Source organism: Arthrobacter sp. 10N44_2 (assembly GCF_056394385.1).
Genome location: NZ_JBFTHT010000011.1, coordinates 55,027 through 112,019 on the forward strand (window position 1 = coordinate 55,027; position 56,993 = coordinate 112,019).

The following is a 56,993-nucleotide window of genomic DNA, read 5'->3' on the forward strand; positions in this document are numbered from 1 at the left end:
TCTCGGGCGCCGACTACTTCCTGGACCTGCTCGATTTCAACAACCGCAGGGACAGTTGCGACATCGTCATCACCGGCGAAGGCAGCATCGACGAACAGACCCTCGCCGGCAAGCTTCCCGCCGCCGTCGCCCGGAGGTCCGGAACCCGCCCGATCATCGCGGTGGCCGGCCGTTCACTCCTCCCCCGGGAAAGATGGTCCGAACTGGCGCTCACCCGGGTCTACACCCTGGCCGAGTACACCGACCAGGACTCCGCCAAAGACCCCGGACTTTCCGCCGCCCTGCTGCAGAGGATCGGGAGGGACATCGCGGCAAGCCTGCTGTAGGCGCTAGCGGAATCTGGCCCCGCGGTCGTACTGCCTAATCGCGCTCTGGCTCGTCCCGCCCTGACTCTTCCCGCTCTGGCTCGTCCCGCTCCGCGATTCCTTTCACGCTCTTCACCAGGCTGTCCCACATGTCCTTGGAGTGGTCGGCGTCCTCGGCACTGGCGTTGTTGTCCTGGGCGAGCGTCAGTTGCGTGGCACCGGCTTGGTCCTCGAGCGTCCAGGTCAGCGTGTGGTAGTTCTCCGGCGCATCCGCCTGGCCGCTCAACGGGCTGAAGTGCGTGACAACAAGCCGCCGTCCGGGTTCCAACTCGAGGATGCTGCCCCTGTCCTCGTACTCCTTGCCGTCCCAGGTGCCCCGCCACAGGATGGGTCCGCCTACCGTCCAGTCGGTCACGAGTTCGGTGCCGAACATGAACTCCTTGGCGGCATCGGGATCGGTGATCACGGACCATACGCGGCTCGCGGGCGCCCCGATGGTGATGGTCGAGGTCGCCACATACATTCCAGGCATAGCTTCCTTTCCTCGCGGAGTCGCTCGGCGCCGGCAGCGCCCGGCACCGAGACTACTCCGCCGGGCGGAACGTGCGGAAGCTCCCTAGGCCGGGTAGATCGCGATGGCGGCGGCCTTGATGACGAAGTAGACGCTCATTCCGGGGATGAGGCCGAGGTCGGCTGACGCGGCCGGGGTGATGTCGGCGGAGAGTCGACCGGCACGGACACGGATCTGATCGCCGTGGGGCTCCAGGTCCGTGATGATCACTTGGAATGAGTTTCGCGGACTGCCGTGCTCTTCGGTGAGGAACACCGATACCGCCGAGGGCGGAAAGACCGCTACTCCGTCCTGCCCGGGCTCGATGGTCTCGTCCCGGTGGCCCGCGACGACCATGCCCTCGGCGGTGGTCACCCCGGCGTCGCTGACAGTCCCCGCCACCAGGTTCAGCCCGGCCAGTCCGGCGGCGAACCGGCTGCGCGGTTTTTCCAGGACTTCGCGGGTGGGGCCCTGTTCGGTGATCCGGCCGTCCTCGAGGACGATCACCCGGTCGGCCAGCATGAGGGCGTCGAGGATGTCGTGGGTGATGATGATGGCCCGGCGGCCGGCGAGGACGCGCTTGAGGAGCCGGCGGAGCAGCGGGGCGGCATGGATGTCGAGCGCGGCCATGGGCTCGTCCAGGAGTAGCAGGTCGGGGTCGGCGGCGAGGGCGCGGGCCACGGCCACCCGCTGGGCCTGTCCGCCGGAGAGCTGTCCGGGGCGCCGCGAGGCGAGGGAGTCGGCGTCGACTTCACTGAGCCAGTGCATGGCCGTTTCGCGGGCCGCTGCGCTGGAGGCGCCGGCGCTGCGTGGCCCGAACGCGACGTTGTCCAGTGCGCTGAGGTGCGGAAACAGGAGGGCTTCCTGGGCCAGCAGCGCCGTGCCCCGGGTGTGCGGGGCGCGCCAGATGTTGGTGTCCGCGCTCAGGTCGAAGAGGACTTTTTCGCCGATCGTGGCTTTGCCGGCATCGGGGCGCAGCAGGCCCGAGATGATCGAGAGGAGCGTCGATTTACCGGCCCCGTTGGGCCCGAGGATGGCGATTGTCTCGGCCGGTCCGAGGCTGAAGGAGACCTCGAAGCCCCGTGCGGCAAGGGTTGCGTCCAGCTGAAAGGTCACCGGAGTGCTCCTTCCGGTGCCACGCCAAGGCGCGGGCGCCGGTAGGAGAGCCCGACGACGGCCACCGCCACGGCGACCAGCAGGAGGGAGAGCGCGACGGCGGCGTCGGCGTCGGTTTCGCGTTGCAGATAGATCTCCAGCGGCAGGGTGCGGGTGACGCCCTGCAGGCTGCCGGCGAAGGTCAGGGTGGCACCGAATTCGCCCAGGCTGCGGGCGAAGGACAGAACGGCGCCGGAGGCCAGGCCGGGGAGCACCAGCGGGATGGTCACCCGGCGCAGCACCGTGCCCGGGCGCGCCCCGAGGGTCGCGGCGACCGCCTCGTACTTGTTGCCGGCGGTGCGCAGGGCGCCTTCGAGGCTAACCACCAGGAACGGCAGGGCAACGTACGTCTGGGCGAGGACGACGGCGGTGGTGGAGAAGGCGATCTGGATTCCGGCCAGTTCCAGGCTTTTGCCCAGCAGTCCCTGGCGGCCGAAGGTGTAAAGCAGGGCGATGCCTCCCACTACGGGAGGCAGGACCAGCGGCAGCAGGACGAAGGCCCGGAGCAGGCGCTGGCCCGGGAACGGGCTTCGGGCCAGGATGAGTGCGAGCGGCACGCCGAGGACGATGCAGGAGGCGGTGCTCGCCGCGGAGGTACGCAGGCTCAGGCCGAGCGCGGTGAGTGAGGATTCGGATGTGATCAGCGGGATGAATTCCGACCAGTTGACCCTGGCGACCATTGCAACCAGCGGCAGCAGGACGAAGAGTGCCCCTGCTGCCGCGATGGCATATATCCATGCCGGGATGCCGGTGTACCCGGTGCCGCTGCGCCTGTGCATGCCGTTTACGGGGTGCCGAATCCGGCGTCGCTCAGGACCGTCTTGCCCTCGCTGCCGGTGACCGCGGCGACGAAGGCAGCGGCGAGCTCCTTGTTCTTGCTCGTGCCGACCGTGGCGATCGGGTAGGTGTTTACGGCCTGGTCCGACTCGGCGAAGGGGATGCCTTTGACCTTGTCGCCGGCGTTCCTGACATCCGTGACATAGACCAGCCCGGCGTCGGCCTCACCCGAGGTGACCTTGCCCAGGACATCCGTGACGGACGATTCCTCGCTGACCGGCGCCAGGGTGGTGCCGGTGGCTTTTTCGACGGTCTCGGCCGCGGCGCCGCAGGGAACCTGCGGTGCGCACACCACGACCTTCACGCCCGGCTTGGCGAGGTCGGCGAAGGAGCTGATCGATGCCGGGTTGGACGGCGGAACCGCGATCTCCAGGACGTTCGTGGCGAAGTTGGCCGGGGCGCCGTCGATCAGTTTCGCATCGGTCAGCTTGGTCATGTTCTTGGTGTCGGCGGAGGCAAAGACATCGGCCGGGGCGCCCTGGGTGATCTGCGTGACCAGGTCCGAGGAGCCGGCAAAGTTCAAAGTGATTTTGGTGCCGGGGTTCTTCGCCTCGAAGTCGCTGGCCAGCTTGGTGAAGGTCGATTTCAGCGAGGCCGCGGCGTAAACGGTGATCGCTCCGGACAGCGTGGGGGTCTCACTGGCCCCGGCGCTGGAGTTGGAGGCGGTTCCGGCTGCCCCGGGCGTGCCGGCGGCACAGCCGGCCAGGCCCGCGGCCAGGGCGCCGGCCGCCAGCAGTGCGGGGACGTGCTTGCGGGCGGTCCTCATATGAGGCTCTTTCCGTGGGGCGTTTCGATGATGACGGTGGTGGCTTTGACCACGGCGGTCGCCACGGATCCAAGTTCCAGGCCCAGTTCCCGGACGGCTTCGCTGCTCATCAGGGACACGACGCGGAAGGGCCCGCACTGCAGCTCAACCTGTGCCATGACTTTGTCAGCGGTGATGCCCGTGACCAGGCCGACGAACCGGTTGCGGGCGGAGCGGCCTATCTTGGTGGGGTCATCGGGAAGCTGTGCCTGGTCGCGGGCCAGGTGGGCAAGTTCCAGGCCGTCCACGGCCAGCCGGCCGGAGTCATCCTTGACCGGGGTCAGTATCCCATTCTCGGTCCAGCGCCGGACGGTGTCGTCACTGACCCCGAGAAATCGTGCTGCTTCGGAAATGCGGATTTTCGGCATACCTCCATAATCACCTATTTGCGGCAATTATGGGGAAACTGATCCGCAAATCAGTAAAGAATCCTCGTTTGGGGTCGTCCGAGGCGCAGCCGGGTCCGGCCCCCGGGATCCTCGAACTCAAGGCGCATTTCAGGCCGGCCGGTGGCGCCGCCGCCGGGCGCCGCCCGCTGGGTGGCCACCAGGAGCGACGGCGGGTCGATTTTCCCGCCGCCCGGGACGATAATCGGAGGTGACCGGACAGCTTCTGCCGAGAGGAGCCGGCCGTGGCACCCACCACCCTGCTGGCAGGATTCAGATCTGCGATCGCCGCCCTCACGTTGGGGGTGCTGCTGCTGACCGGAACCGGCTGCTCCTCCGACAACCCCGCGGAAACCACGAAGATCACGCCGGCGACCAACGGGATCAACACCGTGGTCGGTCCGATGAAGCTGGCGGACATGCTCATCCTCTCCCACGGAGCGGACCAGCCCGGACGGATCATGGGCACCGTATTCAACACGTCCGCCAAAGACGCGGTTGTCACCATCTCCGGCGCTTCCGGATCGACGGTATCGATTCCGGTCAAGGCCAACGGCGAAACGTCTTTGGCCCAGCCTCCGGCCATGATGCTGGACCCCACCACGGGATCCCCCGGGTCCCTGGTCACGGTCCGGGTGAGCGAGGACTCCACAGGTAAGTCGGCCGAGCTGCAGCTTCCGGTCCTCGACTCCACGCTGCCCGAATACCAGTCGTACATGCCCGCGACGCCCGGATCCGGGACTGCCTCCGCCAGCCCGTCACCCACGCTGCCCGGGAACACCACCGCTCCATCCGGGACCGGGTCCCCCAGCCCCTCCCCCAGTCCGTAGCCCGAAGCCCCGCCCCAAGCGCCCGCTAGGGAATCGCGGCGACGACGTCGATCTCCACGAGGAAGTCCCCCAGGACAGGGCTTAGTTCTCTGGCGCGGTCCCGGGCCGGCGGATTAACTTGAACTGCAGGGGAACGTTTAGTGCAATCGGCGGAGGGAGCGTGATCCCTGTGGGCGGACCCACCCGGCTGCTGGAATCGGGCCACCCTCACGCGGCGCCCACGGAAACGGGCGCCGATCCGTCATGGAGCTGACGGTCATTGTCCTCATCACCGCCCTCCTGTTCGCGTGGGCGCTGGTGTCGGCGCGGCTGCAGCAGGCGGACCTGACCGCTCCCATTGTGTTCACCGCTGTCGGCGCAGCCCTGGCCTGGTCCGGGCTGGTCAGCGGCCCGTCGCCCCTGGCGAGTATCACCCCGGTTGTCGAGGTCACCCTGGTGTGGGTGCTCTTCTCCGACGCCGCCCGCTTGCCGCTCCAGCAATTGCGCCGGGACGTGAGCCGCTACGTGCGGCTGCTGGGAGTCGGCCTGCCGCTGACGATTGTGTTCGGGTGGGCCCTGGCCGCCTGGTTCTTTCCCCAGTTCGGGTTCTGGCTGGCCCTCCTCGTCGGCGCTGCGCTTGCCCCTACCGACGCCGCACTCGGAATACCCGTGGTGACGAATCCGGCGGTGCCGTCGCGGATCCGCCAGCTGATCACGGTCGAAAGCGGCCTCAACGACGGCATCGCCACCCCGGTCGTCATGCTCGCCATCGCCGGCGCGGCTGCCGCAGCAGGCCTGGAGAGCGCCGAAGGCCCAGGCAGCGCGGCCATGGAGCTGCTCATCGGCGCCGGCGTCGGCGCAGCGGCCGGCGCCGCGGGCGGGTGGCTGCTCCAGCTGGCCCGCCGGCGCGGGACCGCAACCGAGGACTTCGCCGGCATCGGCGTCCTGGCCCTGAGCCTGCTCTCCTACAGCGCCGCACTCGCGGTGGGCGGCAACGGCTTCGTCGCCGCGTTCTGCGCCGGGCTGGCGTTCGGCACCTGCGCCGGGGAACGGGGGCCGGCCGAACTGGCCTTCGTTGAGCAGATGAGCGGCCTGGTGTCCCTGCTCGTGTGGCTGGCCTTCGGAGCCATCACCGTGCCGATCATGCTGGAGCACTCCCTCCCCCTGACCGTCGCCTATGCCGTGCTCAGCCTCACGGTGGTGCGGATGCTGCCGGTAGCGCTGGCCTCAATTGGCGCCGGCCTCGACCGGAATACCGTCCTGTTCGTGGGCTGGTTCGGCCCGCGCGGACTGGCGTCCCTGGTGTTCGCGCTGCTGGCGCTGGAAGCCCTTGGACCAGTGTCCGATCAGGCTGTGGCCGTCATCGCCGCCACCGTACTGCTCAGCGTCCTGGCCCACGGCTTCAGCGCCGCACCGCTGGCTGCCCGCTACGGACGGGCCGCTGCCGCAGCGGGACCGGAGCCCGGCGGACCGGTGCCGGTCTCTCCGGCCCCCGCCCGGGGGCTGAGTCGCATGCACATCCACCCTCCGCATTTTCGGTCGAAGCGGTCCCGTCCCTAGACCGCACTGAACCGTCCGCGCTGGACTCGGGTGCCGTCGTCGCCGTTCACGTTCCGCCGCAACGGGCTGTGATGAGTCTCACGCGTAAATTTCGCCATCTGGCTTGAGCAGCCAGCGCGGCGCTGTGCACTATGGAAAGGCGAGGCAGGGACTGCGACGTTCCTGCCGGTGCAGCCTGACGATTTCCCGCGACGTTCCGCGTCCGCAGTAAACGCCGGGCACCCATCCTGGTGGACGCAATGAGGCCAAACCGGTGAGCTCGCAGAGCTGCCCACGGTCTCAGGCGTTCCTGGTTTGGCCCCTACGGCGGCTCCGCATCGGTGCGGCAGCCGGACATCCGGATTCATGAAATGGAAGCACTGAACAATGACGTTTGAAACTGCCAACTCTGTAACCCACAAGCTCTGGGACCGCTCCACCATGCACCACGAGCTGGACGCACTGGTCCACGAGCTCTCCGAGCGCCACAACACCGCCAAGAGCAACATCGCGGTCCACGCCAGCGGCCCGAACACCTTCACCCTCAGCCTGAACCACGGCGCCTAAAGCCCGGGTTCCAGGCAGCAAGGCCGAACGACGACGGCGGGACCCACGTCCCGCCGTCGTCGTTCGGCGTTTAAGCCCGCGGATCAACCGGCGCCCACGGCCCCGCGCATTTCCGTCTTGACCCGGTACATGTCCTGATCTGCGGCCAGCAGCAGGGCCGTGGCCAGTTCTTTGTGCGCGGCCGGATCAGCGTCCGCCGGGACAGCCGTTTCCGCCTGGCCAACGGACATGCCCAGCCGGAGCTCGCTCCCCGCGATGGTGATGGCGCCGGCCAGGCAGCTCCGGACGCGCTCCGCAACCGCCTCGAGCTCCGCCGCGTGCTCCAGCCGAGGGATCAGGACAACGAACTCGTCCCCGCTGTAGCGTGTGACGGTGTCCGCGCCGCGCACGGCCTGGGAGAGCATCAGCGCCACGTGTTCCAGGACCTGGTCGCCGGCCGCGTGGCCCAGGGTGTCGTTGACCTGCTTGAACTTATTGACGTCGCAAAAGAGCACGCCGACGCGGTTCCGCTGTTCGCCGGCGCTGGCCAGGGCCCCCAGCAGGTTTTCCTCGAGGTGCCGCCGGTTCGGTAGGCCGGTCAGCGGGTCATGCAGCGCCCGATGGTGGGCTTCCCGCAGGAGCGCGGCGCGGTCCGCCTCGGCATCCTCGAGTTGCCGGTGAGCGCTGGCCAGTTCGCGCTCATACCGCCGCCGCTCGGGGGCAGCGAAAAAGATCATCAAATCCCTCGGTTCTGCCCCGTCCACGGTCCGGGTGACGGACAGCAGGACGGGCCTGCGCTGCCCGTCCTGTCCCAACAGCTCGATCGAGAGTTCGGCGAGGTGCCCGTCGCGTTCCAGCTTCGGCCCGGCGTGCGTCCGGTACATCAGCCTGTCCCCGGCCGGCATGAGGTCCAGGAGGCGGGTGCCGTCGAGGCCGCCTTCGGGGATTCCGGTCCAGGCGCACAAGGTGGCGTTCGCGGCCAGGATGGTCCCGTCGGTACCGGCAACGATGTAGCCGGCGGGCGCCTGGTGGAAGAGTTGCCCGTAGTCGACGGCCGTGGTGCTGGTCCGGGTCATGCCGGCTTCAGGAATTCGAGGATGGCGGCAGACGTTTCCGCCGGCGCGCTGCTTTGCGGGAAGTGGCCTGTGGCCGCAAGCCGGACCAGGGTGCTGTTCGGGAGCGCGAGGTGCAGGTAGGTTCCCACGTGGTCCGGCGTGACGACGTCGTCGGTGCTTTGCAGGACCAGCACCGGGATGGTGACCTCGCCGAGCAGGTGCCGGACATCGGAAAGGAACGCCACCCGGGCAAAGTCACGGGCAACCCGGGGGCTGATCCGCCCGAAGCTGCCCTGGATCTCATGCTCCAGTTCGGGAGCGTGCGGCGTATTCATGTAGACGGGGGCCATCGACTCGGCCCAGACCACATAGTTGGCATCCAGGGATTCGAAGACGTCGTCGATGTCCTGCCGGGTGAACCCTCCCACGTAGCCGTCCTCGGGGTGGTCAAGATAGCTCGGCGAGGCCGTGACCAGCACGAGCCGGCCGAACCTGCGCCCTGCGTCCCGGGCGGCCGCGCTGACGGCCATCATCGACCCGACGCTGTGGCCGATGAGGGTCACGTCCTGCAGGTCGAGTTCGCCGCAGACTTCCACCAGGTCATCTACGTAGGCGTCAAGGGTGGAGTAGGTGGCCGAATCGTAGGCGGACTGGTCGGAGCCGCCGGAGCCCACATGGTCCAGCAGAACCACCCGGTAGCGGTCGGTGAACCGGGGCAGAATCTTGCCCCACATGCTCTGGTCGGTGCCGAACCCGTGGGCGAACACCAGCGCCGGGCCGTCTTCTGGCCCATGCACCTGGACGTTGTTGCGCGCTGCCGCACCGGACATCATCGGCCAACCTGCTCTTCCAATTCACACATGGACCCACCTATCGAGACCGACGGCTGCACAATTCGTCCGGGCCTCGGGCCCAGAAAAATCCGTCCGGCGCCTGCAGGCGCCGCCCCACGAAAATTCCCATATTACAAGGATGTATTTCGACGACGTGGATCCATCTTAGTCCGGTGGGCCGCGGGCCTGGACATGCGTCTTCGCAGGTCACGCGGGGTTTCTGGCGGGGATGCTTACAGCCGAAAACTGGCCGTAGCAAGCTGTTCCTGCGCGCGCGGCCGATCCCGGATACACGTATGGACCTCCTGTTCCCGCCATGAGGTCCGGCACACGACGGCAACTGGGCAACCAAGCGGTCACCCCTGGCACGCGCCGCCCTCCTGCTGGCACACTGAGCCGATGAGTGATCCCCTCCCCCAGTCCCGGCGGCCTGGCATCCGTGCCGCGATGTTCGTGGACTTCGACAACGTCTAAACCGGCCTGATGGCCTTGGACCCGGCGGCCGCGAAGAGGTTCGCCGAGGACCCCAAGCACTGGACGGAGGCGCTGGCCGCCGGCGGCGCGGGCGAAGAATCCCGGCGCTTCCTGATCCGCAACTGCTACCTCAATCCGGTGATCTACTCCAAGTACCGGCCGTACTGGACCCGCGCGGGCTTCCGCGTGATCGACTGCCCCTCCCTGACGCAACGGGGCAAGTCCAGCACCGACATCAACCTGGTGCTGGACGCAATGGATGCCCTGGCCGGCGCGGCACATATTGAGGAGTTCTTCGTCGCGTCTGCCGACGCCGACTTCACCTCGCTGGTCCAGCGGTTCCGGGCGGCCGACCGCATGACCACCGTCATCGCTGCCGGCGCCGTGGCGTTCGCATACCGGGAGATGGCGGACAGCGTGGTGGAGTCCCACGACTTCGTGGCAATCCTCAACGGGACCGCGGCCGGCATCCCCCGCATGGTCCCGTCCGCCGGACTTGGCACCCCGCTCCGCACCGCCCAGGGCACTCCCGGGTCCGCGACGTCGGCCGCCGACGAGGTCCGGGCCCTGGTGCAGGCCGCGCCGGGTCCGGTCACGGGAGCGGTCGCGGCGCACCGGGCCCTGACCGCGGACCCGTCGCTGAAGACCGATTGGGGCGGGCACGGCAAGTTCGGGGCCTGGATCGCCCAGATCGGCCAGGGCATCCAATACTCGTCCACGCCGTCGCCCGGCTGGGTGTGGGACGCGAAGCGGTTTTCCCCGGAGCCCTCCTCGCTGGCCTCCGACGCCCGGCCCGCGATCGAGGAGCAGGTCACCCGGGTCACGGACGTTCCGGCGCTGTCGGCAGAACAGTTCAGACAGGTCTTCCTGTCCCTGGCGGCGAAGCTGCGCGACCATTCGGGCAACCGCAGCGAATTGGCACGCTCCGTCCGGGACGACTGCGTGGCGGCCGGGCAGCCAGTGTCCCGCTCTGCCGTCAACTTCGTGATCCAGGGCGTGGTGTACGCCGGCGGCTCCCTCGCAGAGGACATCTCAGCGGCGGAACTCGCTGCCGCGTGGACCAGAAACGTGGAAGAGCTGTGCCGGCTGGCCCTCATGGAGTTCGACGACGCCGAAAAGCTCGCGCTCCGGCGCTGGGCCGGCGGCGGGCTGCTGGAGTCCGGCCCCGGCGGCTCCCGGGCGTAGCGAACCTCCCGCCGTCGTGGGCTTGCGCCGGGTGCCAAACCGATCCACAGTGTGATCTATCGACATCGGGTACTCCCAAACGAATTCGGAAAGGAGCTGGAAATGCCCAACGACCTTACGGAGCTGGTCAGCGTCCGGTACATGGTGGCCGACGTCGATGCCGCGGTCGACTTCTATACAACCCATCTCGGATTCACCGTCAGGATGAGCGCCGCGCCGGCGTTCGCAGACGTCACCCGCGGCCGGTTGCGGCTCCTCCTGAGCGGGCCGGCCAGCTCGGCAGGCCGTCCCATGCCGGACGGCACGGTGCCCGTCCCGGGAGGCTGGAACCGCATTCACCTCATCGTGGGCGATATCGCGGCCGAAGTGGAGCGGTTGCGCGCCACGGGCGTCTCGTTCCGGAACGACATTGTCAAGGGCCCGGGCGGACAGCAGATCCTGCTGGAGGACCCGTCCGGGAACGTTGTCGAGTTGTTCCAGCCCGCCGGCGAATAGCGGCCGTTTAACACACAAGCGGACGACGGAGGGATTTCTTTTCACCGAGGTCGCCTAGCTGGGCTCCCGTTCCTGTCTAATGGGGAGCCCAGCTGCGCTTGGGTCCGGCTGACGGAAGACCTGAGGAGATCTCCCGGAGCGGGGACATCTTCGCTACGGCTTCAGGACCACCTTGATGCAGCCGTCTTCCTTTTTCTGGAAGATCTCGTAGGCGGCCGCGGCACCGTCGAGGTCGACCTCGTGAGTCTTCAGGTCCATGACGCCGAGCGGGTCTGCGGAATCTTCCACGAGCGGGAGCAGCTCGTCCGTCCACCGGCGGACGTTGCACTGGCCCATCCGGAGTTGGATCTGCTTGTCGAACATGCTCAGCAGGGGCATGGGGCTCGCTGTACCCCCGTACACCCCGCTTAGCGAAACGGTGCCTCCCCGGCGCACGGAGTCGATCGCTGCATGGAGAACCGTCATGCGGTCTACACCCGCAGTCTCCATGGCCTTCTTTGCCAAGGCATCCGGCAAGAGCCCCACCGCATTCTGCGCAAAGGCGCCGACGGGCGAATTGTGCGCTTCCATGCCGACGGCGTCGACGACCGCGTCGGGGCCCCTTCCATCCGTCATATCGCGAAGCTGGTCGCTGACGTCCTTTGTGAAATCGATCGTTTCCACCCCGTGCCGCTCGGCCATGCGGCGGCGTTCCGGAACCGGCTCGATGGCGATGACGCGCTGACCCAGGTGTCGACCGACGCGGCTGGCGAACTGCCCCACCGGGCCGAGACCAAAGACCGCCAGGGTGCCGCCGGCGGGGACGTCGGCGTATTTCACTCCCTGCCAGGCGGTGGGAAGAATATCGGAGAGGTAGAGGTACCGCTCATCAGGCAGTTCGTGCCCGACCTTTATCGGCCCGTAGTCGGCGTGGGGCACGCGCAGGTATTCCGCCTGCCCACCGGGGACCGAACCGTAGAGCTCGGAGAACCCGAACAGGCTCGCCCCGCTGTTGTGGGCATGGACCTGGGTGGTTTCACACTGGGACTGCAGCCCCTGTTTGCACATCCAGCAATGGCCGCAGGAGATGTTGAAGGGGATGACCACCCTGTCGCCCGGCTTGAGGTTCCTGACCTCGGAGCCGACCTCCTCAACGACGCCCATGGGTTCGTGCCCCAGGATGTCGCCGGCCTTCATATAGGGGCCAAGGACCTCGTACAGGTGGAGGTCCGAGCCGCATATGGCCGATGAGGTGATCCTGACGATGGCGTCCGTCCCCTTCTCAATGACCGGATCCGGAACCATCTCCACGCTGACCGACCGCTTTCCCTGCCAGGTAAGTGCCCTCACATTCGCTCCTTCAGTCGCAACCAAATTAGTAAGTCTACTGATCAATAAGATTATTCCTTGTTCGCGCCCGGATGGGAAGGAGCGTCGGGCTGAGTCCTACGAGGACGGCGACTTAGATGGTCGGACCGGCTGGCGATGAGCTCGTTCGAAGGGCGGGTGCCCGCGGCTGAGGGCAGGGTGCGGCCATGGCCTGGCATCCGCCCTGGCCGCCCGCCCCAAATAGCCGCCCGGCGGCTCAGCGGCACCTTCGCACAAGCGGACGACGGCGGGACTCCCGGCCGTCGTCCGTTGCGTTTGGTCTCGTTTACCTACAATGCCGGCGCTCGAGTGATTGTGACGATTTCGGCTGCGTCCGTGCTCGCTATTATGCGAGCACCGCCGCCACCGCCACCGCCACCGCCGCCGCCGCCCTCGTTAGTCAGAACATCGTTAATTGCGTCCCAAGCGCGACCGGTGAGGTCCTTAGCCGCGTCCCATATACCCGACAGACTGAACGCAGCTGCGTCAAACCCAGGGCTCGCTGTCCTTGAGACCACGAGATCTGGCGTCTTGCGTTCTGCATCGCATTCGGCTGTTAACAGTGCTGCCCGACCGTGCACCATTGCACGAATTCGATCGCTCTGGCCGGACGCTAGAGGTTCAGATGTAAAAACACCGGGCGCGTCTGCAGCCGGCTTAAAGGAATTGCTAATCATTTTCTCTCCGTTGATCCCCAGATTCGGAGCTGTCTAACAGACGCGGAAGCACGAGCTTCGGCGTAAGTGATATTCCGCAGCAGCCTAAAATTTGGCGCGGGAATAATCGGCACACATACATATTTTCGGCAGGTCAGAACTTTGAGTTATCCCCCCCATCATTGACTTTCACTCGTCATGGTCCTCGCAGGAGACGCGAAAGTCAACGGGCTGTTTACACGTGATTCCGCGCGGAAGTTTTAACCAAAGCAGCTCGCGAGGCAAAGCACCGGAACCGGGCCGCCGCTCCCCCGAAAATCAATCGGCTATCGATCTTTGGGGCGATGTTCAAGGGAGGTTTGTGGTGGTTATGATTCGGTCATGCCGAACCCGCGATTGTCTCTCGCCCTAGAACGGATTGGCCCTGGAGACTGGGAGATATTCGAATCGTTCGCGTCGGAGTTCTTAGCCGTCGAATATCCGGCCCTGCGGACGATGGCGGCTCCGAACGGAGACAAGGGTAGAGACGCCGAAATATTCACGATTGATGGGGTGCCTAAAGTTGCATTTCAGTACTCTGTCACGGCGGGTTGGAAGTCGAAAATTGCGAGCACGCTGGACACCCTCAAGAGGAATTTCCCTTCGGTCAGCACCATGATCTACCTGACTAACCAGGTGATTGGTCCGGCTGCCGATGAACTCAGGGAAGAGTCCCGACGTGATCGGAATATAACCGTAGACATCCGGGACCGGTCGTGGTTTGTGGACCGTGAGAAGTCCTATCCGCAACGACGAGTGGCCAGTGAAGAGCTGGCTCAGCGCTTTGTGGATCCGCTCCTGTCCAAACGAGGGGTCCTCGAAAGAATATCGACCTTGACCGCCGATGAGAGCAAGGTCGCGGTGCTGCACTTGGCTCTCGACGGCGAAGATCAGGCAACCGATCAGAGTCTTACCAAGAGCTGCTTCGAGTCATTGGTCTTGGCGGCGCTTCACGATTCGAACACATACAACAGGCTCAGCCTTAGCGAAATCAAAGATGGCGTCGCCCTCCGCATGCCCGTGGGGAAGCGAGGGCAGGTCGATGCTCTGACCCTGAGCGCATTGAACCGCCTGTCTCGGAAGGGCCCCATCAAGCAACACAAATCAGCGTCCGGGGCCGAGGACACGTACCATCTCAGTTTTGAGGAGGCCAAGAGGATAAATGATCAGACGGCCAAGTTCCTTCTTGATGAAGCTGCCCTCGATGCGAAACTCATTGCGGCGGTTCGAGCCGTCGAAGCACCGAAGGCACTGAGCGAAGCACAGTTGACCGAGATTTCTCGGCAACTGCGAACAGTCTTGGAAGAAACACTCCTGGAACGAGGTGAGTCTTTTGCCGAAGCCGTGGAAACAGGAGCACCGTTCCAACTCAGCCCTGTAGCCATAGCGGACCGAATCACAGCAAATGGTGGCATCCGTGAGCTCAGTTCTGATGCCGCGGCCGCGGCCATAATGCACCTACTGGAACAGCCTTCGCCGCAAACACAGTCGCATCTTCGGCGACTAGCCGACGCATACACGCTTTTCGCGTTCCTGAAACAAACCCCGGACGTCCAGAAAGTCGTGCTCAACGTCTTCAGTGAAGGCGACATATGGATGGACACCACCGCGATCCTGCCCCTTATCGGAGAGAGCCTGGTAGACGATCCGGAAGAGCGCCACTTTACGATTCTGATGCGCGCAGCGGTCGACGCAGGGTTGCTCCTATATGTAACGGACGGAGTCGTTGAAGAAGTTGAAAGACACCTCAACCTGGCGGTTGCTTATGGTCACAACAGAACGTCGACTTGGTCAGGAAGAGTGCCCTTTCTCTATTCGGCCTTCGTGCTCTCGGGCCGACCGGAGACCGAATTCCTGGACTGGCAACGGAACATCTGTGGACGAGAACAGCCGTTGCAGGACGTCAGCGACTACCTTGCCGACGAATTCTCTATCGAGACCAAGAGTCTTCTTGAGCACTCGAATGCCGCATCGACCGAACTCCGGGGTGCGGTTCAGGAACTATGGAATGAGACTCACGAGAGAAGGCGTCAACGAGGTGACTACGGAGCCGAGCAAGGGACGCGGTCTCGCCTGGTTGCCCACGACGTCGAAAACTCAGTCGGCGTCATCGAGTATCGGCGGACGATTGGACCATCACCCATGGGCTACCTTGCATGGTGGCTGACGTTCGACAGAACAGCCATGAAGATGAAGGACCACCTCCGGGAGCGCCTTGGCCCGCAAGCGCCTGCGTCGCCGGTGTTGAGCCCGGATTTCCTCACTCAGTTGCTTCGGTTGGGCCCGCTCCGCACCGCCATCGAACAGGATCTGAGAGTGCAGCTACCCCTGCTCACGGACATGAGCGTCAATCACTACGCTCCGCAGGCTCTGCTCGATTTAGCCAGGGAAACGCGAGAAAAGTCGTCGAGCCAGAATGAACGGGTAGTGCGTCGCGAAGTCCGCGACGCGGTGAACCGCGCAAGGCAGCAGATGGGGCCCGCGGCGGTTGGCGGCGTTCGAGCAATGGAGGATCGAATTTCAGCTTCCATCAGACGACAGTCACCCGGATGAATCCCGCCGGCGGACGCACATAACCGGCAGTCGGACGGCAGCCAGGACTGCTGATAGCGGAATGGTTTCGCTCCGATCTGGGCTGCCGCAGCCGCACGCTCACTGCTGTCGCATGGAAGTATTCACCTATGACTATCGATAATGATGCTGCCAACCTCCCCGCGCAATTGGACTCTCACGGCACAGACGACTCGATCGAAGTCAGCCGTGGCTGGGACCACATCGGGGCCATCGTTGTCGATGCGACCCTGCAGCGACGACAGAACTACCACGCGACCGTCAGGCCGCGCGTTGTCGCTCTGGTCGGGGCATGGCCTGATGCCGCCACGACCAGTGGATTCCGGCGGCGCCTCGATACCGGGACGCTTTCCGAAGTTATCAGCTGGCCTTCCCCTGGCCGTCTCGCCCAGGTAGAGGACATGACGCGCGTGTTCGAGAGCCAGGGCATCGAGACTGTAGTCGAACTCCGAGGAGCACTTGGTGACGACGCCAGCAGAGCCGTTCTCCGGGAGGCTCTTGGGGCCGTGCGGCATGTCAGTCCCAAAACGCTCGATTACATTGACACCCTGAGCGGAGTGTCCACGGGCGGGGCCGTCGAAGTGTAGAAAGCGGGGAGTGATCCAGGTTCGCCAGCGGACTCCAGGTCCACCCCGAGCGGCGGAGTTGTGGGCACTCAAACGTCGATTGTGACGATGGCACAGGAGGCTGCCGAGTCTGCACGGGCGCCGGATTTTAAGCTGACGGCCCGGGAGACGCAGCAGCACATCTTGGCTGCGGAATGCTGCTGGCGTTCGCTGTAGAAGACATCGCGGTGGTCGATGGAGCCCCGCAGGCCGAGCAAACGCACTTCACACAGTCCGCATTCGCCCTTGCGGCAGTCGAACATCATGTCGACGCCGGCGTCCTCGAGCGCTTCCAGCATGGACTTTCCGGCGGGGACGGTTGCCTCGACGCCCAGGCGAGGCACGCGCACCACGAACTCCTCGGGGTCGAACCAGCCGCTGTTGCCAAAGGTCTCGTAGCGGAGGTTTGTCACGTTGAGCGCCCGGGCATCCCAGCCCCGTTTGACGGCGTCCATGAGCCGGATGGGGCCGCACATGTACAACTCAGTGTCCGGCTCAATCGTGGCCAGCAGCTCATCTACGTTGAGTGCTGTGCCTTCATCGTCCACGTGGACTCGCAGCGCGTCGCCATGCAGCTGCTCCAATTGCGCCAGGTAGGCCATGGCGGGGCGGCTGCGGCCGGCGTACACGAAGGTGTAGTCGGCCTTGATGTTTCGGAGCACCCGGGCCATGTTGATCATGGCGGTGATGCCGATCCCGCCGGCCAGCAGGACGTAGCGCGGAGCGCCGATCCGCAGAGGGAAATTCTGCAGCGGCTGCGTGATCTCCACCCGGTCGCCTTGCTCTAGGGCCTGCATGAAGTGGGAGCCGCCCCGGGATTGAGGGGCCCTGAAGACGCTGATCGCCACACGTCGGCCGTCCCCGCTCGAATCGACGATGGAGTAGGAGCGCCTGTGCTGCTCGCCGTTGATCGAGACCATCACGTCAATGTGCGAGCCCGGCTCGGCTTTCATGGGCCTGGACTGTTCCAGGACCAGGCGCCGGGTCTTTGCGGTAATGTCCTCCGCCTCGACCACAGTGCCGATCTGCCAGACTTCGATGTTCGTTGCAGCCATGTCTTCTTCTAACTTCCTGGGATCGGGCGATCGGGTCAGGCGGTGGGGATCAGTCGGCCTTCGGCGGCGAGTTGTCGCTCTATCAGCCGTCGCACCCACATGCCGCCCGCGTCGATGTTGAGGTTGTAGAACTCGTAGTCCGGGTTGGCGTCGATAGCATTCTGCTGGGCCGCCAGCATTTCTTCGTCCTCGCCGAACACGCCGTGTACGCCGTTGCGCAGCTGGGTGGTGATCAGCTGGCTTTCCAGCCGGTAGTTGCGCATGAAGGCCCAGAAGTAGTGGCATGTTTTGGCGCTTTCCGGCGAAATCGTGTTCATCACGAAGCCGTTGACGCCCTGGCTGCGGTCGCCTTCGGGGGCGCCAGTGCCCGCCTTGGCTACTCCGACGTCGATGTTGATGGTCGAGGGCGACTGGAAGGTGATGATCTGCCAGCGGTCAACCCGCCCTTCGAAACCCGGGAACTTGTCCCGCATGTTTTTGAGCCAGAACGGCGGAGCCTCGATGTCGAGCATCCAGCGCGATACCGTGACGGTGTTGTCGTCATGGGTCACGACGAAATCGGACTCACTCAGCTCGTCCTGGCCGATCGAGGAAGAGTGGACGAATTCCTCATGGGTGAGGTCCATCAGGTTGTCCAGAACGAGCTGGTAGTTGCACGGCGCCAAAATGGTCTCGCCATCACCGGCCCAATCATCCGAGCTCATTTGGTGCATGTCCGGGATAAGGGCCGGATCCGCGAGGGTGGCATCCCCCAGCCACACCCACACATAGCGGTAGCGCTCGATCACGGGGAAAGACGGTACGGTGGCGCTGGGATTAATGGTTTCCTGGGCGGGCATGGAGACACAGCGGCCGGCGGAGTTGTAGATAATGCCGTGGTACGGGCACTGGATTTGGTCCTTGCCGAGGGTCTTGCCCATGGACAGCGGGGCTAGGCGGTGCCAGCAGGCGTCCGCCAGCGCCACTGCCTTGCCATCCTCGGTGCGGTACAGGGCGAGCGGGCGGTCCGCAATCCGGCGCGACATCGGCTTGCGGGTTACCTCGTGGTCCCACGCGGCGACATACCAGGCGTTAAGCGGATAACCAAGCACTTTGTTCGTTGTAGAGCTCATGGACTGCATCAGCGCGGTCATGATCGATCCTTCCCCTCACGGTATACCTATGCTCATAGGTAGTGGCTTGGATCACAGCATAACTATGTTGATAGGTAGTGGCAAGGCCCCCCAGCTGCCCCCATAAGCGAACCGCAGAAGGGGACGGCAAAAGGCCCGGACACCCGGGCGGGCGTCCGGGCCTTTCGGCACTCAAGACTCGAGCTTGTCTATCAGTTCCAGGCCGCGCCTGGCCCACTCGATCTCCGCTTTGGCGCGTTCGATCATGCCTTCATAGGTGAAGATTTTGTAGCCGGCAATCTTGGCCCGGTCCTCCTCAGGCGCGGCCTCGAGGCGGCGCGCAAGCGTGGGGTTGCTCCGGTCTTCCAAGGCGGCAACCATGTCCTGCCATTGCTGCGCGCGGGAGGAGTGATAGGCAATATGGGCGCGCATCTGCGCTCGCGCGGCTTCGGGGTCGGCCCACTCAAGGTAGGCCGCCTTAAGATGGATCGGGTCACGCTCCCGGGCGTAGTCCAGGGTGGTATTCATCCATGCCCGGAAAGCCTCGACTCCTTCCGGAGTGATGTGATAGCGCTTCTTTTTGCCTTTCTTGCCCCAGGGCTCTTCCACTCCGCTCAGCAGGCCATCCTTTTCCATTCGCCGGAGTTCGGGATAGATCTGCGAGTCCGGTGCGTGCCAGACGTAGCCGACGGATTGTTCAAAGTGCTTGAAAACGTCATAGCCCGTGAGGGGCTGAGACGTCAGCAGCGCAAGCAGGGCATAACGCAAACTCACCCGTAACCGATCCTCTCCGTCAGGGCGCCCTGCTGCCGATGCCTTGCGGCAGGGCCGGGCGCCGCCTCCATTAAACCCCTTGTCAACTAACTACGTTCATAGTTATGCTGTGTCCCGCGCCACATTTACCTATCAGTATAGATAGTTTCCCGGCTGCCAGCCTTCAACGACGAGGCCCGGCCTCCGCCTCCAGAAGAGCCACCAGATCTTCTGCACCTCAGTTTCAGCATCTGCCCGGACCGTCCGTGGCCTCTAGAAAGTAGTCCCATGCAACTTCAAGAACGCATCGACGCGTCCCGTATGTCTCTGTATCAATGGCTGATCGTGGGCCTGTGCATCGTCCTCAACGCCCTCGATGGCTTCGATGTGCTGGCCATGGCCTTCACCGCCAACAGCGTGACCCGGGACTTCGGCCTTAGCGGCGCCGAACTGGGTATCCTGCTAAGCGCCGGACTGGTCGGGATGGCCATCGGCTCGCTGGGCCTCGCGCCCTTTGCCGATGTCATCGGGCGCCGGCCCATGGTCCTGATTTCGGTCGGTCTCGCAACTGCCGGGATGCTGCTGGCCTCCGTAGCGCACTCTGCCGTGGAACTCGGGATTTGGCGCGTGGTCACGGGCCTCGGTATCGGCGGGATACTCGCCTGCACAAATGTCATCGCCAGCGAGTACTCGTCCAAGCGCTGGCGCGGTCTGGCCATCAGCATCTACACCGCGGGATATGGCATCGGGGCAACGCTCGGCGGCGCAGCGGCGGTGACTCTGCAGGCCAGCTTCGGCTGGCGTTCTGTGTTTCTATTCGGCGGCATCTGCACTGCCGCCGTCTTCGTACTGCTCGCTGTCCTTCTGCCCGAGTCTGTGGACTTCCTCGCTAACCGGCGTCCCCGCAATGTCTTGGACCGCCTGAACAGGATCGCGCGCAAGATCGGACAGCCCGCCGTCACCGAACTGCCCGCAGTGGCGGCCAAGAATGATCGCAGGAACAAGGTCTCCGAACTGTTCACAGCCGGCAACCGCCGCTCCACCTGGCTCGTCTGGCTTGCCTTCTTTGCCACCATGTTCGGTTTCTACTTCGTGAACAGCTGGACCCCGCGGCTCCTCGTCACGGCCGGCATGACCGAAAGCCAGGGAGTCGTCGGCGGGCTGATGCTGACCTTAGGCGGCACCTTCGGGTCGTTGCTCTATGGACTGCTGACCATCCGCTGGAACAGCCGGAAGGTGATGGTCATTTTCGCCGTCCTGTCGGCGGCCACCATGGTGATGTTCATTTCCACCGCGGGTATCCTCGTCCTCGCCTTCGTCGCGGGCGGCGTTGTCGGCATGCTCATCAACGGCTGCATCGCGGGCATGTACACAATTACCCCGGCGCTCTATGGCGCTTCCGTCCGGAGCACCGGCGTGGGCTGGGCCATCGGGATAGGCCGCGTTGGTGCCATCGTCGCTCCGCTCATCACGGGAGCCCTGCTCGACGCGCACTGGACAGCGTCCATGCTGTACATGGGCGTCGGCGTCGTAGTCCTGGTGGCAGGCGGCGCAGTTGCGGCAATGCGGCCATCCCAGCAAGATGACGGCGCCCTAATCGACGGAGAGAAGGAACTAGCTCTGCCTGCATAATCCAGGGTCAACGAGCGAGGCTCAGGCGGCCGTAGGCGATGTTGTTCCGGATGCTCCCGCCGAATCAGACGGCAGCACAACGCTATGCGCCTCAACGCCGACGAAACCAGACCCACACAGTGCGGACGACGGCGGGACTTCCCGCCGTCGTCCGCTCCTCCCTGCTGAACCCACAGCACATGACTCTGCGGCCCGCCATCCCTTGAACGCGTCGACGGTCTTGTAGCTAACCCGGTGGGGGGAGAGCGCCATAGGTATTTGCCAGCGCATGAGGATTGACGGGCCTGTCCGCGTCGGACGCGGATGGCTCCCAGGTGTCGTAGGGTCCCTCAGGTCTGGTCCTCTGTGGAGACGGCGCGCAGGTCGGGGTCCACGCCCCTGGTTCGCTGCGCATCCACCGACGGCACCGGCTCGTTATCCGCACGGTGAAAATAGAGCCAGGCCGCGACTCCCGCGCTCACCGCGACGGCCGCCACTCCGGCAATCACCCAGGCCTTCCCGGACGCCGTCCGCCGCGACTTAGCCCGCGCGGGTGCCGTGACAACACTCGGTGCAACCCGTTTCAGGCCCTCTTGAACACGGGGAGCCAGAGTTTCCACTCCACCGGCGAGGTCGTCAGCGAGCCGCCGTAGTCCGGTCTGGATCCTCGGAGACGCAGATTCAATCCCGGCATCGAGCCCGGCCACCACTCTTTTCAATGCCGCCTCGACTCCGGGAGTGGCCCACTCCCTCCCCTCGGTGAGCTGAGAGATGAGATTCTCTGAAAGATGGCGGATCTGGTCGGCCTGGTTCTTGGGTGCTGCCGTGCGCATGAGTGCCTCCTCGATGTGGTGGATGCCCATAGCCTACGGCGGTCGGCACCGTAGAAACAGGCCCTTCCGGCCGCAGCCAATACGAACGCCCGGGTTCCTCGGTGCGCTCCCCTCCTACAGGAACGCGGACGACGGCGGGACTTCCCGCCGTCGTCCGTATGTGTTTGATGCCGCTCCCCTACAGCGCGGACCAGCCGCCGTCGGAGGCGAGGATGGCGCCGTTGATGTTGGTGCCGTCGTCGCTGAGCAGGAACGTGATGGACGCGGCGAGCTGCGCGGCGGTGGCGGGCGTCGGGACGGTGGCCTGCATCAGCGGGCCGAGGCGTTCGGCCGCGAGCTGGGACCCCCAGTTGGCCACGATGTTGGTGATGGTGGGGCCGGGGGCCACGGCGTTGAAGCGCAGGCCCTTCGGCCCGTACATCACGGCCGAGTTCTTGGTCAGGCCGACGACGGCGTGCTTGGACGCGGTGTAGGCGGCGCCGGCGGCGGACCCGCGCAGGCCGGCCTCGGAGGCGACGTTGACCACGGAGCCGGTGCCTGCGTCCAGCATCAGCGGCACCACCGCGCGGGTCAGGCGCATGAGGGCGGTGACGTTGATCCGGAAGACGCGGTCCCAGAGCTCGTCGTCCACCTCGTGGATCGGGGCGAAGTTGTCCATGATCCCGGCAACGTTCGCCAGCGCGTCGATGCGTCCGCCGGCGGCAGCGACGACGGCGGCCACGGTCTCCTCGGTGGAGATGTCGCCGGCCACCGGGACCAGGTCCAGGCCGGCGTTCTCGGCCACGAGGTCATCCAGGCGTTCCTTGCTGATGTCGGCGGCGATGACGCGGCCGCCTTCCCTGGCGATCCGCAGGGCGGTGGCCTGGCCGATGCCGGAGGCGGCACCGGTGACGATGACGGTCTTGCCGGCGAACCGGCCGGTGGTGGTGGCTTCCTGCCATGAAGCTTCGTTGCCCATGATGTCCTTCCAGACGTTGCTGACGGTGATGCCGCCCAGCTTATGACACTCCGTGTCATTATGTAAGGGTGAATACTGGTGGGATGCCTTCGGATGCTGTGACCACCGCTGTCCCGCGCTCCGCCGGGCGGCCGGTGACGATTGATCCCGACGCAGTGGCCGCGATCGCGCTGCGCCTGTTCGCCGAGCGCGGCTACGAGCAGACCTCCATGGAGGACATCGCCCGCGCGGCGGGAATCGGGCGCAAGAGCCTGTACCGGTACTTCTCCAGCAAGGCCGAGCTCGTCTGGGGCGGCATGGAGCCGGTGGTCGAGGCCTCGGGCCTGGTACTGGATTCGGCCCGCGTTGAAGGTCCCGACGGCGACATCCTGGCGGGGCTGCGCTACGCGGCGGTCGCCGGCGTTGCTGTCCTGCCCGACCTGGCGGTCACGCGCGGCCGGCTGCGGCTGATCGCCGAGCACCCCGAGCTGGCCAGCCGGAGCTACGAGTCCCTGGCGCCGCAGCGCGAGCGGACCAGGGCCTACCTGGTGTCAGCGGGCGTCTCTGGGGACGTCGCGGGGTATCTGTGTGCCGCGTTGATCGGCGCGACGTTCGAGGCCTGGATGCAGTGGGCCGCCGGGACGGACCCGGACCCGGTGCCGTATCTGGTGGCAGCGGTGGGGGTATTGCGGGTGCCGGAGTCGACGCGGGCGGGGTGACAATGGGGAGATGAGATCCGCATCGAACCGAAGACGGCCGAACGGCCGCCGCCTGCCGGTCCGGACCCGGGGTCCCGCCGTCGTGGTTTGGCTGGTGCTGCGGTGAGCAGATTCGTCCTGATCCCCGGAGCGGGCGGCGCGGCCTGGTACTGGAGCCGCATCGTTCCGCTGCTGCAGGGGGCCGGCCACGAAGCCGTCGCTGTCGATCTGCCCGGCGACGATGATAGCGCCGGGCTGCCCGAGTACGCGCGCCTGGTGCTCGAAGCCGTCGGTGGACGCCAGGACGTGGTGCTCGTTGCGCAGTCGCTGGGTGGCTTCACCGCCCCGCTCGTGTGCGAAAAAGCCCCCGTCGCCGGGCTTGTCCTCGTGAATGCGATGATCCCCTTACCGGGCGAGACCCCCGGCGCATGGTGGGGAAACACCGGCTGGGCTGCGGCGCAGCAAAGCGCGGCCCAGGCCCACGGGTACAGTGCCGAGTTCGACACGGACACCTATTTCCTGCACGACGTTCCGCCGAAAGTGGCCGCGGAAGGCGAACCGCATCAACGCCCCGAAGCAGAGGCGGTGTTCGAATCGGTCTGCACGTTCACGGCCTGGCCCGGGATCCCGACCCGCGTCCTGACCGGAGAGGGAGACCGCTTCTTTCCGCTGGACTTCCAACAGCGGCTCGCCCGCGAACGCCTCGGCATAGAGCCCGACGTCCTGCCCGGCGGCCATCTCCTCGCCCTGGCAAATCCCGACGGTGTGGCCGATTACCTGCTGCGCCGCTGAACGTGGGAATTCCGGCCTAGCGGCTGCTCACCTGGCCGAACAGTTTCGCGATGGGCGCGAGCACCAGCGGGCGGGCGGCGTACCATCCGGCCGCCGTGATGGCGATGGCGGCCGCGAAGAGCCAGAACCCGACCCAGTTCACCACGTCGGTGCCGCCGAACATGTGGTTCAGGTTGCGCAGCGCACCGGTCGCGAACACGAGGAACACGTGGACGAGAATGAACAGCACGAAAAACAGCATGGTCGGGAAGTGCACCGCGCGCGCAACCTCTAACGGGTAGACCTTGTTCAGCGTTTTCGCGTTCTTCGGCCAGAACTCGCTCATGCGCGCACCCGTGATCGCAGCGACGGGGGCCGCGATGAAGACCACCACGAAGTACATGATCTGCTGCAGGCTGTTGTAGTTCACCCAGCCGGTCTCAACGGGCCAGTCGAGTGTCATGTACTGCAGGAGCGCGGAGAGCGCGTTCGGGACGGCCTCCCAACTGCTCGGCACGATCCTCATCCAGCGGCCGGAGGCAAACAGCAGCACCACAAAGATGAGCCCGTTGGCCAGCCACAAAATGTCGAGCGACTGGTGCAGCCACAGGTTGATGCTGATCTTCTTGCCACCGCGCTTCGGCGTCCAGTACGCCGGCGGCTTCTGCTGCATGCGCACCTGGTAGCCGGAGCGAATGATGAGCACCATCAGGAAGATGTTCAGGAAGTGCGCCCACTGTGCCCACCACGGGAAGCCGGGCTCCACCGTATCGGGCAGGTCATACGCGCCGGGGTATCTCTCCAGGAACTCGGGCACGCCCGGCAGCGTCGTCACGCCGCGCGCGGCGAGCACAAGAATCGCTGCGGCGGCCACTCCGCCGACGCCGAAGAGCACGACGAGCTTGATCCACTGGCCCAGGGTACGTGAGCCGTAGAGCCTTGCCTCGGCCTTGGGCTTCACGGGCTTTTCGACGGCGGCGGGCCGTGCCGCGGGCGCCGGGGCGGCGGCCGCGGGTGCGGGTGCGGGCGCCGGGACGGCGGCGGCCGCGGGTGCGGGTGCGGGTGCGGGTGCGGGTGCACTCGACGCCGAGGGCTCCGTCTCGACGTCGGCCTTCACCACGCTGGCAGCCGGGGCAGGGACAGCGTCGGCAACGCGTTCGGGATGCGTCTGCACCGCAGGGGCGGCAGCGACCGCCGGAGCAAGCCCAGCCGGCGGCCACGGCTCGCCACCGGGAACACGGGGAAGCCCGCGACGCAGCGAGGCGGTTCCCGTCGTCCGTGTGGCAGGCGCGGCTGCCGGAGCAGCTGCAGGCGCCGCCGCCGGTACCGGAGCCCCTCCCGCCGGCGGCCAAGGTTCGCCGCCCGGCACGCGCGGCAGGCCGCGGCGAAGCTGCCGCACCACCGCGGAGCCTGGAATCACCGCCGGGACCGGCGCTGACAGCGCCACACCCGGCGCCGTTTCCTCGACAGCAGCCGGGGCGGAGGGCGCGGCGGCAGCGGCCGATTCCACCGCGGAAACTGACGCCGACAGATCGGCCGCTTCTGCCGTTTCTGCCGCTTCTGCCGCTTCTGCCGCTTCTGCCGCTTCTGCCGTGGCAATGTGTGCGGGCGCCTGGCCTGCTGGAGGCCAGGGTTCGCCACCTTCGACGCGCGGCAGGCCCCGCCGGATGGACCGAGACAGAGTTGCCATCGCTACTTCTTCCGGGCCTCAAGTGCGCTAATGAGCTGGGGAACAACCTTGAAGACGTCGCCGACCACACCGTAGTCCGCGACCTCGAAGATCGGCGCGTCCCCGTCCTTGTTGATGGCGACGATCATCTTCGCGGTCTGCATGCCGGCCCGGTGCTGGATCGCGCCGGAAATGCCCAGCGCGACATACAGCTGTGGTGACACGGAAACCCCGGTCTGGCCGACCTGATGCGACGTCGGGACGTAGCCGGCATCCACCGCGGCGCGCGACGCACCAACGGCGGCACCGAGGGTATCGGCGAGCTGTCCAACGAGTGCGAACTGTTCTTCCGAGCCGAGGCCGCGGCCACCGGCGACAACCTTCGCGGCACCACGCAGCTCCGGCCGCGAAGTGGCAGCAGGCGCCTCCTCGAAGGAGTCGATCCGCGCGGCCGGTTTCGCGGAGCTTGTCACGGCCAAGGTCTCGGACTCTTGCGGCTGAGCCGCCGCCCGCGCCTCGATGGAGCCCTGGCGGACCGTAATCACCGGTGCCCCAAACGTGGACGTCGACGTCACGTTGTAGGCGCCGCCGTAGACGGAGTGCTGTGCCACGACGCCCTCGTCATCACGGGACACACCGACCGCATCGGCGGAAATCGCCGCACGCGAACGGGCAGCGTAACGTCCGGCGAGGTCGCGCCCGTTCAGGGAATGCGAAATCAGGATGGCGTCCGGCTGCACCTGCTCCACGGCGGCTGCAAGCGCGTCAACGCCCGGCACCCCAAGCGCGGAAGGATCCGGGGTCTCCGCGATGAGTGCGCGGGCGGCACCAAGGGCCGCGGCCTCCGCGGCGGCGGCGCTCCCGGCGCCGGGTGAGGCAAGCACCAATGCAACCGGGGTGCCAACGGCAGCGGCGGCACCGAAGAGCCCGGCCGCAGCCTTCTCGAGTTCACCGGATGCCCGGGCTTCCACGACGACGAGGATTGCGTCACGAGGGAATTCAGTCATGTCGTTGATCCTTAGGCCAGTCGGTTTTCGATCAGGAACTCAGCGAGCTTCTCGCCGGCATCACCCTCGTCGATGATCTTCACGCCCGCCGCGCGCGGGGGCCTCTCCGCAACGGTCAGCATGATCGAACGCGCCGCCTCCGGATTGTCGGCTGTGACCCCGAGGTCCGCGAGGGTCAGGACCTCAAGGGGCTTCTTCTTCGCGGCCATAATGCCTTTGAAGTTCGGGAAGCGCGCCTCGGGAAGTGCCTCGGTAATGGAGATCACCGCGGGCAGGTTGGCTGAGACCTTCTGCACGCCGGAGTCAACGGCCCTGGAGCCAGACACCGCACCGTCGCTGATCTCGACGGAGCTGAGGCCGGTGGCATGCGGCACGTCAAGCAATTCTGCAAGCATCGCGGGAATCATGCCGCCGGATCCGTCGGTGGAGACGTTGCCGGTGATCACCAGGTCAAACCCCATGCGGCGGATCGCTGCGGCGAGGGTTTCAGCGGTAAGTCCAAGATCCGCACCCCGGAGCGCCTCGTCAGAGACGTGGGTGGCGCTTCCCGCGCCCATCGCAAGCCCCTTGCGGATGGTTGCCGTCGCACCTTCGGGGGCGAGGGAGAGAATCGCGACCTCAGTGCCCTCGTTCGCGTCGGCGTGCGTCAGTGCCAGCTCCAGGGCCCGCTCACCGATCTCATCAATGACTGCCTCGCTGACTCCTCGATCGGCGAGGCCGGTTTCAAGGTTCAGTTTTCGGTCCCCGTACGTGTCGGGGACCTCCTTTACTAGGACGATAATCTTCATCGATGGCTCTTCCTGTGGCGGCTTGTCCCTGGAGAGGAGACATTGTCGAACCCATCGAGTCTACGAAACTAGTGCCCTTTCCGGCTGACAGAGCCCGTGTCGTGACGTGAAGTGCCTCGCCATGGGACCGGGATCAAGGTAAAGCCGGACGTCCCGTTGACAACTGCAAAACGTTTTGTGTAACGTGTCTCACACCAGATACAAAACGTTTTGCAAAAGGAAGTCAATGACGACAAGAGTGGGAATACGCGACGTGGCCAAGGCCGCCGGGGTCTCCGTCACCACGGTGTCGCATGCCCTGAACGATGCCACGAGCTTCCGGGTGAAGGCAGCGACGCAGCAACTCGTCCGGGACGTGGCCAGGGATCTTGGGTACGCCCCGAACAAGATGGCCAGCGGACTGCGCAACCAGCGCTCCCAGATCCTTGGCCTGGTGAGTGACGAAATCACCACCACCCCCTTTGCAGGCGCCATGATCCGCGGGGCGCAGGACGCAGCCTATGACCGCGGCTATGTGGTGATGGTGGTCAACTCGGGCCTGGACAGCGAGCTGGAAACCCGTGAAATCAACATGCTGCGGCAGCATCAGGTGGACGGGGTGGTCTATGCCAGGATGTACCACCAGAGCGTGCAGGTCCCCGCAGAACTGGAGGGCCTTCCCACCGTGCTGCTGGATTCCGTCACTCGCGACAGTTCCATCTCCTCGGTTACCCCCGACGAGGTGGGCGCCGCCGAGACGGCCGTTGAAGCAATCATCCAAGCGGGCCACACCCGGATCGGGATGCTCAACAACATCGACGACATCCCCGCCACGCACGGCCGCAGGGAAGGCTTCCTCAATGCTCTCCGGCGGCACGGCCTGCAGCACGACCCCCGCCACCTCGTGATCGGCCAGCCCGAAACCGCGGGAGGCCGCGAGGCCGCCCTGGGCCTGCTCGGTCAGCCCGACCGCCCCACAGCCCTGTTCTGCTTCAGTGACAGGGTTGCCATGGGCGCCTACCAGGCGGCCACCGCATTGGGGCTGCGCATTCCGGAAGACGTGTCCATTGTGGGGATCGACAATCTCGAAATCATCGCGGACGCCCTGTGGCCGGGGCTCACCACCGTCGCCCTTCCCCACTACGAAATGGGCAGTTGGGCGGTCCACCGGCTCCTGGACGACATCGAAAATCCCGGCGCACCCGCAGTCCAGACGCAACTGGACTGCCCCCTGATTGAGCGGGGGTCGCTCGGCCCGCCGCCACGTTAGCCGATTGCCGGCACCAAGCCGGCATCACCACACTGTTCCACCGTTCCACTGCTCCGCCGCCCGGGGACCGCAATAAGAAGGGACGCAGCCGTTGCACCGGCCGCGTCCCGAAGGACCCGGGGCAATCTCCCACGCCCAAATTCAGCAGAAAGATTGACCATCATGAACAAGCGATTCACCCGGATCCTCGCCACCAGTGTAGCTGCGGCGGCACTTGTCGGCTCCCTGGGCGCCTGTGGCAAGGGCAGCGCCTCTGCCCCGTCCGCCGGCACCAATGAGATCACCATGTGGACCCACAACGCGGGCAACGCCGAAGAACTCAAAGCGGTTGAAAACATCGTCGATTCCTACAACAAGAGCGCCGGCGCCAAGGCCAAGATCAAGGTCCAGGCGTTCCCGCAGGACTCCTACAACGACTCCGTGGTCTCGGCCGCGGCCGCCGGGAAGCTCCCCTGCATTGTTGACATCGATGGCCCCAATGTTCCCAACTGGGCCTGGGCGAAGTACCTGACACCGCTGAAACTCGACGCGGATGTTTCCAAGAACTTGCCGAGCACGGTGGCCAAATGGGAGGGCGAGACCTACGCCGTTGGCACCTACGACGTCGCACTGGCGATGCTCGCACGTGCCTCCGACCTCAAGGCAGCCGGTGTCCGCGTCGCCACGGTCGAGAAGCCGTGGACCAAGGACGAGTTCCAGGACGCCCTGACCAAGCTCAAGGCCCTGGGCAAGTGGGAATACCCACTGGACATGGGTACCGCCGGAACCGGCGAATGGCTGCCCTACGCCTACTCCCCGTTCCTGCAGTCCTTCGGTGGGGACCTGATTAACCGCGACGGATTCCAGTCGGCAGACGGCGTCCTCAATGGCGACAAGGCCGTCGAATGGGCCCAGTGGTTCCGCGGCCTTGCCGACCAGGGCTTCATGGCTAAGAAGAGCGGCAAGGACTCCACCCAGGACTTCCTCAACAACAAGAGCGGCCTTCTCTACACCGGCTCCTGGGCCGCGGACAAGGCACGCGCAGCGGTAGGTAAGGACCTTGTGGTCATGCCGTCCGTGGACCTGGGGACCGGCCCCAAGATCGGCGGCGCCTCCTGGCAGTGGGGCGTGACCAGCGGCTGCAACAACTCCGCGGCAGCCATGGACTACCTCTCCTACTCACTGAAGCCGGAAAACCTGGCCGCGGTGGCGAAGGCAACGGGCACCATCCCGGCCACCGACGAGGCCGCTGCCCTGATCCCCGCGTTCGCCAAAGGCGGCACAAACCGGATCTTCATGGAACTTTCCCGCAACTACGCGGTGATGCGCCCCGAAACCCCGGCCTATCCCTTCATCGCCACCGAATACGGCAAGGCTGTCCAGGACATCCTGGCCGGCGCCGACCCCAAGACGGCGCTGGACAAGTCGGTCAAGGCCATCGACGCCAACATCAAGTCCAACGGCGGCTACAAGAACTAGCCGGCTGCCAAACGGTACTTTCGACGGCGGTGCGCAACCGCCGTCGAAAGTACCTCAGGCCCTGACTGTCGACGGAGAAAACCATGACAACCACCCAACTCCCCTCCCCCGGCCGCCGTCTGGCGGACCCGGCCCCGGCCGCACCGCCCAGCAAACCGCGTCGCCGGCCGCGCCACCTTCGCGAACAGATCAGCGGGTGGGGCATGATCGCCCCGGCCGCGGTCCTCCTGCTCGCCTTCGTCTTTCTCCCGGCGATCCTGGGCTTCGGCCTGGCATTCACGAACGCCAGGCTTGTTTCCCCGCGGCCCGTCGAGTTTGTCGGCACGGACAACTTCGCGCGGCTCTTCGCGGATCCCGTGTTCTGGCGCTCACTGCTGAACGTCAGCTACTTCGCCGTCGTGGTGGTGCCCGTCCAGTCCGGACTCGCCCTGGCGATGGCCCTCCTGATCAACAAGAAGTTCCGCGGCGTGAACTTCTTCCGCACCATCTACTTCCTTCCCGTGGTGACGTCCATGGTGGTGGTGTCCCTGCTGTGGATGTTCATGTACCGCAAGGACGGCCTGATCAATGAGTTGCTGTCGGCGGCCAGTTTCGGCCTCATCAACGGCCCAGACTGGCTCAACGATCCCGCCACCGCCATGCCGGCCATCATTGCCCTGTCCATCTGGCAGGCCGCAGGCTTCCACATGATCATCTGGCTCGCAGGCCTGCAAAGCATTTCCGGGGAACTCTACGAGGCCGCCCAACTCGACGGGGCCAGCCGCTGGCATCAGTTCCGCTTCGTGACCTGGCCCGGCCTCACCCACACCCGCACCCTGGTCCTGGTGACCATCACCATCCAGGCGCTCGGGCTCTTCGACCAGGTCAGCGTCATGACCCAGGGCGGGCCCCTCGATTCCACCACCACCATCATCTACGAGGCGGTGCGCTCCGGCTTCAAGCAGCAGGAGACCTCCTACGCCTCGGCCATCTCGCTCGTGTTCTTCGTGCTCGTCCTGCTGATCTCCGCAGTGCAGCGCTACCTGACCCGAGAGAAGGACTGACGTGAAACAGACACTCATTTCCAAGGGTCTCGGCAATGCCGCGACCACGGCGGTCCGCCTCCTGTTCGCCGCCGTCGCCGCCTTCCCCATCGTGTTCATGATGGTGTCCTCGCTCAAGCCGGACCAGCAGATCTTCGGCGACATGTCCTCGGTGGCGGCGTTCCTGCCGGTCGGCAACATTTCGCTGGACAACTACGCGGCCGTGTTCGACCGGGTGCCGGCCGCCCGCTTCCTGATGAACTCCATCGGCATTTCCGCGGTCACGGTGGTGCTAGGCATCTTCATCAACAGCCTATGCGCGTTTGCCCTGTCCCGGATGGAGGTCCGCGGCAAGCGCGTGGTGTTCACCGCGATCCTCGCCACCCTCATCGTGCCCTTCCAGACGCTGGCGCTGCCGCTGGTGTGGTGGGTCAACCAGCTGCCGTACTTTGAGCTCAACGGGTTCAGCCTCGAGATCTCGAAGGGCTGGCTGGACACCTACCAGGTCCAGATCATCCCGTTCATCGCGAACGCGTTCTCCATCTACCTGTTCCACCAGTACTTCGAGTCCATCCCGAAGGAACTGGACGAGGCTGCCCGGATCGACGGCGCGGGCTGGTTCACCATCTACCGCAAGGTGGTGATGCCGCTCGCGGGACCGGCGACCGCCACCGTGGCCATCCTGACCTTCCTGCCCGCCTGGAACTCCTACCTGTGGCCGCTCATGGTGGTCCAGTCCGAGGAACTCCGCCCGGTGATGATCGGCATCCAGTACTTCTTCCAGCTCAACGTCTCCTGGGGCGAGGTGATGGCTTACGCGTCCCTCATCACCATTCCCGTGGTGGTCCTTTTCATCGCGTTCCAGCGATCCTTCATCAACAGCATCGCCTCCAGCGGCGTCAAGGGCTGACCAGCCTCCTCACGCGAAAGCCTGCAAAGAACCCTCATGAAAACACTCACAGAACTCGACTGCCAGTACCGGCCAAAGTGGCACTACTCAGCGGAGCGCAACTGGCTCAACGACCCCAACGGGCTGGTCTACGCCAACGGCATCTACCACCTCTTCTACCAGCACAACCCGCACGGCGAGGAGTGGGGCAACATGTCCTGGGGCCACGCCACCTCCACGGACCTGCAGCACTGGGACGAACAACCCGTGGCCATCGCATGCGATGAGCAGGAGGCCATCTTTTCCGGCTCCGCGGTGGTCGATGTCCATAACACCAGCGGCTTCGGCGTCGGAGGCGTGCCCCCGCTGGTGGCCATCTACACCAGCGCGTACTCGCCCGCCTCACCGCTCGCCGGACGGCAGGCACAGTCCCTCGCCTACAGCACGGACGACGGCGCCACCTGGACCAAGTACGCCGGGAACCCGGTGCTGGACCGCGCCTCCGCGGACTTCCGCGACCCCAAGGTCTTTTGGCACGACGGCGCCGCCGGCAGCTACTGGGTGATGGTCGCCGTCGAGGCGGTCCACCACGAGGTGGTCCTTTACAAGTCGGCTGACCTGTTGACCTGGGAGTACCTGAGCACCTTCGGCCCGGCAAACGCCACGGAAGGGGTGTGGGAATGCCCGGACCTGTTCGAACTGCCGGTGGACGGCGACGCCTCCAACACCCGGTGGGTCCTGGTGGTCAACCTGAGCCCCGGCGGCATCGCCGGCGGATCGGGCGGCCAGTACTTCATCGGAACCTTCGACGGCGTGACGTTCCGTTCCGAAACCACCGTCACCGACGGCGTGCAGGCCGACGACAGCCGGATGGCCGACTACGGGTGGCTCGACTGGGGCCGGGACTACTACGCGGCCGTGTCGTTCAGCAACGTCCCGGACGGACGGCGGCTCATGATCGGCTGGATGAACAACTGGCAGTACGCCGCCTCAACGCCCTCGGACGGCTGGCGCAGCGCGATGTCCCTGGTCCGCGAGGTCAGGCTGGTGTGCCGCGGCGGCCGCCCGGTGCTGGTGCAGGAGGCGGTGGACCCGTTCCACACCCACGGTACCGAGGTGTTCGCCCTGGACCGGCAGCCGTTGGCGGACGGGGTGACCTGGCTTCCGGCCGAGGCCTGCGGTGATGTGCTGCGCATCGATGCGGACTTCGAGCCCGGCGCCGCCGGCAGGGTGGGTCTGGTGCTCCGGGCCGGCGGCTCAACGGACGGGGAATCCGGCTCCAGGTCCGGGCCCGGAGCCGGAGTCGGAGCGCGCACTGTCCTGGCCTACGACTGCCGCACGGCGGAGCTCAGCCTGGACCGGACCGAATCCGGCAACGTGGGCTTCCACGAGTCGTTCCCGTCGGTGGAGCGCGTTGCCGTGTCCTTGGAGGACGGCCGGCTAAGGCTCCGGGTCTTCCTGGACCGCTGCTCGGTCGAGGTCTTCGCGCAGGACGGCCTGGCCACCATCACCGATCTGGTCTTTCCCGCGAACTCCGGCACCGCCGTCGGGCTGCTGGCCGAAGGCGAGGGCGGCACCCTGGCAGGCCTCGCCGTCCTCGCCTGAGCGGCTGAAAGGGCCCAAAGCCAGCGACGGCGGGGGGGAGACACGTGTCGAAACGAAGCCGGTCCGCCGGACCGCTGCCGGCCATCTGCCGTTCACCTGCCCGTATCGGGGATTAATTACCGGGAAGTAGCGTTGCGATCTCTTGTTGAGATCCAACCTTTGAGAGGCTCCCGAATGAGCACGACTCACACCCGAGGCATCCTCACGGCCGCCGCAGCAATCGTCCTGGCCGCGTCCGCAATCAGCATCACCGCGGCCGCCCAGGCCGCAGACAACCCCACCGGTGCCGGCAACCACGGTGACAGGAACACGGCCCTGGCCGACGCCTTCAACGGCGTTGACCGGAACACGAACTGGCAGCAGACGTCGAAGCTGAAGCTGAATTTCCCGACGTACCACACGGAGGGAATCGCCTACAGCCAGGACCACATCTTCCTCTCGGCCGTTCAGATCATCGAACCGACCGTGAAGTTCCCGACCCCGCAAAACGGCTTCGACCGCACCCCCGGCAAGGGCGTCGGCCACCTGTTCGTCATGGACAAGTCCGGCGCCCTGCAAAAGGACATCGTCCTGGGGGAGGGCGACATGTACCACCCCGGCGGCATCGACTTCGACGGCACCAGCGTCTGGATCCCCGTGGCCCAGTACCGGCCGGACAGCAGCGCCATCATCTACCGAGTCGACGCGACCACCCTGGACGTGCACAAGCAGTTCGAGGTGAAGGACCACTTCGGCGGCATCGTGATGGACAAGCAGACCGGCCACCTGGTCGGCAACACCTGGGGCTCGCGCCGCTTCGCCGAATGGGATCTGCAGGGCAAGCAGCTCTCGACCTGGCAGAACCCGAACTACTTCATCGACTACCAGGACTGCCAGTACGTGGCCAACTCCCGGATGCTCTGCAGCGGGATCACCAACCTCCCGCAGACCCCGGCGGCCGGCGGCACCGGCGCCACCTACGAACTCGGCGGCATGGCGATGATCGACCTCAAATCCCGCAGCGTAATCCGCGAGGTCCCCTTCCAGCAGTGGTCCACCGCAGGCCATGTGGCCACGCGCAACCCGTTCAAAATGACGGCCGACGGCGGGCACCTCACCATGAAGGTGGCCCCAGACAACGGCGAGGAAGGCAACGGCACCGAAATCCTCACCTACGAGGCCACGGTCACGCCGGCCAAGTAACGCAGGCCGCTCACCCAAGCAGCATACGAATGCCTGCCATCAGCCGCCGGCATCCCTGAACACCAACGATTGGCTACCCCCATGCCTCATCCAGCACAACGATTCACCCGGAAGCGGGTCGCCGCCACGGGCGCGGCAGCCCTGGCCGCCTCGGCACTGACAGCCGGAATGTTCGGTATCGGCGCAGGTCCGGCCTCCGCCGGTGAAAACCACAACGGTACCGCGACGCCAATCAAGCACGTGGTGGTGATCTTCCAGGAGAACGTTTCCTTCGACCACTACTTCGCCACCTACCCCAAGGCTGCCAATCTCCCGGGTGAAACCCAGCAGGGCACCGGCACCGCGACGGCATCCTTCACCGCCGCGAAAAACACCCCCAAGGACATCAACACTCTGGCCACCGCCGGCCTTCTGGCACCGAACAACCCCAACTCTGCGCAGCCTGCCCGGCTCTCGCCGGCGCAGGCCGTCACCTGCGACCAGGACCACGGATACACCGCCGAGCAGAAGGCATACAACGGCGGGGCGATGAACAAGTTCGTCGAGTTCACCAGCCGCGACGCCTGCGGCACCAACCAGTACGGCCGCCCCGGCCTCACCATGGACTACTACGACGGCAACACCGTCACCGGCATCTGGAACTACGCCCAGAACTACTCCATGAGCGACAACCACTTCAGCACTGTCTTCGGACCCTCCACACCCGGGGCGCTGAATCTGGTATCCGGCCAGACCCACGGGGCCACCGAGTACACCGCCGCAGGACAACCTGTGGCCACCCCGGCGGCCGGCAGCAGTGCCGTCAGCCTGCCGGATGCGAACGGCGTCGGCACCGTCATCAACGACCCGGACCCGGTCCACGACGACTGCTCGAACAGCAGCCACGCCAAAACCGGAAACCTGGCCGGCCTGAGCGGCAGGAACATCGGCGACCTGCTCAACGCCAAGGGCACGTCCTGGGGCTGGTTCCAGGGTGGTTTCACGCCGACCACCGCCGCGACCGCGGACTCCCCGGCGTCGTGCCTGTCCAGCCACACGAACGCCGCCGGCGCCAGCGTTGTTGACTACTCCCCTCACCACCAGCCGTTCCAGTACTACGCCTCCACCGCCAACCCGCACCACCTGGCACCGGCGTCCGACGCGGAAATCGGCCACAACGGACAGGCGAACCACCAGTACGACCTCACCGCGTTCAACAAGGTGGTCAACACCGACAACATGCCCGCCGTGTCCTTCCTGAAAGCCGGAATGTTCCAGGACGGCCACGCCGCCTACTCTGACCCGATCGACGAGCAGAACTTCATCACCAGCACCGTGAACCAGATCCAGAAATCCCGGAACTGGGACAACACTGCCGTGGTGCTTGCCTACGATGACTCGGACGGCTGGTACGACCACGTCGCCGCCAAGGCAAAGAACTCCTCCAACACCGCCGACGACGACGCCTGGTGCCAGCACGCCGCAGCCAGCGGCGTCCCGATGGCCGGCGGCTACGCTGACCGCTGCGGCCCCGGCCCGCGCCAGCCGCTGGTAGTCATTTCCCCCTACGCGAAGAAGAACTTTGTGGACCACACCCAGACCGACCAGGCCTCGATCCTGCGCTTCATCGAAGACAACTGGCACACCGGCCGGATCGGCGACGCCTCCGCCGACGCCACCGCCGGGTCGGTGAACGCCATGTTCAACTTCGGCAGACAGCGCAACGACCAGGTCCTGCTCAACGAACAGACCGGCGCCGTCGCCTCCACCGAACACGGCAACAACAACTCCCACAACAACTCCGGAAAGTAAACACCTGCAACAGCCCGGTCATGGACCGCCGGCAAAACACCCCCTTGGAACGCCACCCGGCCAACAGCCGGGTGGCGTTCCTGTCCGCGCCGCCTCAACGACTCGTCCTCCCCCCGAAGCATCAACAGTTTGTTGACAACAGGATGTTGATGCCAGAAGCTGGTGGTGTCGAGGGGTGCCGAGCCGACGGGAAAATGGAGTCTGGAATGAACGAGACCGACGGGACCCGTCAAGGCGGCGACGCTGCGGAGGCTCAGCGCCAAAGCCAGGCCACACGGATGTTGCTGGACCGGGGCGCCGCCGAACTCCCGCCCCGGCCCTGGCTCGGTGAGCGGCAGCCCCCTTCGGCGAGTGACCTGATCCAGCACGTCCTGTGGCGGTCCAACGGGACCGACCGCGGAGAGCCGGTGGATGGTCTGGACGTGCGGGCCGCCCTCACCCTTGTGTCAGCCGCGCGGGCAGAGACGGATGGCCTGGAAACGGCACTCCTGTTCCTGGCGCGGGCCGAGGGGCTGACCTGGCCCCAGATTGCCCAGAGCCTTGGGCTCCGCTCGGCGCAGGCCGCGCAGCAGAGACTGGATCGGCTGTCCGGCAGGCCCGAGACGGGTGTGGTGGGCTGACGTGGAATTCACTCCTCAGGCCAGTGCCGGAAGGGAAGGCCGCGATCCCGCCGGCGCGGTTCTCACCGGCATCGGCGCCAGCCCGGGCACCGCCTGCGGGACGGCCCGGACAGTTCACAGCGTCGACGAATTCTCCGCGGTGGCCCCCGGCGACGTTTTGGTCTGCCGCACCACTGACCCCGCCTGGACGCCACTGTTCGGGATCGCCGCTGCCGTCATCACAGAAACGGGCGGGATGCTCTCGCACGCCGCCATCGTGGCCCGCGAACAGGGCATCCCCGCCGTTCTGGGGGTAACCGGCGCGCTGACCCGCATCACGGACGGAACGACGCTCGTGGTCGACGGAACCCACGGAACCGTCCACGCGAAACCAGCAGGTCCCGGAGCGGGTCCATGAGCCCGCAGCAGCCATCCATGCTGCTCACCCTCCACGCCCTGAGGCTGCTCGGCTTCGCTGACACTGAGTCAGTTGCCGCCCGGTTTGGCCAGGATCCGCACGACGTCGAACGGCTCCTCATTTACGCCGGCGCGAACGGGTGGGCGTCGCGCTCCTCATTCGGCGGAAACCGGGGCTGGTCCCTGACCGTGGCCGGCAGGACTGAAAACGAACGGCTCCTGGCCGAGGAGCTGGACAGCGTGGGCGGCCAGGCAGCAGTCACCGCCGTGCACGCGAAGTTTGCACCGCTGAACGCAGGAGTCGTGGCCGCCTGCAGCAAACTCCAACTCCGCTGGCTCGCCGAGGGAAGTCAGTCCAACGATGGGATCGACGAGCCAACACAGCAAACCTTCACCCAGGCATTGGCGTCCTTGAGCGATCTGGAAGTCCGCCTGACCGCTGTGTTGCCGCGGTTCAGCGGATACGCGGAACGCCTCGAGCTGGCAGTGGAAAACGCAGCCACGGAGCCAGCGTGGCTCACCGCCACAGACCGCGACTCCTTCCACCGCATCTGGTTCGAATTGCACGAAGATCTCATGGCCACCCTCGGCATCCGGCGATGAACGCCCCAGCACGACCCCAAAAGTGACAGCGGAACCGCGGTCAACCGGTGCTGGATGACCCGCGCGCGGCGGCTTGGACCTGTGTGACGGGTTTGGTGGCGGGCATGCCGAGCACGGCGATGACGGTGAGGACGGCGGCGATCATGACGGCCAGGAACACGGCGGACGAGGCCGCCACGATGGTGTGGGGATCCGTGTCGCCGTGCGGGGTGCCGGCGTAGACAGCGTTCGCTATCGCACCGAAAACGGCGACGCCGATGGAGCTGCCGATGGATCGGGCGAAAAGGTTGGTGCCCGTGACCACGCCGCGCTCGTTCCATTCGACGCTCGTCTGGGCGGCGATCAGGGTTGGGGTCGCGACCAGGCCGAGTCCGAGCCCGACGATGAAGCAGCTGACGGCGACCAGCGCAACGTTGGGGACGGAGGCCGTGACGGCCAGGACTGCTGTGCCGATGACGGTGACCGTGATGCCGATCAGGGCAGTGTTCCGGAACCCGATGCGCAGATACAGGCGGCCCGATTGGGAGGCACTGATCGGCCAGCCGATGGTCAGCGCTGCCAGGGCGAGTCCGGCCACGATCGGGGAGGTCGAGAGGGCTCCCACGAGGAACGTGGGAACGTACGAAGTGATGCCCAGCATGACCGCTCCGACCCCGAAGGCGACCATCGCCGTCGTCGCCAGCAGCCGCCGGGAAACCACCCACGGCGGCAGCACCGGCTCCGCCGCCCTCCGTTCGACGAGAATAAACGCGACGAACAGGAGGGCACCGCCGGCGAACACTGCGTCGCTGATGGCGGAGTCCCAGGCCCAGGCCTGGCCGCCCTCGAGGGCCCCGAGAATGAGCAGGGTGAGCGACACGGTGAGCAGCCCCGCGCCGAGATAGTCGACCCGGTGCTTTACGGGCTCGATGTTCTCGTGGAAGGACCGGACCAGCATCCATCCGGCCACCAGGCACAGCGGGATGTTCACAAGGAAAATGCCGCGCCAGATGCCGAGTGAGGCAAACACTCCCCCGAGCGTCGGACCCACCACTGAGGAGACCGCCCACACGCTCGCCAGGTAGCCCTGCACTTTTGCCCGCTCGGCGAGGGTGTAGATATCGCCGGCGATGGTGATGGCCATCGGCTGGACCGCGCCGGCGCCCAGGCCCTGCACTACGCGGAACGCGATGAGGACCGGCATGCTCCAGGCGACTCCGCACAGGATCGAGCCGAGCAGGAACAGGCCGATTCCGATCAGCATGATCGGCTTGCGGCCGATGGTGTCCGAGAGCTTCGCGTAGACCGGGACGGACACGGCCTGCGCCAGCAGATAGGCGGAGAACAGCCACGGGAACGACGTGAACCCGCCTATGTCGTGCACGATCGCGGGCACGGCTGTCGCCACCACGGTCGCGTCGATCGCCACCAGGCCGGTGGAGAGCATCAGGGCGATGAGGACGGGTCCGCGTTTGGAGCGGAAACCGACTCCCTCGGCAGGCATGGTGGTCACGTGCATCACTCCCATCGGCGCCCGAAGCGCGGTGCGTGAACCGGTTACGGCCCCGACAACATAACTTCCCCGTTCGACAAATTAGTCCCGGTCCAGGATCTTGCAGCCCGGGCAGACGGGAGATTGACCGGCCTGTCCCTTCAAAAGGCGTTCCACCGCGGCTTCCTGATCTGTGAACTATTCCGAAGAACTCCGATGACACAAATGATCAGAAGGCTTAGCATTATGGCGGGGGACGGGCTGATCAAACCCACAGGCGTATCCGCGTGACGGTCTCATATTCGACCAGAGGATCCGCCATGAACCAAAAGCGAGTTGCCGCCACCGTCTTCTGTTCCCGCCTCACGTCTCGCGACACGGGCATGGCCGTCGTCACGTATCTGTCCATGGCGAAGCTTCGGATGATGCACAGGCGCATTTCCGGCTTCCTGGTCTTTCTCGTCGGCGTCGCCGCTGCACTGACGCTGACATCGGCGGCCAGTCCTATGCCTACTCCATCTGCCACATTGAAGAGCGATGCCGAGGGGTCCAAGGCTGCTCTCGTGCGAATCGACCTCCTTGCCATCGCGGAGATCGCCCATATTGACCACAGCACAGGCGAGGTAGTGATCTCCCGTGGCCGGTCCACAGTGCCGCTCGGTTCCGCTACCGGCGTGGTCGTTTCAGCAGACGGGATTGTGGCGACCACTTGGGAGAATCTTGCCGTCGACGAGGGCGCTGTGGCCGCATACAGCGCGAACGAGCTCTTCGCCAAAGTGATCGGAGTGCCGATCGTTGGAAACGGCGGGAATCCGCTGCGGCGAGGCTCGACGCCTGATCGATACTGGGCGGCGCACCTGCAGCACTGCTACGACCAGGTGGAGCACTGTATCGTCTTTCGCGTCCCCCAGTACCGAGTGCACACTTACACGGCGGAGCCTGCGACCGTCATGGCCGAGCTGCTCAACCACCCGACCGGGCCCAAAGACATCGCGTTGCTCAGGATCAGTGGCGGCGGTGGCGCGCCGACAGCCACGCTGGCCGCGCCGGCCGCAGCACCAGGTGCGAATCCCGTACTGGTCGGCTTCACCGAGGATCCGAGCCCTAAGGCGGGACCGGCGCAGTTTCCGGTGGCGGTGGACACCGCCGCGGGCCGAATCCGCTCTAGTCAGGACCTTGCCGGGCCACTCGAAGCCGGCGTGTCCGGCGGCCCCGTGCTGGACGGGGCAACCGGCCAGGTCCTCGGCCTGATGGGGCCCCGCCAGCCGGACGGCCAGGGCACTCTGGTGCCGGCCGCGTCCATTCAAGCAGCTATGGCCGCGGCAGGCGTTGAGGCCTCCCCGTCGAAGTTCGATGCTGTATTCCGGCGGGGCATCGATCACCTCTCATCGGGCATGGGCGGATCGGCCGAGAGCGCACTCGAAGAGTCCTTGACCTACTTCGATTCCGCCTTGGCGACAAGTTATCTTGAGCAGGCCCGAAAGATGAGTAGCGAGCACCCGATGGGAGACCAGGCGACCGCCGCCGCAGACGCTGGCAAGGACGGCCCCCTGCAGGCTGCCCTCCTGCCCGGATTCGCCGGATTCCTGCTCCTGGCCGGAATCCTGGCCGTCCTGGTCCTGCGTCGCGGCAGGGCGTCAGCCGCTCGGGGCGTCGGCGGGGCCCCGCCTCGCCCCGCTGGCCGTTCAAGCTCAAAGGGTGCCGAAGGGAGACCTGTTGCCCCTCTGAAACCCCAAACCGGCGAGAGCCAGACCGCAATGACCCGGGCTGCGCGGGCTGATGAAGATCAGGTCCTGCGACAGCAGGCCGGACACGGCGGGACGGGCCCCGTGCGGACCGAAGCAGCCGGGCACAAGAGTTCTCCTCCCTCGCAATCTCCGGTATCTGGCGGGCGAGGTCAGCCGGCTTCGGGGGCGCCCGGGGACGTAAATACGGGCCTGAACGGTGGCGAAACCCGCACGGCCGGACCGCTGGCACCCCGCTCCGCGGAGAGACAGGGCCGGACGTTTTGTTCCCAGTGCGGCAGATCAGTGCGCCCGGGAGCGCGGTTCTGCTCCGGCTGCGGTTATCCGGTCGGGTAAACCGTGGACCCCGTTCAGGATTACCTCTATCCCGGGGCAGAATTCGCGGGTTATCAGATCCAGTCCCTGGTCGCCCGCGGCGGCATGGGAGTCGTGTACCGGGCGCTGGACGTGCAGCTCGGCCGACCCGTCGCCCTCAAGCTCCTGGCCCCGGAACTTGCAGCCAACGAGAAGTTCCGCCAGCGGTTTGTCCGTGAGTCCCGGCTCGCCGCCTCGGTGGACCACCCCAACATCTTGCCGATCTACGCTGCCGGGGAATGGTCGGGACTGCTCTACATCGCCATGCGCTTTGTGCACGGCACTGATCTCAAGGCAGAACTTGACGCTCGCGGCCCTCTCCCGCTGACCGAGGCCCTGGGCATTCTTTCCCACACGGCCGCGGCCCTGGACGCCGCGCACGGCGCGGGCCTTGTCCACCGGGACGTCAAGCCCGGCAACATACTGCTCTCTGACGACCCGGCAAACGGCCACCGGCTCGTCTACCTCACGGACTTCGGTCTCACAAAGCGCACCACCTCCGCCACGGGCGTTACGACGGCCGGTCACTTCCTCGGCACCTTGGACTACGTCGCACCCGAGCAGATCCGCGGCGGGGACATCGATAGTCGGGCCGATGTGTACGCGCTGGCGTGCGTGGCCTACACGCTGCTCGCAGGCCACCCGCCGTTCGACCATGACGACGACTCGGCCCAGCTGTGGGCGCACATGACCGAGGAGCCGCCGCGCCTCACCTTGGAACGGCCGGAGGTCCCTCCTGCAATGGAGGCTGCCATCGTCAAGGGCATGGCGAAACAACCCGAGGACCGGCCCCCAACATGCGGCGCGCTCGTTACCATGATGTCCGGCGGCCCGCCTGGCAAGGTTGTTCCAGCGCAGCCCCGAGGCGCGGGGAAACACGCGGTCCCGCCCCGCGCCACTAGACCCGGCAAGGGCAACGGCGGCGCCGCCCCGGTGGAAGCAGGGACCCTCGTCCGCGCGGGCGCGAACGCCCACTTGGGCGGACGATCCACCGGGTCCCGGGGTAGGCGCGCTGATCGGCGGCCGGGCCGGACCGCGCGGCTGGCTGTGCTAGGCGGGGCGCTCCTCCTCCTAATCCTCGCCATCCTCGCCGGCGCGCTGCTCCCGCCGATGCTGTCTGGAGAAAAGTACGTAACCTTTCGCGCGGATGGCGTCCCGTACACCCTCGATGTCCCGCAGAGCTGGACCGCCCGAACTCACGAAGCGGGCGACAGCACCGTCAGTGTGCTCTCGGACGCGGACCTGACCGCGCTTTTCGCCGACGAGCCGGACGCTCCGGCTGCGGCGGCCCGAACGGCCAGTGACCCGGAGAAAGTCGCCGGACTCGCCATCTACCACCGGCCCGCCGGGCTGACCAATCAATCCCCGACCGCCCGCGTCCGCACGGCGGAAGCGCTCCTGCCCGGCCGGGACGCACATCTGGTGGACCGCGGGCCAGCTACCGTCGGGGAGGTTAAGGGGCAGGCCATGGAGGGGACGATTCCCCTCTCATCCGCCGTCACGCTGCAGGTCCGGGTCTTCGTCGTTGAGACCGATCCGGTCCAACTCCTGGTCTTTTTCGCCCCCTCGTCGCTGTTCGAGCAGCGCACGGAAACTTTCGATCACGTCGTCGGTTCTCTACGCGTGACGAAGTAAGGAAGGTCGCCATGCCGGACCAAGTGCCACCCCCGGACGGAACTGCGCTTTTCGTGCGCGCAAACGGCCGTGAGTGGAGCTTTCCGCCGCAGCAGACAGTTCAGGTTGGTCGGGATCCTGGCGCCGATGTCCCTATCGATGACGATCGTGTCAGCCGCGAACACGTCCGGCTCTGGCACAGCGAAGGCAGATGGTGGGCGGCAGATCAGGCAAGCCGCAACGGCACCTGGGACATGGAGTCGGACCGTGTGCTGGACGGCCCGGTGCCGCTACTCACCGGCGGACTTCGGCTCCGTCTTGGCGCTATGGACGGACCCGAGGTGCTCCTCAGGCCCCACCCGCCCGGACAGCCGGTGAGGCCACGCGTGCTCACTCTCGGGCGGTCGCACTCGTGCGACGTTGTGGTGGATGACCCCCTCGCGTCCCGGAGTCACGCCGTGGTCGAGGTCGGCGAAGCCGCCGTCCTGCGCGACGCCGGCAGCTTCAATGGAACATTCCTCAACGGAGAACGCGTCCACGGTGACGCCCTGCTCTCAATCGGTGACCTCATCGGTATCGGATCGAGCACTTTACTCTGGGACGGCGCCACCGCGGCCATGCCGCCACCGCAACGTCCCGCGTTCATCGCCCGGCACCTGGAGGTCACCACCAAGACTGGCGCCCACCTGATGGACGATGTGTCCATCACCGTCCCGGCCGGGACGCTCGTGGCGGTCATAGGGCCTTCCGGCGCTGGCAAATCCACCCTCCTGGGCGCCCTTACCGGGCTGCGCCCGGCCACTCGCGGGCACGTCAGCTGGAACGGGCGGGACCTCTACGCCGAGTACGCCCAGCTCCGGTTCCTGGTGGGCTTGGTTCCCCAGGAGGACATCCTCCACCGACAACTCACTGTCCGCCGCGCGCTCCATTTCGCAGCTCAATTGCGACTGCCCCCAGACACTAGCTCCGCAGAGCGCGACGAACGGGTCAATCAAGTCGTCGCCGAGGTCGATCTGACCAACCAAATCGACCAGCGCATCGATTCCCTCTCCGGGGGGCAACGAAAGCGGACCTCGATCGCCCTCGAGCTGATCACAGCGCCCCAGCTGCTCTTTTTGGACGAGCCTACCTCCGGGCTCGACCCCGGCCTGGACAAGCAGGTCATGGGCAGCTTGCGCTCTCTCGCCGACGCCGGCCGCGTCGTGCTGGTAGTCACCCACAGCGTCCTCGCCCTGGACGAATGCGACCGTGTGCTGGTCCTCGCCCGGGGCGGACGCGTGGCGTTCTTTGGACCACCGGCCGAAGTACTCCCATTCTTCGGTGTGGACAACTACCCTGCGGCGTTTGCGGCACTCGAGGACCCGACGTGGGTAGGTAAATACGCCCAATCGCCTGCCCGTGACGCGTACGTCGGAAGGACCGCATCAGCCAATGTGCCCGTTCCTGTAGGCGACGCGCCCCCTCCGCCCCGCGCGGCCCCGCTGCGCCAGTTGTGGACGCTGATGCGGCGCAACGCCGCCGTCGTCGCCGCAGACCGCCTCTTCGTGGTCCTCCTTATCGGCATGCCGATGCTGCTGGCCCTGATGGCGCACGCCTTCCCCGGCGAGGCCGGCCTGTCCATGCGCGAGGCCGGGGGTGATCTGTATCAGGTCCAACAGCGGCTCATTGTCCTCGTGGTCGGAGCAGCGCTGATGGGAACAGCCCTCACGGTGCGCGAACTGGTCGCGGAACGGCCCATCTACCGGCGGGAACAGGCCGTTGGCCTCTCCCCTACGGCTTACCTGCTCGGCAAGTTTGTGGTGCTTGGCGCCTTGGTCGCAATCCAGTGCATCCTGTTCACCGTGATGGCTCTCCTCGGTCTGCCGGGACCGGACGATGCCTTGGTACTCGGCAACGGGCACCTGGAGATTGCCGGGGCTGTGGCAGCGGTTGGCGTCGCCATGACCGCCGCCGCGCTGGTGATCTCGGCTGCCGCGACATCGACTGAACAAACCATGCCTGCGCTCGTCGCCTTGGTGATGGCGCAATTGGTCCTTTGCGGTGGGCTGTTCGCCATCCAGGGCCGCGCCGGACTCGAGGAGGTGTCGTGGCTGCTCCCTGCACGTTTTGGCTACGCGGCTGCGGCGGCCACTGTCGGGCTCCAGAAACCGCCAGCACCCGAAGTGGACACGCTCTACGACCCGACAGCCGGACAATGGCTCACAGACACCGGGTTCCTCGGAATTCAGGCCGTCGCGTTCCTCGCACTGGCCTATTGGGCGTTGCACCATTCTGTCAACCGAAACCCTTGGCGGTGAGATCGAACTGCGGTCAAACCCCGACGGCGTGGCCAATTACCCCGCCAGTGGTGGAGAGTCGCCGCGGATCTATTGGGCCCAGTCGGCGTCGTCGTAGGGGCGTCCGCGGAAGTGGGCGCGGAGGTATTCGCCCACCACGGCCGCGCCCAGGTCTCCGGCCTCGGGCGCCACCACGCGGCCGTCGATGCGGCGGGCCATCCGCTGGACGAAACGTTCCAGGGAAGGGTCGTCGCCGAGCCGGAAGAACGTGGCCTGCGTGCCGGCGCGGGCCAGGCGGTCCAGTTCGGCGACCGTGACGCGGATGGTCTCCGGATCCGGCGGCCAGCAGAACCAGGACTCGCCGTCGGCCAGCAGGTGCGCGGTGGGTTCGCCGTCGGTCACCACGAGGAGGACGGGCTGCATCGACGGGTGCTGACGGAAGAACCGGCCGGCCAGCAGCAGGCCGTGGTGCAGGTTGGTTCCCTGCTCCCGCAGGGCCGGCAGGGCCGTGAGCTCGCCAATGTCCATGGTCTGCGCGTAGCGGCCGAACGTGATCAGCTGCAGCCGGTCGCCGCGGAACCGGGTTGAGACGAGGTGGTGCAGGGCGAGGGCGGTGCGTTTCATGGGCACCCAGCGTCCCTCGGCGGCCATCGAGAAGGACACGTCCGCAAGCAGGACGACGGCGGCCTGCGTGCGCGCCTCCGTCTCCGTGACTTCGATGTCGCCCACGGCGAGGCGCAGTCCGCGGCCCGGGTCACTGCCGTCGGCGATCGTGCGGCGGATCGCGTTGGTGATGGTGCGGGTGACGTCCCACGGTTCGGCGTCGCCGAACTCCCATTGGCGGCTGGAGCCGGTCTGCTCCCCGGCCGCCCCGGCAACCCGCGTGTCCCGGCGGCCCTGCCGGCCGGAGAGCTGCTTGGCGGTGTCCCGCAACAGCGACCTGCCGAGCCGCCGCATGGCCTGCGGGGACAGCCGGAGATCGCCGTCGGCGCCGCGCTGGAGGAAACCGCCGTCCTGTATGGCCCGTTCGATCTCCGCGAGGGTGCGGGCCGTCACGGCGGCATTCTGTCCGAGCTGGCGGGCGAGGGCGTCCAGGTCCAGGTCATCGAGGCGTGACCCGCTGTAGGCCTGGGAGAGCTGTTCGGCCAGCTCGTCCAGTTCGGCGATGTCCTGGAGCACGCCGGTGCCGTCGCCGAGTCCGAGTCCTTCCTCGCCCTCGAAGCGTTCGGAGCCGGACCAGTCCTCGCCGGGGCGCAAAGCCTGCAGGTTGGAATCGAGTTGGCCCAGCTGTGCCATAAGCTCGGGCGAGCCGAACGCCTGGGCGGAGAGCCGCATCAGCTCCTCGCGCTGCTCGGCGGACATGGATTGCAGGAGCCGCTGGGCGGCGGCCGCGCGCTGGGCGAGCGCGTCCACCAGCTCCTCGACCGATTGCGGGTTCTCCGGGAAGAACTGGCCGTGCTTGGCCATGAATTCCTGGAAGTCCGCGTCGGTGTCCTCACCGCGGCGGTGTTTGCCGAGGAGCCCGTTGAGGTCCTGCAGCATCTCGGCCACGGCCGCGCGGTCCTCCTCGGTGGCGCCCTCGAGGGCCTCCTTCATGCCGGCGAACCGCTGGTCCAGGAGTTCGCGGCCGAGCAGGTCCTTGATCCGCTCGTAGGCCTCCCGCGCGGTGCTCGACTGCCAGTCATAGGAGGCGAGTTCGTTGACCGCCGCCGCTGTGGAGCGCGGCAGGTTCTGCAGCTGCATCTCCCGGAAGGCGCGGTCGGTGTTGTCCATCATCGCGTCGCGGGCGAGCTGCTTGCGCTCCTCCAGCACCGCAGTCTCAAGCAGCTTTTGGACTTCGCTGAGGGTGCCGTCCAGGTTGTGCCGGCCCAGCAGTTCACTGCGCCGCTGCTGGACGCGGCCGGCGAGGTCGTCGAGGCCTTCCCGGTTCCGGCCGCCGCGGCGCAGGAACTCCCGGAGGGCGTGCCGGGGCGAGTAGCCGGCCATGACGTCCTCGGCGACGGCGTCCAGCGCCTCCGCCAGGTCCACCGGCGGGGCGAGCGGATCCGGTCCTCCCGTGTACCGGCCGTACCTGGACCGGTTGTGAGCGGTCATGAGGCCTCCTTAGCCGTAAAGCTGCCTACCCGTAGATTGTCTCTTCGTCGTCGGACTCCTTGGAGATCCGCCGGGCGAGGTAGAGCCCTTCCAGCGCAAGCTCGACGGCGGCGGCGCGCTGCCCGTCGTTTTCCGCGCCCAGGCGCTCACTGATGTCGTCGTAGAGGCTGGATCCGTTGAGGGACGGCAGGTTGTGGAGGAACTCCCGCGCGGTGACCAGTTCCCCGGTGGTGACCGTGGCGTGGCCGTCGAGCGCGGCCACGAGCGGACCCATGTCCAGGCCGTGGAAGTGGGCCCGGACGGCTTCCGCGGTGGCCATGCGCAGGAGGTGGTCCAGGACGTCCTGTTCCCGGCCTTCCTCGCCGGATTCGAACTCGATCTTTCCGGCGAGGACGTCCACGGCGGCGTCCAGGTCGATGATCCGGGCGACGGCCTCGTCCTCGCCGCGCACGCTGGCCCGGCGCAGGGCCGCCGCGGCCACGGTTTCGGCGCCGGCGATGGCGAACCGCGCGGAAACCCCGGAGGTCTGGTTGACCGCCGGGGACTGCCGCAGCGCCCGGGTGTAGCGGGCCAGGATCTCGAGGATGACGGGCGGGACGCCGGCCACCAGCTGCCCCTCCTGCCGGATGACGGCGACCTCGTCGTCGAGCTCGATCGGGTAGTGGGTGCGGATCTCGGCGCCGAAGCGGTCCCGCAGGGGCGTGATGATCCGGCCGCGGTTGGTGTAGTCCTCCGGGTTGGCGGACGCGACTACCAGGACGTCCAGCGGCAGCCGCAGCACGTAGCCGCGGATCTGGATGTCGCGTTCCTCCATCACGTTGAGCATCGAGACCTGGATCCGCTCGGCCAGGTCGGGCAGCTCGTTGATGGCGATGATTCCGCGGTTGGAGCGCGGGACCAGGCCGTAGTGGATGGTTTCCGGGTCCCCGAGACGGCGTCCCTCGGCCACCCGCATCGGGTCGACGTCGCCGATCAGGTCCGCGACGGAGGTGTCCGGCGTCGCGAGTTTTTCGACGTACCGTTCCGAGCGGTGCCGCCACGCCACCCGAAGCCGGTCCCCCTCGGTGAGGGCCAGGGCGCGGGAGTGCTCCGTGATGGGTTCGTACGGGTGTTCGTTCAGTTCCGAGTCCTCGATCACCGGCGACCACTCGTCCAGCAGCCCGGCCAGGGTGCGCAGGAGCCGCGTCTTGCCCTGGCCCCGTTCGCCCAGCAGGACGACGTCATGCCCGGCGAGCAGGGCCCGCTCGAGCTGGGGCAGGACGGTCCGGCTGAACCCGAACATCCCGGGCCAGGGATCCCGGCCGGCGGCGAGCGCGGCGAGCAGGTTGTCGCGGATTTCGCGGCGCAGGTCCTTGTGGACGTGGCCGGAGGCACGCAGTTCACCAACAGTGAAGATATCGGGGCGATCACTCACTCCTCCACCGTAGCCCTCTACCGTGCGGGGAATCGAGGGATTCTTGCAGATTCCTGCGCATTGGGGCGGGGTGCAAGAGAGCCGCCCGGGGTCCCCGGTCCGAGGCTGCGAGGGACGGGGCAGGCGGTGAGCGTTAGGCTGATTCTTGATGACTGCATCAACCGCGCCAAAACCATCTGCCGGGCCCTCACCCGAGCAGCAGGGCACGCTCCTGCTTCTCGTGCGCCACGGGGAGACGCCGACGACGGGCAGGTTGCTGCCGGGGCGGGCACCGGGACTGCATCTGTCCGACCGGGGCCGGGACCAGGCTGACCGGGTCGCGGAACGGCTCGCGGGACTTCGGGTCGACGGCATCTACTCCTCGCCGCTGGAGCGCACCCGCGAGACGGCGGAGCCGGCGGCGTCCCGCACCGGATTGGGCGTAAAGCAAGATGCCGGCCTGCTCGAATGCGACTTCGGCGAGTGGACGGGCGCCTCGCTGGCCGAGCTGGCGCGCTTGCGGGCGTGGCAGACGGTCCAGCACAGCCCATCGACCTTCCGTTTCCCGAAGGGCGAGAGCTTCACGGAAATGCAGGCGCGGATTGTCGGAGCGCTTGAGGTGCTGCGCACGGCCCACCCCGGCGGCGTCGTCGTGTGCTTCTCCCACGCCGACCCCATCAAGGCCGCCGTCGCCCACGCCCTGGGCACGCCCCTGGACCTCTTCCAGCGGATCGTCATCAGCCCGGGCTCGGTGTCCGCCATCTCCTATGTGGACGGCCAGGCACCCGCCGTGCTCATGGTGAATTCGACGTCGGAACCCCTCAGCGGGCTGAGGACGCCGTGAATTCGGGACAGACTGCGGGACCGCCAGTGATACGGGACAGCCGGTGTCCGGCCGGGAGCTGACCCTGCTCGCCGGGGGCCGCGTCGAGCTGCTCGGACGTATCCCGCGCAGCAGCAACGAGACGTTCCTCGCCCAGGTCTCCTGCGGGGACGACGCCGCCTATGCGGTCTACAAGCCCGAGGCCGGGGAAAGGCCGCTGTCCGATTTCGAGCCCGGCCTCTACCGGCGGGAACGCGCCGCCTACCTGCTCAGCGAGTCCCTGGGCTGGGGTTTCGTCCCGCCGACCGTGATCCGCGAGGAAGCTCCGCTGGGGGTCGGATCGCTGCAGTGGTTCATCGAGTGCGACTTCCGCGAGCACTACTTCACGCTGTTCGAGGACGCCCCAGAGACCCACCGCGACCTGGCGCGGATTGCCCTGTTCGACTACGTCGCCAACAACACCGACCGCAAGAGCGGGCACGTGCTGCGCGGCGACGACGGACGGGTCTGGGGCATCGACCACGGGCTGTGCTTCTCCGCCGCTTTCAAACTCCGCACCGTGATCTGGGACTTCGCCGGCGACCCCATCCCCGACGCCCTGCTCGAGGACATCGCCCCGCTCGCCGAGGCCGCTCCTCCCGAGGTGGCCGGGCTCCTCGACGACGACGAGGTCACCGCCCTGCAGCGCCGCGTCCAGCGCCTGTTGCACGCCCGGGTCCTGCCGGTTGACCGCACCGGCATGCGCTACCCCTGGCCGCTCGTTTAAGCACCCGCCCGTCCGGGTGGCTCGGATATGCCGCCGGGGACCGCGGCCTGTCCAACGATCCCGCCATCTGGCGCAACGTCCGGACGGACGGCCAGCTAGAATCGGGCCCGTAAAATGGGGCCATGGTGAAATCCGCTCCGCGGTTCGCGGGATGAAGAGCGCTGGTGGCCGACTGCTGGCCGGACTTGAGCTCGACCGCGCAGCGGCTGAGCCTTTGCACCAGCAGCTGTATGCGCAGTTGCGCACCCAGATCCTGACGGGTTCAATGCCGAGCGGAACCCGCTTGCCCTCGACCCGCACACTCGTCACCGAGCTGGGAGTATCGCGGATCACTGTCGTGTCTGCGTTCGAGCAACTCACTGCTGAGGGCTTCCTGCGCTCACGTGCGGGTGACGGCACATACGTCGACACCCTGTGGAGCGATGCCGCCCCGCAGCGGCCGATGTCCCGGCCGCCGCTGTCCGAACGCGGAGCCGCCACCTCTTCGCGGGGCACCGACCTGTTCAGCGAGGCTCCGCACACGTGGGCGCCCGCCGAGACCGAATCGTTCGTTGCCAGCCAGGTTGCGTCCTCGGCTTTCCCCGCGGCGACCTGGAAGCGCCTGTTGGGGCGCCATGCCGGGCGCACCGATCCGCTTGCGATCGGGTACAGCGATCCCCACGGCTACCGCCCACTGCGGGAAGCGATCGCGGAATACGTCAACGACGTGAGAGCCCTGGGGTGCACGGCGGACCAGGTGGTCGTCACCTCCGGTGCGCAGCAGGCCTTCAACGTGCTGGCGGTTCTTCTGCTCGACGCCGGCGACCCCGTCGTCATCGAGGACCCGGGGCACATCTCCGGACGGCTCGCCTTCCAGTCCCAGGGCTGTCCTGTCCGAGGCGTCCCAGTCGACGACGAGGGAGCAGTCCTCCCGGACGACGACGCGGCTCCGGCACGCCTGGCCTGTCTGACCCCCGCGCGGCAGCATCCGCTCGGCATTGCGATGAGCCCGGGGCGAAGGGCGGAGTGGATCGCGTGGGCGCAACGGAACGGGAGCTGGATCGTCGAGGACGACTGCGACAGCGAGCTGCGCTACCGCGGGAAATTCCTCCCCACCCTGTTCGGGCTCGATTTGAGCAGGCAGGTGATCACTGTGGGCTCCTTCAGCAAGGTGCTCGCGCCGTCGATCCGCCTCGGATACTGCGTGCTGCCGGAGGACCTGGTGAAGCCGTTCGCATCCGCATCATCGGTCATTGGGCGCCCGCCCGCGATGGTGCTCCAGATGGCCCTCACGGACTTCCTGTCGGAAGGGCATCTGCACGCCCACCTTCGCCGCACCCGGCGTCTCTACGCGGCACGTCAGGACGCCCTGCTCGAAGCAATCGATCACCAGTTGAGCCACAGGATTGAAGCCGCCCCGGTCGACGCTGGCCTGCACGTCATGGGTTGGCTCCGTGAACCGGTCGACGATATCGAGGTAGCCAGGGGACTGGCCGCGGGCCGGGTGTACACCTACCCCCTCGGCGAGTACCGGCTCACCCGGCAGCTCCCCCCGGCGCTGCTGATCGGGTTCGCCGGCACCGCGGAGGAGCACATGCCGCAGGCTGTCGGCAGGATGGCCGCCGCGTGGGACCGATGGGAGCGCATCGCCGCAGGTTCCTGAATGGACTTAACGACTGTGGCCTTAATGGATCTTTTTTGCGATCCATTACCGGCGTACAAATGATGAGTGACATTCGCCACCACCCCTGACACGCCTCCCGAGGAGCCAACGATGCCCCCTGCCGACGCCCAATTTCAGGCGCTCCTAAGATCCCGCCTCAACCAAGAGGAGATCGAGTCCCTGCCCCGCCTGACCGACGAGCTGGCCCGGACCCTGATCGAACGGATCGACCGCGCCCCTCTGTTCGCCCACGCCTACGCCCTCCTTGGCAACCTGACCTACGGCGGGTACGGGCCCGATGACGTGCTCGACTTCGCGCATCGGCACGGCCTGGCCGGCGCCTGCATCCACCTCCTCGACGGCGAGGAGCGGAGCCTGGGCCGGATGAGCGAGAACAGGCTTCGCGAGTTCGCCGACCGCGCGCGCCACCTGGGTCTGGGGATCCACCTCGAAATCAGCACCACCCTGCGCGCGGACGTGGACGAGGTAGTCCGCATCGCGGGGGTCCTCGGCGTCCGGCACATCCGCGTCTACTCGCGCTTCGAGGGCACGCTCTCGCAGGTGATGACACTGATCGAGCAGGACCTGCGCCGGCTCGCCGTGCTCGCAGACGAGCACGATCTGCACTTCTCCTTCGAGCAGCACGAGGAACTGCGCTCCACCGAGATCGCCGAGTTGCTGCGCCGGGTCTCCCATCCGCGCCTGCACGCCATGTTCGATTTCGGGAACATGATCAATGCCTGCGAGCGTCCCATGGATGCCCTCTCCGCGCTCGCGCCGCACATCCTGCAGGTTCACCTGAAAGGGGTCCATGTTCTTCCCGAGGGAGACGGATACGGTCACCGCGGTGTCCTGCAGGGAAGCCCTGAGGACGACTTGCCCGGTGCGCGGATGCTCTTCGAGCTCCTGATGCTCGGCGAGGACGAGCCTCAGGTCATCGCCCTGGCCCTCGAACAGGAAAATCTTTACTACGCTCCCGCCTTCCGCCACGCCGGCGAAGGCGCGGACCCGTTCATCCCGTACCGCGATCTGAGCACTACCGGCATCCCGCCCGGATGGACCCGGGATGAACTGCTCGCTGCAGAACCCGGCTGGGCCGACCACCAGGTGGCCCACGTGAAGGAGCTGCTCGCCTCGCTGCGCGACATCGCCGTCGCGCAGCTCGACACAACGAAGTCCCTGGCAGGTGCACGATGACCACATTGACCCAGACCCCCGGGAAGTCCACGAACCGCGTCGACTGGAGCAAGTGGATCCGCTTCGCTCTGCTCGTCATGGCGGGCGGCACCATCTACAAGCTCGCCAACCTCAAGGACGCGTTCTACGTCCCCATGCAGGAGGCAATGGGCCTCAGCCACACTGAGATCGGCACCCTGCTGAGCGTCAACTCGATGGTCGCGACGGCGCTCTTCATCGTCGGCGGCTACCTCGCCGATCGCTTCTCCACGCGGATCCTCATCCCGCTCGGACTCGTGGGCACCGGAGCGCTGGGCCTGTTCCTCAGCACGTTCCCCGGCTTCAGCACGCTCCTGCTCCTGTTCGCGCTGCTCGCCGTGTGCTCGGACTGCCTGGTCTGGCCCGCGTTGCTGAAGAGCATCCGTCAGCTTGGCGGCTCGAAGGAACAGGGGCGGCTCTTCGGCCTCCTCGAGGGCGGTCGCGGCGTCGTCGACACTGCCGTGGCGTTCTCCGCGCTGGGAATTTTCGTCCTGCTCGGTTCGGGTACCGGCGGATTCCGTGCGGCCATTGCCTTCTACGCCATCATTGACGTCGTCGTCGGCGTGCTGTTGTTCCTGCTGCTTCGCAGTCAGCCAAGCAATCAGACAAGCGAGCAGGCGAGCGAGCAGCCCGTGGCGAAGAAGCAGAAGGCCGGCCTCGGCGAAATCTGGCGTGCCGCGCAGCAGCCGCAGCTGTGGTGGGTGAGCTTCACCGTGTTCATGGTGTACGTCGTGTACTGCGGCCTCACCTATTTCATCCCGTATTTGACCTACGTGTACGGGCTGCCTGTCGCGCTGGTCGGCGCCTACGGCATCATCAACCAGTACGGCCTGAAAATCATCGGTGGCCCGATCGGCGGAGTCCTCGCGGACAAGGTGGTCAAGGGTGCGAGCCGGTACATCCGGTTGGCGTTCCTGTGCCTGATCCCGGTGGTGGCGGTGCTGCTGCTCCTCCCGGCCGATCCCGGCAGCCAGATCCCGGCGATGATCGTGACCCTGCTGTTCTCGCTTATCGTCTTCACCATGCGGGGTGTGTTCTGGGCGCCGATGGACGAGGTCGGGATTCCGGAGGAGACCAGCGGCACGGCTTTCGGAATCGCATGCCTGGTCGGTTATGCACCAGGGATGTTCGCATTCATCGTCTACGGGACAATCCTCGACGCAAATCCGGGAGCCGCCGGTTACCACATCGTGTTCCTCGTGCTCGCGGCGCTCGCCCTCGTGGGAGCGGCCGTGTCCAGCGGGCTCGTGCGAGCCGCCCGGGCCCGACGGGCTGCGGCCGAGGTTTGATCGTGTACCGGACGACGGCGGGGACTTCCCGCCGTCGTCCGCTTCCGTTTTGGTGAGGTGCTGGACAGCGCGGGCGAGCCGCCGTCGGAGGCATGGATGGCGCCGAAGATCTACCGTGAGAAGCGTCTCAAATTATTACGGCGACAGCCGGGGGCCACCCGCCGGCAGGGTAAAGTTATCTGTTCGTAACATTTATCTGACTGAAATGTGTTTGAAGATGCCTGCAGACTCCGCTAATGAAGACAAGCCGAAACAGCTCCTCGGGCTAAGTGGCACCCAGACTATTGGCTCGGCGTTGGCCGCGGTGACCTCTGCCTTGGTGGGGTCCTTTCTAGGCGTTGCCGGGACGCTTATTGGCGCCGCACTCGGCTCCATCGTTGCCACGGTGGGCGCCGCCCTGTATGCCCGGACACTCAGTTCGGCCGCCACCGTGGCAATGACGAAAATCCCAAAGCGACGCAGGAGTGGACTGCCCGCTGACGACGCCGGCATGCTGGCCGCCAGCGCCCCGGCCGAAAGCGACGGACCTCAAGCCAACCGGCTGAAGAGGCAGGTCACCCCAAAGACCTGGATTAAGATCGGGGCGGTCAGTGCTGCCGCATTCGTGATCGCGATGGTGGGTGTCACTGCAGTCGAATTCGGAACCAATAAGCCCATCTCCAGCCTGGTCTCGTCGGCGTCGAGCATCGACGGTGCGGCTGGCCCCACGACGACGCTGGGCACGGCCCTGGGTGGCACTCCGACTGTCCCGGACAAAACGGACGCATCGACCAAGGACGTGACGGAAGGACCCGGGCAAGTCGCGCAAGTGCCCGGGCAGGTCGAGCAAAGTGCCACCAAGACAGATGGCCTGACCACGGAGGGTAGCCCCAGTGGCGCGGACAGCGGCTCGGCCGGAACCGCAGTGCCGGGAGCCGGCGCACCAAGCGACACCACGCCGGCGGACGTCGCCCCCGCAACCGAACAGACCCCGCAGCCTGCCCCCGCAACCGAACAGACGCCGCAGCCCGAGGTGTCCTCGGATTCGGGATCGGCCGAGCAGCCCGCACCATAATGGCGATGATAGGGATCAAGGACCGATAGGAACCTGTTAGGGATGGCGGGGTCGGGGCGGCGGTGTTGCGGCGGCTGGCTCATCCGACGAGGACCACCGTATTCTCAGCGGTCAGCCGGCATTTCGTTGCCGCGTTGAAGCAAAGGCATTCACGAGCTCCGGCTCAGTTGCCGGGGTCAACGCGACTGCTCGCCCGCAGGTAGTTTTGCCTGATGGCCGGGTGGAAGTCCGGGGCGGGTGCGGCGTCCACCGCGACCGGCCAATCCGGCCGGTTGCCGCTGGAGGCCCAGACTGCCTGGACGGCAGCACCCCGGGCCACGTACTCCCCCGGGCTCGGGACCACGACCGGCAGGTCGAAGACCTGGGCCGCGATGGCCTGCACCGCGGGGTTCTGCACGGCGCCGCCGATCAGCAGGAGCCGTGTTGCGGGGCTCCCTTGCGCCCGGAGGGCATCCAGGCCGCCGGACAGTCCGCAGAGCATGCCTTCGATGGCGGCCCGGGCCAGATTGCTCCTGGTGCTGGAGGCAATGCTGAGCCCGTGGAAGCTGGCCTTGGCGTGGGGCAGGTTGGGCGTGCGCTCACCTTCGAAGTAGGGCACGAGCACCACGCCGCCGGCGCCGGGTTCGGCGCCCAGGGCAAGTCGCGCAAGTTCGTCGAAGTCCACGCCCAGGATGCCTGCCACGGAGCCGAGCACGCGCGCGGCATTAAGCGTGACGGCGATGGGCAGGTATTCTCCGCTGGCGTCCGCGAAGCCCGCCACCGTTCCGCTGGGATCGGCGACGGCACGGGACGCCACCGAGAACACCGTGCCACTGGTGCCGACGGACACCACCACGTCCCCGGGTTCGGCCCCCAGACCCAGGGCGGCGGCCGCATTGTCTCCGGCGCCGGCACCGAGGAGAATGCGGTGCCCGGGTCCGGCCGGGCTTGATCCGGACTGGCCGGGCAACTGAGTCGCGGAGCCGAAGCAGCCGGGGTGAACCGCCCCGGCGGAGCCGCCGGGGCCCAGCACCCGC

Annotated in this window: 50 protein-coding genes and 1 pseudogene (2 of these 51 only partly in view); 31 read left to right on the forward strand and 20 right to left on the reverse strand. The window is 66.5% G+C overall.

The window, feature by feature from the left end:
• Positions 1 to 326 carry the 3' portion of a glycerate kinase gene (locus AC1DBX_RS12995; protein WP_476871390.1) on the forward strand. The gene continues 835 nt to the left of window position 1, outside the view, so 326 of the gene's 1,161 nt are visible here — the last part of the coding sequence; its start codon lies off the left edge, out of view; it ends in the stop codon at positions 324 to 326.
• Positions 327 to 360: 34 nt separating this feature from the next.
• On the opposite strand, the gene AC1DBX_RS13000 is transcribed toward AC1DBX_RS12995, so the two are convergent.
• The 5 genes from AC1DBX_RS13000 to AC1DBX_RS13020 all read right to left on the reverse strand — a co-directional run bounded on the left by AC1DBX_RS13000 (position 361) and on the right by AC1DBX_RS13020 (position 4,020).
• Positions 361 to 837 carry an SRPBCC domain-containing protein gene (locus AC1DBX_RS13000; RefSeq protein ID WP_476931924.1) on the reverse strand — a complete coding sequence of 159 codons (477 nt, stop codon included), beginning with the start codon at positions 835 to 837 and terminating at the stop codon, positions 361 to 363.
• Between the two features lie 84 nt (positions 838 to 921).
• Positions 922 to 1,971, reverse strand: a complete 1,050-nt coding sequence (locus AC1DBX_RS13005) for a sulfate/molybdate ABC transporter ATP-binding protein (protein WP_476873410.1) — start codon at positions 1,969 to 1,971, stop codon at positions 922 to 924.
• A complete protein-coding gene (locus AC1DBX_RS13010) occupies positions 1,968 to 2,789 on the reverse strand; it encodes an ABC transporter permease (RefSeq protein WP_028275168.1) in 822 nt (273 codons plus the stop codon). The genes AC1DBX_RS13005 and AC1DBX_RS13010 overlap by 4 nt, the downstream gene beginning before the upstream one ends.
• Positions 2,790 to 2,794: 5 nt before the next feature.
• Positions 2,795 to 3,613: a molybdate ABC transporter substrate-binding protein gene (modA, locus tag AC1DBX_RS13015; RefSeq protein WP_476931925.1), complete on the reverse strand. Its 819-nt coding sequence runs from the start codon at positions 3,611 to 3,613 to the stop codon at positions 2,795 to 2,797.
• Positions 3,610 to 4,020: a TOBE domain-containing protein gene (locus AC1DBX_RS13020; RefSeq protein WP_223913528.1), complete on the reverse strand. Its 411-nt coding sequence runs from the start codon at positions 4,018 to 4,020 to the stop codon at positions 3,610 to 3,612. The genes modA and AC1DBX_RS13020 overlap by 4 nt, the downstream gene beginning before the upstream one ends.
• Positions 4,021 to 4,283: 263 nt before the next feature.
• Between AC1DBX_RS13020 and AC1DBX_RS13025 the strand changes: the two genes are divergently transcribed.
• The 3 genes from AC1DBX_RS13025 to AC1DBX_RS13035 all read left to right on the forward strand — a co-directional run bounded on the left by AC1DBX_RS13025 (position 4,284) and on the right by AC1DBX_RS13035 (position 6,953).
• Positions 4,284 to 4,868 carry a hypothetical protein gene (locus AC1DBX_RS13025; RefSeq protein WP_476858112.1) on the forward strand — a complete coding sequence of 195 codons (585 nt, stop codon included), beginning with the start codon at positions 4,284 to 4,286 and terminating at the stop codon, positions 4,866 to 4,868.
• Between the two features lie 243 nt (positions 4,869 to 5,111).
• Positions 5,112 to 6,407: a cation:proton antiporter gene (locus AC1DBX_RS13030; RefSeq protein ID WP_476873416.1), complete on the forward strand. Its 1,296-nt coding sequence runs from the start codon at positions 5,112 to 5,114 to the stop codon at positions 6,405 to 6,407.
• 366 nt (positions 6,408 to 6,773) lie between these two features.
• Complete coding sequence (locus AC1DBX_RS13035) at positions 6,774 to 6,953, forward strand: hypothetical protein (RefSeq protein WP_018775517.1); 180 nt, start codon at positions 6,774 to 6,776, stop codon at positions 6,951 to 6,953.
• 83 nt (positions 6,954 to 7,036) lie between these two features.
• On the opposite strand, the gene AC1DBX_RS13040 is transcribed toward AC1DBX_RS13035, so the two are convergent.
• Positions 7,037 to 8,008: a PAS domain-containing protein gene (locus tag AC1DBX_RS13040; protein ID WP_476873417.1), complete on the reverse strand. Its 972-nt coding sequence runs from the start codon at positions 8,006 to 8,008 to the stop codon at positions 7,037 to 7,039.
• Entirely contained in the window at positions 8,005 to 8,820 is an 816-nt protein-coding gene (locus tag AC1DBX_RS13045) for an alpha/beta fold hydrolase (protein ID WP_476931926.1), read from the reverse strand. Before AC1DBX_RS13045 ends, AC1DBX_RS13040 begins: the two co-directional genes overlap by 4 nt.
• Before the next feature lie 483 nt (positions 8,821 to 9,303).
• Here AC1DBX_RS13045 and AC1DBX_RS13050 point away from each other — a divergent pair, with 483 nt between their 5' ends.
• On the forward strand, positions 9,304 to 10,479 hold the full coding sequence (locus AC1DBX_RS13050; RefSeq protein ID WP_476931927.1) for an NYN domain-containing protein: 1,176 nt from the start codon (positions 9,304 to 9,306) through the stop codon (positions 10,477 to 10,479).
• A 102-nt stretch (positions 10,480 to 10,581) separates the two neighbouring features.
• Positions 10,582 to 10,974, forward strand: a complete 393-nt coding sequence (locus AC1DBX_RS13055; protein WP_476873420.1) for a VOC family protein — start codon at positions 10,582 to 10,584, stop codon at positions 10,972 to 10,974.
• A gap of 153 nt (positions 10,975 to 11,127) precedes the next feature.
• Here the strand turns inward: AC1DBX_RS13055 and AC1DBX_RS13060 are convergent, their stop codons facing one another.
• Positions 11,128 to 12,303, reverse strand: coding sequence for a zinc-dependent alcohol dehydrogenase (locus tag AC1DBX_RS13060; RefSeq protein ID WP_230010888.1), 1,176 nt, complete (start codon positions 12,301 to 12,303; stop codon positions 11,128 to 11,130).
• A 1,055-nt stretch (positions 12,304 to 13,358) separates the two neighbouring features.
• Between AC1DBX_RS13060 and AC1DBX_RS13065 the strand changes: the two genes are divergently transcribed.
• Both AC1DBX_RS13065 and AC1DBX_RS13070 read left to right on the forward strand, forming a co-directional pair.
• On the forward strand, positions 13,359 to 15,569 hold the full coding sequence (locus AC1DBX_RS13065; protein ID WP_476931928.1) for a hypothetical protein: 2,211 nt from the start codon (positions 13,359 to 13,361) through the stop codon (positions 15,567 to 15,569).
• Positions 15,570 to 15,697: 128 nt separating this feature from the next.
• Entirely contained in the window at positions 15,698 to 16,174 is a 477-nt protein-coding gene (locus AC1DBX_RS13070; protein ID WP_476858103.1) for a hypothetical protein, read from the forward strand.
• 68 nt (positions 16,175 to 16,242) lie between these two features.
• Here the strand turns inward: AC1DBX_RS13070 and AC1DBX_RS13075 are convergent, their stop codons facing one another.
• The 3 genes from AC1DBX_RS13075 to AC1DBX_RS13085 all read right to left on the reverse strand — a co-directional run bounded on the left by AC1DBX_RS13075 (position 16,243) and on the right by AC1DBX_RS13085 (position 19,133).
• Positions 16,243 to 17,247, reverse strand: coding sequence for a PDR/VanB family oxidoreductase (locus AC1DBX_RS13075; RefSeq protein ID WP_476871403.1), 1,005 nt, complete (start codon positions 17,245 to 17,247; stop codon positions 16,243 to 16,245).
• A 35-nt stretch (positions 17,248 to 17,282) separates the two neighbouring features.
• Positions 17,283 to 18,380 carry an aromatic ring-hydroxylating oxygenase subunit alpha gene (locus AC1DBX_RS13080; protein ID WP_028277775.1) on the reverse strand — a complete coding sequence of 366 codons (1,098 nt, stop codon included), beginning with the start codon at positions 18,378 to 18,380 and terminating at the stop codon, positions 17,283 to 17,285.
• A 171-nt stretch (positions 18,381 to 18,551) separates the two neighbouring features.
• Complete coding sequence (locus tag AC1DBX_RS13085) at positions 18,552 to 19,133, reverse strand: PadR family transcriptional regulator (protein ID WP_476849676.1); 582 nt, start codon at positions 19,131 to 19,133, stop codon at positions 18,552 to 18,554.
• Positions 19,134 to 19,400: 267 nt separating this feature from the next.
• Here AC1DBX_RS13085 and AC1DBX_RS13090 point away from each other — a divergent pair, with 267 nt between their 5' ends.
• The gene (locus AC1DBX_RS13090) at positions 19,401 to 20,744 is read left to right on the forward strand and encodes an MFS transporter (protein WP_476871404.1); all 1,344 of its coding nucleotides are present in this window, start codon (positions 19,401 to 19,403) and stop codon (positions 20,742 to 20,744) included.
• Between the two features lie 329 nt (positions 20,745 to 21,073).
• Here the strand turns inward: AC1DBX_RS13090 and AC1DBX_RS13095 are convergent, their stop codons facing one another.
• Positions 21,074 to 21,556, reverse strand: coding sequence for a hypothetical protein (locus tag AC1DBX_RS13095; RefSeq protein WP_476871405.1), 483 nt, complete (start codon positions 21,554 to 21,556; stop codon positions 21,074 to 21,076).
• Positions 21,557 to 21,734: 178 nt separating this feature from the next.
• Positions 21,735 to 22,514, reverse strand: coding sequence for an SDR family NAD(P)-dependent oxidoreductase (locus AC1DBX_RS13100; protein WP_230009129.1), 780 nt, complete (start codon positions 22,512 to 22,514; stop codon positions 21,735 to 21,737).
• 83 nt (positions 22,515 to 22,597) lie between these two features.
• Between AC1DBX_RS13100 and AC1DBX_RS13105 the strand changes: the two genes are divergently transcribed.
• A complete protein-coding gene (locus tag AC1DBX_RS13105; RefSeq protein ID WP_476871407.1) occupies positions 22,598 to 23,212 on the forward strand; it encodes a TetR family transcriptional regulator in 615 nt (204 codons plus the stop codon).
• A gap of 102 nt (positions 23,213 to 23,314) precedes the next feature.
• Positions 23,315 to 23,983 carry an alpha/beta fold hydrolase gene (locus tag AC1DBX_RS13110; RefSeq protein WP_476931929.1) on the forward strand — a complete coding sequence of 223 codons (669 nt, stop codon included), beginning with the start codon at positions 23,315 to 23,317 and terminating at the stop codon, positions 23,981 to 23,983.
• Positions 23,984 to 23,999: 16 nt separating this feature from the next.
• Here the strand turns inward: AC1DBX_RS13110 and AC1DBX_RS13115 are convergent, their stop codons facing one another.
• Genes AC1DBX_RS13115 through AC1DBX_RS13125 form a run of 3 tightly spaced genes read right to left on the reverse strand, consistent with a single transcriptional unit; the run spans position 24,000 to position 27,426 of the window.
• Positions 24,000 to 25,652, reverse strand: coding sequence for a cytochrome b/b6 domain-containing protein (locus tag AC1DBX_RS13115; protein ID WP_476931930.1), 1,653 nt, complete (start codon positions 25,650 to 25,652; stop codon positions 24,000 to 24,002).
• 2 nt (positions 25,653 to 25,654) lie between these two features.
• On the reverse strand, positions 25,655 to 26,638 hold the full coding sequence (locus AC1DBX_RS13120; protein WP_476931931.1) for an electron transfer flavoprotein subunit alpha/FixB family protein: 984 nt from the start codon (positions 26,636 to 26,638) through the stop codon (positions 25,655 to 25,657).
• Positions 26,639 to 26,649: 11 nt separating this feature from the next.
• On the reverse strand, positions 26,650 to 27,426 hold the full coding sequence (locus tag AC1DBX_RS13125) for an electron transfer flavoprotein subunit beta/FixA family protein (protein ID WP_476857587.1): 777 nt from the start codon (positions 27,424 to 27,426) through the stop codon (positions 26,650 to 26,652).
• A gap of 226 nt (positions 27,427 to 27,652) precedes the next feature.
• On the opposite strand from AC1DBX_RS13125, the gene AC1DBX_RS13130 reads away from it, so the two are divergent.
• The 10 genes from AC1DBX_RS13130 (at position 27,653) to AC1DBX_RS13175 (ending at position 38,241) form a co-directional block, all read left to right on the forward strand.
• The gene (locus AC1DBX_RS13130; protein WP_476931932.1) at positions 27,653 to 28,675 is read left to right on the forward strand and encodes a LacI family DNA-binding transcriptional regulator; all 1,023 of its coding nucleotides are present in this window, start codon (positions 27,653 to 27,655) and stop codon (positions 28,673 to 28,675) included.
• 162 nt (positions 28,676 to 28,837) lie between these two features.
• A complete protein-coding gene (locus tag AC1DBX_RS13135; protein WP_476931933.1) occupies positions 28,838 to 30,133 on the forward strand; it encodes a sugar ABC transporter substrate-binding protein in 1,296 nt (431 codons plus the stop codon).
• A gap of 83 nt (positions 30,134 to 30,216) precedes the next feature.
• On the forward strand, positions 30,217 to 31,176 hold the full coding sequence (locus AC1DBX_RS13140; protein WP_476849686.1) for a carbohydrate ABC transporter permease: 960 nt from the start codon (positions 30,217 to 30,219) through the stop codon (positions 31,174 to 31,176).
• Between the two features lies 1 nt (position 31,177).
• Complete coding sequence (locus AC1DBX_RS13145) at positions 31,178 to 32,065, forward strand: carbohydrate ABC transporter permease (protein ID WP_439954127.1); 888 nt, start codon at positions 31,178 to 31,180, stop codon at positions 32,063 to 32,065.
• Positions 32,066 to 32,101: 36 nt separating this feature from the next.
• Positions 32,102 to 33,649: a glycoside hydrolase family 32 protein gene (locus AC1DBX_RS13150; protein WP_476931934.1), complete on the forward strand. Its 1,548-nt coding sequence runs from the start codon at positions 32,102 to 32,104 to the stop codon at positions 33,647 to 33,649.
• A gap of 174 nt (positions 33,650 to 33,823) precedes the next feature.
• Positions 33,824 to 34,831: a DUF6454 family protein gene (locus AC1DBX_RS13155; RefSeq protein WP_476859954.1), complete on the forward strand. Its 1,008-nt coding sequence runs from the start codon at positions 33,824 to 33,826 to the stop codon at positions 34,829 to 34,831.
• Positions 34,832 to 34,912: 81 nt separating this feature from the next.
• Complete coding sequence (locus tag AC1DBX_RS13160) at positions 34,913 to 36,622, forward strand: phospholipase C (protein ID WP_476931935.1); 1,710 nt, start codon at positions 34,913 to 34,915, stop codon at positions 36,620 to 36,622.
• 206 nt (positions 36,623 to 36,828) lie between these two features.
• The gene (locus AC1DBX_RS13165; RefSeq protein WP_476931936.1) at positions 36,829 to 37,242 is read left to right on the forward strand and encodes a hypothetical protein; all 414 of its coding nucleotides are present in this window, start codon (positions 36,829 to 36,831) and stop codon (positions 37,240 to 37,242) included.
• Between the two features lies 1 nt (position 37,243).
• Positions 37,244 to 37,639 carry a PEP-utilizing enzyme gene (locus AC1DBX_RS13170; protein ID WP_476849691.1) on the forward strand — a complete coding sequence of 132 codons (396 nt, stop codon included), beginning with the start codon at positions 37,244 to 37,246 and terminating at the stop codon, positions 37,637 to 37,639.
• A complete protein-coding gene (locus AC1DBX_RS13175; RefSeq protein ID WP_476931937.1) occupies positions 37,636 to 38,241 on the forward strand; it encodes a hypothetical protein in 606 nt (201 codons plus the stop codon). The genes AC1DBX_RS13170 and AC1DBX_RS13175 overlap by 4 nt, the downstream gene beginning before the upstream one ends.
• Positions 38,242 to 38,281: 40 nt before the next feature.
• Here AC1DBX_RS13175 and AC1DBX_RS13180 read toward each other — a convergent pair whose 3' ends face one another.
• Complete coding sequence (locus AC1DBX_RS13180; protein WP_476857596.1) at positions 38,282 to 39,739, reverse strand: MFS transporter; 1,458 nt, start codon at positions 39,737 to 39,739, stop codon at positions 38,282 to 38,284.
• Positions 39,740 to 40,032: 293 nt separating this feature from the next.
• On the opposite strand from AC1DBX_RS13180, the gene AC1DBX_RS13185 reads away from it, so the two are divergent.
• The 4 genes and pseudogenes from AC1DBX_RS13185 (at position 40,033) to AC1DBX_RS13200 (ending at position 45,722) form a co-directional block, all read left to right on the forward strand.
• Positions 40,033 to 41,793 (forward strand): zinc ribbon domain-containing protein, encoded by a 1,761-nt coding sequence (locus AC1DBX_RS13185; RefSeq protein ID WP_476931938.1) that lies wholly within the window; start codon positions 40,033 to 40,035, stop codon positions 41,791 to 41,793.
• Positions 41,794 to 41,796: 3 nt separating this feature from the next.
• Positions 41,797 to 43,446 (forward strand): serine/threonine-protein kinase, encoded by a 1,650-nt coding sequence (locus AC1DBX_RS13190; RefSeq protein ID WP_476931939.1) that lies wholly within the window; start codon positions 41,797 to 41,799, stop codon positions 43,444 to 43,446.
• Between the two features lie 11 nt (positions 43,447 to 43,457).
• Positions 43,458 to 43,664, forward strand: a pseudogene (locus AC1DBX_RS13195) (FHA domain-containing protein); the annotation flags it as partial.
• A gap of 147 nt (positions 43,665 to 43,811) precedes the next feature.
• A complete protein-coding gene (locus AC1DBX_RS13200; protein ID WP_476931970.1) occupies positions 43,812 to 45,722 on the forward strand; it encodes an ATP-binding cassette domain-containing protein in 1,911 nt (636 codons plus the stop codon).
• 69 nt (positions 45,723 to 45,791) lie between these two features.
• Here AC1DBX_RS13200 and AC1DBX_RS13205 read toward each other — a convergent pair whose 3' ends face one another.
• On the reverse strand, positions 45,792 to 47,795 hold the full coding sequence (locus AC1DBX_RS13205; RefSeq protein ID WP_476931940.1) for a vWA domain-containing protein: 2,004 nt from the start codon (positions 47,793 to 47,795) through the stop codon (positions 45,792 to 45,794).
• A gap of 25 nt (positions 47,796 to 47,820) precedes the next feature.
• A complete protein-coding gene (locus AC1DBX_RS13210) occupies positions 47,821 to 49,209 on the reverse strand; it encodes a sigma 54-interacting transcriptional regulator (RefSeq protein WP_476857600.1) in 1,389 nt (462 codons plus the stop codon).
• Between the two features lie 148 nt (positions 49,210 to 49,357).
• Here AC1DBX_RS13210 and AC1DBX_RS13215 point away from each other — a divergent pair, with 148 nt between their 5' ends.
• The 6 genes from AC1DBX_RS13215 to AC1DBX_RS13240 all read left to right on the forward strand — a co-directional run bounded on the left by AC1DBX_RS13215 (position 49,358) and on the right by AC1DBX_RS13240 (position 55,977).
• Positions 49,358 to 50,032, forward strand: coding sequence for an MSMEG_4193 family putative phosphomutase (locus AC1DBX_RS13215; protein ID WP_476931941.1), 675 nt, complete (start codon positions 49,358 to 49,360; stop codon positions 50,030 to 50,032).
• Between the two features lie 43 nt (positions 50,033 to 50,075).
• Positions 50,076 to 50,777 (forward strand): SCO1664 family protein, encoded by a 702-nt coding sequence (locus tag AC1DBX_RS13220; protein ID WP_476931942.1) that lies wholly within the window; start codon positions 50,076 to 50,078, stop codon positions 50,775 to 50,777.
• 151 nt (positions 50,778 to 50,928) lie between these two features.
• Positions 50,929 to 52,419, forward strand: a complete 1,491-nt coding sequence (gene pdxR, locus AC1DBX_RS13225; RefSeq protein WP_476931943.1) for a MocR-like pyridoxine biosynthesis transcription factor PdxR — start codon at positions 50,929 to 50,931, stop codon at positions 52,417 to 52,419.
• A gap of 66 nt (positions 52,420 to 52,485) precedes the next feature.
• Positions 52,486 to 53,616, forward strand: coding sequence for a sugar phosphate isomerase/epimerase family protein (locus tag AC1DBX_RS13230; RefSeq protein WP_476859963.1), 1,131 nt, complete (start codon positions 52,486 to 52,488; stop codon positions 53,614 to 53,616).
• Positions 53,613 to 54,923, forward strand: coding sequence for an MFS transporter (locus AC1DBX_RS13235; protein WP_476857605.1), 1,311 nt, complete (start codon positions 53,613 to 53,615; stop codon positions 54,921 to 54,923). The genes AC1DBX_RS13230 and AC1DBX_RS13235 overlap by 4 nt, the downstream gene beginning before the upstream one ends.
• A gap of 217 nt (positions 54,924 to 55,140) precedes the next feature.
• The gene (locus AC1DBX_RS13240) at positions 55,141 to 55,977 is read left to right on the forward strand and encodes a hypothetical protein (RefSeq protein WP_476931944.1); all 837 of its coding nucleotides are present in this window, start codon (positions 55,141 to 55,143) and stop codon (positions 55,975 to 55,977) included.
• Between the two features lie 163 nt (positions 55,978 to 56,140).
• Here the strand turns inward: AC1DBX_RS13240 and AC1DBX_RS13245 are convergent, their stop codons facing one another.
• Positions 56,141 to 56,993: the 3' portion of a xylulokinase gene (locus AC1DBX_RS13245; RefSeq protein ID WP_476857607.1), read on the reverse strand. Its footprint extends 674 nt past the window's final position; the window shows 853 of its 1,527 coding nt (coding positions 675-1,527); its start codon lies beyond the right edge, outside the window; it ends in the stop codon at positions 56,141 to 56,143.

Excerpts from the sequence above, each read along its gene's own strand:
- AC1DBX_RS13155 (WP_476859954.1), top strand. The coding sequence starts at position 33,824 with ATGAGCACGACTCACACCCGAGGCATCCTCACGGCCGCCGCAGCAATC.
- AC1DBX_RS13040 (WP_476873417.1), bottom strand. The coding sequence starts at position 8,008 with ATGACCCGGACCAGCACCACGGCCGTCGACTACGGGCAACTCTTCCAC.
- AC1DBX_RS13000 (WP_476931924.1), bottom strand. The coding sequence starts at position 837 with ATGCCTGGAATGTATGTGGCGACCTCGACCATCACCATCGGGGCGCCC.
- AC1DBX_RS13150 (WP_476931934.1), top strand. The coding sequence starts at position 32,102 with ATGAAAACACTCACAGAACTCGACTGCCAGTACCGGCCAAAGTGGCAC.
- AC1DBX_RS13075 (WP_476871403.1), bottom strand. The coding sequence starts at position 17,247 with ATGGCTGCAACGAACATCGAAGTCTGGCAGATCGGCACTGTGGTCGAG.
- AC1DBX_RS13035 (WP_018775517.1), top strand. The coding sequence starts at position 6,774 with ATGACGTTTGAAACTGCCAACTCTGTAACCCACAAGCTCTGGGACCGC.
- AC1DBX_RS13055 (WP_476873420.1), top strand. The coding sequence starts at position 10,582 with ATGCCCAACGACCTTACGGAGCTGGTCAGCGTCCGGTACATGGTGGCC.
- AC1DBX_RS13050 (WP_476931927.1), top strand. The coding sequence starts at position 9,304 with ATGGCCTTGGACCCGGCGGCCGCGAAGAGGTTCGCCGAGGACCCCAAG.
- AC1DBX_RS13125 (WP_476857587.1), bottom strand. The coding sequence starts at position 27,426 with ATGAAGATTATCGTCCTAGTAAAGGAGGTCCCCGACACGTACGGGGAC.
- AC1DBX_RS13045 (WP_476931926.1), bottom strand. The coding sequence starts at position 8,820 with ATGATGTCCGGTGCGGCAGCGCGCAACAACGTCCAGGTGCATGGGCCA.
- AC1DBX_RS13120 (WP_476931931.1), bottom strand. The coding sequence starts at position 26,638 with ATGACTGAATTCCCTCGTGACGCAATCCTCGTCGTCGTGGAAGCCCGG.
- AC1DBX_RS13135 (WP_476931933.1), top strand. The coding sequence starts at position 28,838 with ATGAACAAGCGATTCACCCGGATCCTCGCCACCAGTGTAGCTGCGGCG.
- AC1DBX_RS13100 (WP_230009129.1), bottom strand. The coding sequence starts at position 22,514 with ATGGGCAACGAAGCTTCATGGCAGGAAGCCACCACCACCGGCCGGTTC.
- AC1DBX_RS13175 (WP_476931937.1), top strand. The coding sequence starts at position 37,636 with ATGAGCCCGCAGCAGCCATCCATGCTGCTCACCCTCCACGCCCTGAGG.
- AC1DBX_RS13090 (WP_476871404.1), top strand. The coding sequence starts at position 19,401 with ATGCAACTTCAAGAACGCATCGACGCGTCCCGTATGTCTCTGTATCAA.
- AC1DBX_RS13180 (WP_476857596.1), bottom strand. The coding sequence starts at position 39,739 with ATGCACGTGACCACCATGCCTGCCGAGGGAGTCGGTTTCCGCTCCAAA.
- pdxR (WP_476931943.1), top strand. The coding sequence starts at position 50,929 with ATGAAGAGCGCTGGTGGCCGACTGCTGGCCGGACTTGAGCTCGACCGC.
- AC1DBX_RS13020 (WP_223913528.1), bottom strand. The coding sequence starts at position 4,020 with ATGCCGAAAATCCGCATTTCCGAAGCAGCACGATTTCTCGGGGTCAGT.
- AC1DBX_RS13030 (WP_476873416.1), top strand. The coding sequence starts at position 5,112 with ATGGAGCTGACGGTCATTGTCCTCATCACCGCCCTCCTGTTCGCGTGG.
- AC1DBX_RS13185 (WP_476931938.1), top strand. The coding sequence starts at position 40,033 with ATGAACCAAAAGCGAGTTGCCGCCACCGTCTTCTGTTCCCGCCTCACG.
- AC1DBX_RS13165 (WP_476931936.1), top strand. The coding sequence starts at position 36,829 with ATGAACGAGACCGACGGGACCCGTCAAGGCGGCGACGCTGCGGAGGCT.
- AC1DBX_RS13070 (WP_476858103.1), top strand. The coding sequence starts at position 15,698 with ATGACTATCGATAATGATGCTGCCAACCTCCCCGCGCAATTGGACTCT.
- AC1DBX_RS13130 (WP_476931932.1), top strand. The coding sequence starts at position 27,653 with ATGACGACAAGAGTGGGAATACGCGACGTGGCCAAGGCCGCCGGGGTC.
- AC1DBX_RS13205 (WP_476931940.1), bottom strand. The coding sequence starts at position 47,795 with ATGACCGCTCACAACCGGTCCAGGTACGGCCGGTACACGGGAGGACCG.
- AC1DBX_RS13065 (WP_476931928.1), top strand. The coding sequence starts at position 13,359 with ATGCCGAACCCGCGATTGTCTCTCGCCCTAGAACGGATTGGCCCTGGA.
- AC1DBX_RS13115 (WP_476931930.1), bottom strand. The coding sequence starts at position 25,652 with ATGGCAACTCTGTCTCGGTCCATCCGGCGGGGCCTGCCGCGCGTCGAA.
- AC1DBX_RS13160 (WP_476931935.1), top strand. The coding sequence starts at position 34,913 with ATGCCTCATCCAGCACAACGATTCACCCGGAAGCGGGTCGCCGCCACG.
- AC1DBX_RS13080 (WP_028277775.1), bottom strand. The coding sequence starts at position 18,380 with ATGACCGCGCTGATGCAGTCCATGAGCTCTACAACGAACAAAGTGCTT.
- AC1DBX_RS13240 (WP_476931944.1), top strand. The coding sequence starts at position 55,141 with ATGCCTGCAGACTCCGCTAATGAAGACAAGCCGAAACAGCTCCTCGGG.
- AC1DBX_RS13105 (WP_476871407.1), top strand. The coding sequence starts at position 22,598 with ATGCCTTCGGATGCTGTGACCACCGCTGTCCCGCGCTCCGCCGGGCGG.
- AC1DBX_RS13215 (WP_476931941.1), top strand. The coding sequence starts at position 49,358 with ATGACTGCATCAACCGCGCCAAAACCATCTGCCGGGCCCTCACCCGAG.
- AC1DBX_RS13235 (WP_476857605.1), top strand. The coding sequence starts at position 53,613 with ATGACCACATTGACCCAGACCCCCGGGAAGTCCACGAACCGCGTCGAC.
- AC1DBX_RS13140 (WP_476849686.1), top strand. The coding sequence starts at position 30,217 with ATGACAACCACCCAACTCCCCTCCCCCGGCCGCCGTCTGGCGGACCCG.
- AC1DBX_RS13095 (WP_476871405.1), bottom strand. The coding sequence starts at position 21,556 with ATGCGCACGGCAGCACCCAAGAACCAGGCCGACCAGATCCGCCATCTT.
- modA (WP_476931925.1), bottom strand. The coding sequence starts at position 3,613 with ATGAGGACCGCCCGCAAGCACGTCCCCGCACTGCTGGCGGCCGGCGCC.
- AC1DBX_RS13010 (WP_028275168.1), bottom strand. The coding sequence starts at position 2,789 with ATGCACAGGCGCAGCGGCACCGGGTACACCGGCATCCCGGCATGGATA.